This is a genomic window from Pseudomonadota bacterium, from assembly GCA_039193195.1.
Lineage (GTDB): Bacteria > Pseudomonadota > Gammaproteobacteria > Steroidobacterales > JBCBZW01 > JBCBZW01.
This window is the reverse complement of record JBCCWS010000017.1, coordinates 57,672-107,552: the sequence shown is the minus strand read 5'-3', so window position 1 is coordinate 107,552 and position 49,881 is coordinate 57,672. Positions and strand designations below refer to the sequence as shown.

Here is a 49,881-nt window from a genome sequence, read left to right as displayed (position 1 = left end):
GCGCGGCGCCCCCCCATGGCACCCGCATTGGCAACGCGACCCCCCGCCGCGGCCGCGCCCCCGGGGCACCCCCGACGGGCGAGTAGCACGGGCGCCATCGCGGCGTTAGTCAAATGCAGCCAGAGCTCGGCTATGGCTGCATTCGAGCGCCTTGCCCTGGCGCCCGTGCTACTCGCTGAGCGACACCTCATTTACCAAGCGGCCCACTGGCCTTGCGCTTCATACGCTGCGACGCTCGTTCAACGATCTCTTGCCGCAATGCGTGGGTGGCCCGACTCCACACCGTGATCTCCTCGCCGCTGCGTCCGCAACCGAGGCAAATCCCCTCGACATCGAGTTCGCACACGCCGATACACGGGCTCTTGACCTGGGCGGCTGTCCGGGTGGGGTTAGTTGATTGCATGGGAATCGCTATCGATGAAGTCAGCGGCGCGCGAGTATACGCCAAGGGTCCTCTCCCATGCGCGATGCAGGCAACTCAGGTCGCCCTCAATCGCTGCCGCATGACGAACTTTTGAATCTTCCCGGTCACGGTCATCGGGAACTCATCGACGAACTGGAAGTACTTGGGGATCTTGAAATACGCGATCTGCTTCTCGCAGAAATCGCGCAACTCCGCCTCCGTACACTGCTCACCGTCGTGGAGCCGAATCCAAGCAGCCACTTGCTCGCCATACTTGTCGTCCGGCACACCGAACACCGCCACGTCCTGAATCTTCGGGTGCTGGTACAGATACTCCTCGACTTCGCGTGGGTAGATGTTCTCCCCGCCGCGAATGATCATGTCCTTGACCCTGCCGACGATGCGGCAGTAGCCGTCCTCGTCTATCGTCGCCTGGTCACCGGTGTGCATCCAGCCAGCCCGGTCGATCGACTCCTGAGAGCGCACCTCATCATCCCAGTAGCCCAGCATCACGCTGTAGCCACGGGTGCACAACTCTCCGGTCTCCCCGCGCGGCACCGTGCTCCCCTTTGCATCCACGATCTTCACCTGCACGTGCGGGTGGATCCTGCCCACGGTCCCCACACGCTGCTCGATCGGATCGTCGACAGCGGTTTGAAAGCTCACAGGACTGGTCTCCGTCATCCCGTAGGCAATAGTGATCTCACGCAGGTGCATGCGCTCGATCACCCGTCGCATGACCTCGATCGGGCAGGGTGCGCCCGCCATGATTCCAGTGCGTAGGGAGCTTAGGTCGAAGCCTTCGAAGTGCGGATGGTCGAGCTCCGCGATGAACATGGTCGGAACACCGTACAGCCCGGTGCAGCGTTCTGACTCCACGGCTCGAAGTACGGTCTCCGCCTGGAAGCTTGCGCCAGGGAATACCATTGTGGCGCCGTGTGTCAGGCAGCCGAGCACACCCATTACCATGCCGAAACAGTGATACAAAGGTACGGGAATACACAGGCGATCCCGGGCAGTGAAGCGCATGCCTTGGGCGCAGAAGAATCCGTTGTTAAGGATGTTGAAATGGGAGAGTGTCGCGCCCTTGGGCAGGCCGGTCGTGCCGCTAGTGAATTGCACATTGATGGGATCATCAGGTTGCAACGCAACGGTGATCGACTCGAGTTCGGCGAGCACCTGAGGGGTCACCAAGTGCCCGAGGGACGCGAAGGTGCGCGCCGCGGCGACCGGCGACTCGGGCGCGATCGCCACTAGGTGTTCCAACGCCGGGCAGGCTGCCGTACTCACGGTATCGCCGGGTGAGCTCACCTCGAGCTCGGGCATCAGCTCGGAGAGCATCTGCGCGTAACTTGCTTCACGAAACCCTTCACCAAAAACTAAAGCTCGGCTATTGGTCTTGGTGAGCGCATGACGCAACTCGCTGGAGCGATAGGCGGGGTTAACGGTGACCAGCACCAATCCTGCCCGCGCCGCCGCCAGCTGAGTCAACACCCACTCCACGCAGTTGACGGACCATATGCCGATCCGATCACCCGGCGTGAGACCGAGCGCCAGCAGCGCGGCGGCGAGTCGCGTAACTGCCGTATCGAGCTCGCTGTAGGACATTCGCACATTCTGCTCGCAGACCACGAGCGCCTCACCCGTGGGCCAGCGTTCGGCGGATTCACGAAGCGCCATCCCGATGGTCTGATAGCGCAGGGGTTCCGGCCCCGTTCCGCACACGTAGCTGCTGCTCATCGAGTCCCCTGCGAATCGCCCCCTAGCTTACCGCCCGCTCGCGCGCCACGCCCGATCGCGCCACTCGCAGGGCGCCCGCCACGAGCGGACTCTGCACGAGGAGCGAAAAGACGACCACGCCGTAGACGATACACTGCACCGTATACCAGCCTTCGAACTCCAAAGGCAACGAGAGCACCAGGGCCACGGACACGGCACCCGGTGCGCCACACGCCACGATCGCCGGCACCTGGCGAAGCGGCACGCGTTCGGCACCGGGCAGCCAACGAAACAGCGGCAACAGCACACCCATCACCAACACGCGCGCGGCGGGCAGGAGCACGATGCCGACCAGCATAAGACGCCAGTGATCCTGGAACATCTGCACGTGAATCGTGATCCCGAGCAATAGGAAGGTGAAGCTCGAGGCGAGGCGAGACTTGTACTCCCACACGCCGAGCAGCAGCTGCGGATCGCACGCACCATGCCCCCTGCGCAACACCGATCTTGTCCCAAGGCCCAGGACGAGCAGCGACATCACGCCGGACACCATGACCACGGACTCGGCGATCAGATAGGTGATGTAAACCAGCACTAGTGTCGCGACCGTGCGGCCTATCGCCTCGCGCATGCGCGGCAGCACCACCCGCGCCACCGCGAGCCCAAGGGCGCCCACCGCCAAGCCTCCTGCTGCTGTGAACACGAGCGCCCCGGGAGCGTCGCTCAACATGGCCGTTTGCGCGTCGAGACCAACGGCGAGAATCACGGAGAACAAGACCACCGACATCGCGTCACTGAAGTTGCTCTCGCCTTCCACCAGCAAGCGCAAGCGCGGCGCCACATCGCCTTGGCCGAGGCGACCGACCACCGAGGTGGCGTCCGTTCCGGCGAGCAACACGCCGGCCATGGCCGCGGCCAGCCACCCGGCGCCCTCCAAGCCGTCCGTGGTGAGGTACAGGAAGGTGCCCACCACCGTAGCCACCCCAACCATGCCGGGACCTGCCAACAGGATCACGGCGCCGATGTTTCTACGCAGCAGCGCCGTGTCGAGGTGCAAGGCGCCCTCGAAGATCAGCACGGGCAGGAGGACAAAGATCACCACCTCGTGGAATTGGTTCCACCGGATCCCCGTGTCGTGCCCGCTCGCCACGACGATCTCCGATCCCACGAATCCGACCACCATGAGAACGACGTTTCGTCCCACGCCGATTCGCTCTAGCAGGGGGCTCAACAGCAACGCCACAGCCAACAGCGAGAGCAACAGCAAAAGGGTATAGTCGATGCTCAAGTTCTATCCTGCCGCTCAGCGCCACCTAGGCGCAACGATTAAATCCATTGGGTTTTCGCCGTGAATGACTCTGCCCTGCTCGATTCAATACCCGTGGCGATGGTGCAGGCACCACCGGTCTACCTCAATCTTGACGCCAGCACCGAGCGCGCCATCGATTACATCGAGCGTGCCGCCGCACAGGGTGCTTGGCTGACGGCATTTCCCGAAACCTGGCTCCCCGGCTACCCCGTCTGGCTCGACTATGCACCGAATGCGAGCCTCTGGGAGCACGGTCCCGCCAAAGCGCTCTTCGCCCACATGGTACGCGAGTGCCCCACGGTACCCGGACCCCATATCGACCAACTGCATCAGGCTGCCCGCCTCGCCGGCACTCACGTGGTCATAGGCATCCAGGAGCGCGATGGCGCCACCCTCTACAACACCATCGTGTACCTAAATGCCGATGGCGTTACACGAAGGATCCACCGCAAGCTCGTCCCCACCTACACGGAGCGCCTGGTGTGGGGTCGAGGCGATGGCAGCACACTGGGAGTGATGGGCACGGAGCGCGGCAACGTCGGCGCCCTCGTCTGCTGGGAGCACTGGATGCCCTTGGCGCGGGCGGCGATGCACGCGCAGCGCGAACGGGTGCACATCGCCCAGTGGCCTGGGGTGAAGGACCTTCATCAGTTGGCGAGCCGACACTACGCCTTTGAAGGTCAGTGCCACGTACTCGCGGTGGGCACGGTCCTCACGCGGAGGCAGGTGCTAGAGGGCTTCGACAGCTGTCCGCAGCGCGACCCGCAGGCCCGCACCCTGCTGAGCGACATCCCCGGGGATGACGATACGCTACTGCTGCCTGGTGCCAGCGCGGTGATCGCACCGGACAGCAGCTACGTGCTCGAACCGGCCGTTCCAACATCGGAGCTTTTGCTGGCAGATCTCGATCTACGCCAGGGCGTTGAGGGCTGGATGACCTTAGACACGGATGGCCATTACTCGCGACCGGATGTCTTCGAGCTCACGGTCAATCAGAAGGTGCTGCGGAACGTGCGCTTTCAGACGCCGCCGACGGCTCCGGAGCCGCCGCCCTAGGCGCAGGCGTCCGATGCTGGGGGAATGGCGAGGTCTGCACACCGGCCGGTTCGAACCAATTCAAGCGCTGGTGGAGAGTCACCACCGAACCGACGATGAGAAGTGCCGGGGAACGCGCCTCGGCCTGTTCCACCTTAGGCGCAAGATCCTGCAAGGTGCCCAGATGCACGCGCTGCGCTGCGGTTGTGCCCTGCTCCACCAGCGCAGCCGGTGTCTGCGGTGGGCGACCATGCTCAACGAGCCCATCGCATAGGGAAGCGAGACCGCCTAGGCCCATGTAGAAGACGAGGGTCTCATCGTGCGAGGCGGCCAGGCGAGACCAGTCGAGGGCAACACCTCCCTCCGCGCGATGGTGCGCCGTCCAGAAGCTGACCCCTTGCGCATGATCACGGTGCGTGAGGGGAATGCCGGCGTAGGCGCCACAGCCGCTTGCCGCCGTAATACCCGGCACCACGACGAATGGGACACGCTCATCGACCAGCCCTTCAATCTCCTCGCCGCCGCGGCCGAAGATGAACGGGTCCCCCCCCTTCAAGCGCGCCACGCGAAACCCGTCACGCGCATAGCGAACGAGCAGCGATGTTAGCTCGCGCTGACCGATAGTGTGATCGCCCTTGCGCTTGCCCACGTAGATCAAGCGCGCCTCGCGGCGGCACAGGCGCAAGACCGCCTCAGGCACTAGGCGATCGTAGAGCACTATCTCCGCTTGCTGCAGCAAACGCTGTGCCCGGAAGGTCAGCAGATCAGGGTCGCCGGGCCCGGCGCCGATGAGGTACACCTCGCCCATGGCGGCGCTGTCCCGAGCGTCCGGTGCAGCCATGGCTGCCTCCAAGGCTTGCTCGGCGCGCTCGAGCTGCCCTGATAGTGCCAGCTCCTTCACGGGGCCCTGCAAGATGCGCTCGACGAACCGTCGGCGTATGTCCACATCGGGAAAGCGCGCTTTCATCGTGCCACGAAAGCGAGCCATCAACGCCCCGAGGTTCGCCAAACCGGAGGGCAATGCCGACTCGAGCAGCGCACGCACCCAACGCGCGAGCACCGGCGAGGTTCCCCCGGTGGAGATGGCGATGGTGATCGGTGTGCGGTCGACGATCGCCGGCAAAATGAAGCTGCACAGCTTGGGCTGGTCGGCGACGTTCACGGGGATGCCCCGCGCCTCACAGGCCGCATGGACCGATTCATTGACCTGCTTGTCATCGGTAGCGGCGATGACCAGCTTCGCCCCTTCCACGTGAGCATCGGCAAACCGCTCACCAACGTGCTCCCAACGGTGCAGGGAGAGGGCCTCACTCATCGCCTCAGACACCTCCGGCGCCACCACGCGAATGCGTGCCCCTGCCTCGGCCACTAGCCGCGCCTTCGCCACCGCCACCTCGCCGGCGCCCACGATGAGCGCCCGCGCGTCGCGGAGCTTCAAAAATACCGGCAGGTACTCCATCGGTTGCGCGCTCAGTCCATATCGATCCAGACGGGCGCATGATCTGAGGCCGTCAAGCCGTTCTGCTTCTTGCGGTAATCGCGGTCGATCACCACATCGCGCACACGCGCCATCGCCGGTGCGGTCGCCAGCAGGGTGTCGATCCTCAGGCCCTGGCGACGATGGAATGCCCCGCCGCGGTAGTCCCACCAAGAGAACTCCTCGCCGTCGGGCTTGTGGGCTCGATAGGCGTCGACGTGACCGGTGTCCAGCAGGGCCTGAAAGCGAGCGCGCTCAGCCTCCGTGTGGAAGATGCGACCAGCGAACTGCGCTTCATTCCAGCTGTCTTGGGGGCCGGGGCAGATGTTGAAGTCGCCGCCGATCACTGCAGCCCGGGTTGGGGGGTGATACTCGGCGAGGTAATCGCGTAGGGAGTCGAACCACGCAAGCTTGCGCGGGAAGTCCTCGTGTTCCGTCGACTTGCCGTTGGGGCAGTACACGGTGGTGTAGCGCACGCCCTGCACATTCGCGCTCACGAGGCGGGCGCCGAAGTCCTCCTGCCCCACGAGGCCCTCCGCCACCGCTTCGATCGGATGACGAGAGAGGATCGCCACGCCATTCCAGCCTTTCTGCCCATGCACGAGGGCCGAGTAGCCCTCGGCTTCGAAGCTGAGGGCTGGGAACTGGTCTGGCGTGAGCTTAAGCTCCTGCAAGCCCACCACGTCCGGTTGCCGCTCGCGCAGCCACAACAGGACGAACTCTAGGCGCGAACGCAGGCCGTTCACGTTCCAGGTCGCTATACGCATCACATCCCTGATGTCAGTTGAAGTTGTCTCAGGCAGGACTGCGCGGTCGCGCGCGGTCGCTAATGGTCTCGTCAACGCCAGCTCTCACTAGCGCGAGCGCGTGGTCGGCCAACTCCTCGACCATCTCTGGGCGATTGTGGAGCTTCGACAGCATGAGTGTCCCCTGTACGAACGCGACGATGGCGCGCGCACCATCCGGCACGTCGATCTCCCGAATCGCGCCCGCCACCACCGCCTCGTCCAGCACTTGTTCGAGTAGTGCCGTCTGCTCGGCGAAGACCATCTCGAGCTTGCAGCGTACGGGCTCGCTGAGTGTGCTGAGTTCGGCGGCCAAGTTGCCGAAGCAACACCCTGGCGTGCGCCCACAGTCATCGCGCAGGGTAACCTGCGCTTGGGCGTGCATCATGACAAAGCGCCGAACGCGTGCGAGAGGCTCACAGGAGGGGTCCATCACCTCGCGGCGAAGCTGCTCGCGAAAAACGCTCCAGCGGTGCTCTAGGAGGGCCACCGTGAGCGCCTCCTTTGAGGGGAAGAAGTGGTAGAAGCTGCCCTTCTTCACGCCCGCGTGCTCGCACAGCTCCTGCACGCCCACGCTCTCGTAGCTGCGCGAGTGGATCAGCGCGACCGCGCTGTCGAGCAGGCGGTCGCGGGCATTGCTCGGCCGCCCCATAACGCAATCAGGCCAGCAGCGCGTCCAAGCCCTGCTCGTAGTCGGACTGCTTCTTGATGCCGACCATTGTGTCCTGCACCTTGCCGTCCTTGAACAGGATGACCGTGGGAATCGAGCGGACGTTGAACTTCATCGCCACCTGCTGGGCCTCGTCCACGTTGAGCTTGGCCACCTTGGCGCGCCCTTCGTAACTGCTCGAAAGCTGCTCGATGAGCGGCGTAAGCATCCGGCAGGGGCCGCACCATTCGGCCCAGAAGTCGACCAGCACGGGCACGTCGGAGTTGATGACTTCTTGCTCGAAGTTGCCGTCGTTGAGTTCGATCATGTTTTGCATTTCCTCTGGATAATCGTGCGCTTGCGCCATAACCCGGAGGCGGTGGCGCGGCACATTTGACCGGTCGTCTAGTTTGGGGACGCCAGCGTGTGTATTCAAGGGACTGGCGGGTTGTTACCGTCGGCGCGCCGAGCGCGACTCTGCGCCGGGGCTCGAGGCTACGGGCTTGCAGGGCCGTCGAAAGGGTCTTCCAACACGATGTTGTGGTCCCGCTCGGCTCCGGTGGACACCATCGCCACCGGCGTCTCGACCAGAGCCTCGATGCGCGCGAGGTATCGCCGCGCGTTAGCGGGAAGCCTCTCGAGTTCACTCACCCCCGCGGTGCTCGACTGCCAGCCGGGAAGTGTCTCGTAGATAGGCTCGCAGTCGCGCAGGCGCTCCGAGTCGTCGGGCGGTAGGTCGAGCACGTCACCGTCGAGGCGATATGCCGTGCACAGCTTCACTTCAGCGAGCTCGTCGAGCACGTCGAGCTTGGTCACGCACAGGCTATCCAAGCTCGAGGCGATCGCCGCGCGACGGGCGGCAACCACATCGAGCCAACCGCAGCGACGCCGCCGCCCGGTGGTGGCCCCGAACTCCACCCCGATGCGCCCAAGATACTCGCCAATATCATCGTCCAGCTCCGTGGGGAACGGCCCCGCACCGACGCGCGTGGTGTACGCCTTGAGTACGCCCAGCACGTAGTCGATCGAGCGTGGCCCCACGCCAGAGCCGATCGCGGCGTTAGCCGCAGTGGTATTTGAGGAGGTCACGTACGGGTAAGTGCCGTGATCGATGTCTAGCAGCGCGCCTTGTGCCCCCTCGTAGAGCACGTTGCGCGAGGCGCGGTGGAGCTGGTCGAGCTCACGCCCTACATCACAGCGAAGTCGATCCAAGCGCTCGCGGCGCCCAAGCATAGCCTCAGCGGTGGCCTCCACGTCGATCGCCGCCTCAGAGAAATAGTGAGTGAGGACGAAGTTGTGGTAGTCCATCAACTCCTCGAGGCGCTGGCGGAAACGCGATTCATCGCACAGATCGCTGACGCGCACGCCCCGGCGGGCCACCTTGTCCTCGTAGGTCGGCCCGATACCCCGCCCCGTGGTGCCGATCGCCCGCGCACCGCGCTTCGCCTCCCGCGCCAGATCCAGCGCCACGTGCGAGGGCAGGATCAGATGACAGCCGGCGCTAATCCCAAGCCGGGCCTCTACGTCACACCCACGCGCGGCGAGCATTTCCACTTCTTCAAAGAGGGCGTCCAGCGATACCACCACGCCGCTGCCGATGAGGCAGCGCACGCCGTCGCGAAGCACGCCAGAGGGGATCAGGTGCAGGACCGTCGTCTCACCGCCGATCACCAACGTATGACCGGCGTTGTGGCCTCCCTGAAAGCGCACGACTGCGTTGGCCCGCTGGGTCAGCAGGTCCACGATCTTGCCCTTTCCCTCGTCGCCCCATTGGGCGCCGATCACCACGACGCTACGGCTCATCAGCCATTCCCTTCACGGATCGTCAGCTACGAATCAACAGTCAATGACGTGCAAGGTACAGCACCACGAGGCCAGCAGCCATCGACGCCACCCCGAGCAGGCGTACGCGGGAGTTATCGAGCGTGAGCAGCAGTGCCAGGGCGCGCCGGATGCTGTTGGGGTTCGCGAAGGGCACTAGGCCCTCGATGATCAGGCACAGCCCCAAGGCTGCAAGCAGATCGGACCAATCCAGTCCCATGGATGACCTAGCGCATCGCGCGCAGAGGCGGCCGCGGCAAGCAAGCCGCGGCCCAGCGCTCAGCGATCGTCCTGCTCGCCCGCCGCGTCGGCCACGGCTCGCAACTCGGGCTGGACCGGCTCGGCGTCATTGAGGTAGCGGAAGAAGTCGCTCTCAGGCTGCAGCACGAGCACATCGCCCTGCACGCCAATCGACTTGCGATACGCCTCCATGCTGCGGTGAAAGGAGTAAAACTCCCGATCCTGGTTGTAGGCTTGGGCGTAGATCTCCGCCGAGCGAGCGTCGCCTTCACCGCGAATGGTCTGCGACTCGCGACGGGCCTCCGCCAGGATGACCTCCCGATCGCGATCCGCCTCCGAGCGGATCACCTCAGAGGTTTCCGCCCCCTCGGCACGCAGCTGCTTGGCCACACGGTTTCGCTCCTGGCGCATGCGGGCAAACACCGAGTCACTGACTTCGTCCGGCAGATCGAGCTTCTTCACTCGCACGTCCACGATGGACACGCCAAGTTCGCTCGCCGTCGTCGACGCCTTAGCGATCATCGCCTGCTGCAGATCTGAGCGTTCGGCGGTCACCGCCTCCTGTAGGGTCCGCTTGGCGAACTCGGCGCGGATACCGTCCTTGATGATTTCGAGCAAGCGCGCTTCCGCAAGGTCACGGCGCCCCGCCGTGGAGCGGTAGTACTGAGAAGGATCAGTGATGCGCCACTTGACGAACATGTTCACTCGAAGGTTCTTTTTCTCGTTGGTGAGAAACTCTTCGGGCTGCGTGTTAATGGTGAGGATACGTCGGTCGAACTTGAGCACGTTGTTCACTACCGGCCACTTAACGTGCAGACCCGACACGTAGTCGTATTTGACGATCTCACCGAAGCGAAGCTTCACCGCGTACTCGCGCTCGTCCACTGTGAACAGCGCCATGGAGCCTACGAAGAGCAGGCCAATGAGCGCGATGACGCCGAAGTTACGTAAGGGATTCATGCTCAGTTACCTCGCTGGCGGCGCGTATCGCGCGTACGCCGCGACGATGGACTATCGCTACTGGACCGCGGCGTGGAGGCTACCGACGGCAAGCGCAGACTACTGCTGCCCTCGTCGGCCAGCGGTCGCGTGTTGCGTTGGAGCAGGCGATCGAGGGGCAGGTACAACAAGTTCCCAGAGTCGTCCGAGTCGAGGATTACCTTGCTCGAGTTGCCGTAGACGTTTTCGATGGTCTCAAGGTACAAGCGCTCGCGAGTTACCTCTGGTGCCTTCTGGTACTCCTCCAAAAGGGCCAAAAAACGAGCCGTATCACCTTGGGCATCCGCGGTCACACGTTGGCGATACGCCTCGGCCTCGGCCACGACGCGCGCGGCCGCACCGCGAGCACGGGGAACCACATCGTTTCGGTAGGCTTCTGCTTCGAGCGCCAGGCGGTCCTTGTCCTCTCGTGCCTTGATCGCATCCTGGACGGCCGTCTGAACCTCCGTCGGGAAGTTGGCGTCCTGCAGGTTGACGGAGGTCACCTCGATGCCCGTGCCGTAGTTGTCGAGGCTGACCTGAATCAGTTCCTTTGTGAGCGTGGCCACCTCGGCGCGACCTTCGCGCAGGATGTAGTCGAGCTGGTTGGCGCCGACGATCTCTCGGATCGCGCTCTCGGACACTTCCTGAAGGGTCAGCACGGGATCGCGAACATTAAAGAGCACGGCTTTTGGATCTGATAGGCGGTACTGAACCGCAAGATCCAACTGCACGATGTTCTCATCGGCCGTCAGCATGCGCGTGTTGTAGGGGAAGCGCTCGATGTTGGTGACGTTGACTCGCAGCACGTCGTCAACGGGCCAAGGCACGCGCCACTGCAAGCCCGGTGCGGCCGTGCGGTGGTACTTGCCAAAACGTAGGACCACACCGCGCTCGGGCTCGTCCACCTTGTAGAAGCCGGAGAAGCCCCAGACCACGACGGCGATGACCGCCATGACGAGCAACCCGATGCGGCCGATATCGTCGCCGCCACTATTGCCACCGCCGCCGCCACCGCCGAGCGCCCCGCTTAGGCGACGCCCGTACTTGCGGATCAGCGCGTCAAGATCAGGTGGCCCCTGATTGCCTGAGCCGTTGCGGTCCCAGGGGTTCTTGTTGTTACCCCCAGACTCATTCCACGCCATGTTCGCTAACCTCTTGCCTCGTCGCTTCAGCCGGCGGCACCGGTCTCGATGCCCTGACCTCGTTTCTCGCTAGTGCTGTGGAGACGGGTGACTCAGCCGGCTCCTGCAGCAGATCTATTTCGCAGCCCTCATCGTGGCAAAGCTTGTCCAGCGTGCGCTTGGCCACGCTGACTCGCAGCAGCCAGCCGCTTTCGCTCACCTGTTCGCCGATCACGGCGTCGTGCTCGAACAGGCGCGCGCGCAGTCGTGCCTGCGCGAACGGCAGCTTCACCTGTGCTTCCACCCAGGGTGGGCGCAAGGCGACTGCGATCGTCTCGCGCAACAGGTCCAACCCCGCGCCCGTGACCGCACTTACCCAGATGCGCCAAACGCGACCAGCGTCGTCCCGATCCACCCGTACGGCGGCGCCGGCTAGGTCGATCTTGTTCATCACTAGCAGGCGCGGTACCTCGTCGGCGCCGATACTGTTCAACACCGCGTTCACCTGCGCTTCGCGCTCCGCGTGCTGCTCGTCGCTTGCGTCGATCACGTGCAGCAGCAAGGACGCCTCCTGGGTCTCCTGCAGGGTCGCGTGAAAGGCGGCCACAAGTTCGTGCGGTAGATCACGAATAAAGCCCACCGTATCAGCCAAGACCGCATCGTCTGCATGCGGCAACTCAAGCCGACGCAGCGTGGGATCCAACGTCGCGAAAAGCTGGTCGCGTGCGTACGCATCCGACTGCGTCAGCGAATTGAACAAGGTCGACTTGCCGGCATTCGTGTAACCGACCAGCGAAACCGTAGGCACCGCAGCGCGCTGGCGCGCCGAGCGCCCCTGCGCCCGCTGCGACCGGACCTTTTCTAGGCGGCTGCGCAGCTGGCGGATCCGCGCGCCCAGCAGACGCCGGTCGGTCTCCAACTGTGTTTCGCCAGGTCCGCGCAAACCGATGCCACCCTTCTGCCGCTCGAGGTGGGTCCACCCCCGCACGAGGCGCGTCGACAGGTGGCGCAGCTGAGCGAGTTCGACCTGCAACTTGCCCTCGTGGCTTCGCGCTCGCTGGGCAAAGATGTCCAAAATCAACCCGCTACGGTCGAGCACGCGGCAAGCCAGGGAGCGCTCCAGATTGCGCTCCTGACTCGGCGACAGGGCGTGGTCGATCAGCACGAGATCAGCATGCTGCTGGCGCACCAGATCTCCCAGCTGCTCGAGCTTGCCGCTGCCGATCAGGTGACGCGGCTCGGGACCGGCACGGCCAACGGCAAGAGCGCCGACGGCATCCACACCAGCCGAAGCAGCCAGCTCTTCGAACTCTTGGACCTGGTCATCCGCGAGCGGAGCGCCAAAACTCACGTGCACCAAAATCGCCCGTTCGCCACCATCGGGGCGATCGAGGGCCGAGCCTCGGCCATCATCCTCTTCGCGCTTGAGCGCGGCGTCGGAGATCGGCGTAACGTACCTCGCGGCATCGCTACCCGCCGTTTCGCCGGGCGAGCCGGGGTCGGCACTGACGGCAGATGGACGCTTAGGAAGATTGTTGATGGGAGCTTATTCCTCGCCTTCCTTAGCGCTCTCATCAGCGCTAGGCAGACGCACGTTGCGCTGGGGGACGACGGTGGAGATCGCGTGCTTGTACACCATCTGATTCACCGTGTTCCGCAGCAGCACCACGAACTGATCGAAAGAGTCGATATGACCTTGCAGCTTGATGCCGTTTACCAAGTAGATTGAGACGGGCACGTTTTCCCGCCGCAGGGTGTTGAGAAACGGATCTTGTAGGGTTTGGCCTCTGGGCATGATTTAGTTCACATGGAATTTGTTGTTTGAATGCCGCGGGTGTGCCAGACGTGGTGGCGCCCGCGCGGTCGCTTGTGGCCTCACCCCGCGTGAGTCCGGGGTGGGTGAGAAGGCCCTAGCGATCAGACCTGGTGCTCCTCCAGGGCCGATTCCACCTTCTCCATCAACGAAGTGTAGCGGCTCGGGGAGTCGCTATCCAGCCAACAAATGGCAGAATCAGCCCGCAGCCACGTGAGTTGACGTTTCGCCAGTTGGCGCGTGGCCTGTACGGCTGCCTCCCCCGCTTGTGCGGCACTGTGTTCGCCCTTCAGGTGACGCCAGTACTGGCGATAATTCACCGAACGCATCGACGGCATACGCTCATTGAGGTCGCCGCGGGCGAATAGTTCCGCGACTTCCTCCACCAAACCTGCCGCCAGCATCTGAGCCAAGCGCTGCTCGATCCGCTCGTGGAGGGTCGCTCGATCGGCAGGCATAACGGCGTACTTTAGGTACGTGTACGCCCTTGAGGGCGCCTCGGTGGCATCCTGCAGCACGCTGAGAGGCGTCCCAGTAAGGTGCCAGACCTCGAGGGCACGCTGGATCCGTTGCGCATCGTTCGGGTGAATCCTGGCCGCAGCCGCCGGGTCCACGCCGGCCAACTCCCTGTGCAGGGCAGGCCAACCCTCAGTCAGCGCCTGCGCGTCTAGCCTAGCCCGCATCTCGCCATCCGCCGTAGGCAGGGGCGCCAGTCCGCGCTGGAGGGCCTTCAGGTACAGCGCCGTACCGCCGATGAGCAGCGGCACCCGGCCCACCCGACGGCTCCGCTCCATGGCGCCCAGAGCATCCTCCACAAAGCGCCCCGCCGAATAGGCCTGCGCCGGGTCACAGATGTCCACCAAGGCGTGGGGTACCCGCGCCAGCACTTCAGGATCGGGCTTGGCCGTGCCGATGTCCATGCCACGGTAGATCATCGCTGAGTCGACGCTGATCACATCGAATGGGCCGCGCTCAGCGAGGTGGATCGCGAGCGCCGTCTTACCGGCCGCGGTGGGCCCGGTCAGCACGACCGCGGGCCAAGCCCCGGTGGACGTCGCTTGGCCCCTACCCGCGGTCCGCAGATCGTTCACGAGCCCGCTAGCGACCGCGTAGGAACAGTCGATCGAGGTCGCTCATGCCCAGTTGTGCCCAGGTGGGACGACCGTGGTTGCACTGATCCGCTCGCTCCGTCCGCTCCATGTCGCGCAGCAGCTGGTTCATCTCCTCGCGGGTGAGTTTGCGGTTCGCGCGGACGCTGCCGTGGCAGGCCATGGTCGCCAGCAACTCGTCTACTGCCTGTTGGATCCGATTGCTGGCGCCGTGCTCCAGCAAATCGGCGAGGACATCGCGTACGAGCTGCTCAACGTCTGCGTGCGCCAGCAGGGCGGGCACCTCGCGGATCAGCAGGGACTGCGGCCCCTGACGCGTGAGGGCGAGCCCCAGGCGCGACAGCTCATCGGTCGCCGCCTCCGCCGCGTCAGCCTCGCGCGAAGAGACCGCCAGACGCACGGGCATCAGTAGAGGCTGCGCGGTCACCCGGCCACCTTCCCAAGCTACCTTCATGCGCTCGTAGACGATGCGCTCATGCGCCGCGTGCATATCCACGACCACCAGGCCGTGCTTGTTCTCGGCCAACAGGTAGACTCCGTGCACCTGTGCCAGGGCTTGCCCTAAGGGCGCGTCGTCATCCGCCGCTGGCCGCACCGGCGCTTCGGCTACTGCAGAGGTAGTTGCACCGCCCAGGTCAGGCGCGGTCGCGGCCGGCGCGCCGTAGAGCGAACGCCAGGCCTCCAGGCGCGAGCGCGTATCTCCTAGCGACATCCGCTGCTGTGTGCCCGCACCGCGATTGATTGCAGCGTGTGGCGGCGCCTCGTCCGACGCCAGCCCTCGTTGACCTATCGCGTCCGGCGTGACGCCCTGGTCGAGTTCGGTGGGCGCTGCCCCGCTATGCGCGCCCGGGTGCGTTTGCGCCAGCACGTGCTCGATTGTGCGCCCAACGAATCCATGCACAGCCCCGCTGTCGCGAAAGCGCACTTCGAACTTCGCCGGGTGAGCGTTCACGTCAACTCGCGAAGGGGCCATCGTCAGAAACAACACATACGCCGGGTGACGGCCGTGGAACAGCACGTCCCGATAGCCGTGGCGAACGGCGTGGTTGAGCAGCTTGTCCCGCACCATTCGACCGTTGACGTAGCAGTACTGCATGTCCGCCTGGCTTCGACTGAAGGTCGGCTGGGCGATCCACCCCCGTAGGCCGAGCGACTCCCCTTCCCGCTCTACGTAAAGGGCGTGCTCGAGGAAGGCGTTACCACACACAGCCGCAACCCGCGCTTCCTGTTGCTCGCGATCGTGCGCGGGCGCGAGGTCCAGCACGCGCTTGCCGTTGTGCGTGAGGGCGAAGGCCACATCGAAGCGAGAGAGGGCAACCCGTCGAAACAGACCCTCCGCGTGAGCGTACTCCGTGCGCTCCGTGCGCAGGAACCGGCGCCGGGCCGGGGTGTTGTAGAACAGGTCGCGCACATCCACGGTGGTTCCCTTGGGGTGTGCCGCCGGGGCCAACTCGGCGCCCTCTTCGCTGGCGGCCGCTAACGTGTGCGCCGCTCCATCACCCGTGCAGGAGGTCAGGGTCGTACGACTGACCGACGCGATCGAGGGTAGGGCCTCGCCACGAAAGCCCATGGTGGCTACCTGCTCCAGGTCGTCGAGGTTGAAGATCTTACTGGTGGCGTGTCGGGAGAGCGCCAAGGCCATCTCCTCGGCGGCGATGCCAGCGCCATCATCGCGCACGGTACATCGGCCGATGCCGCCCCTCTCGAGGGTGACGTCGACGCGCCTGGCCCCCGCATCCAAGGCGTTCTCGAGTAACTCCTTGAGCACAGAGGCTGGTCGCTCGATCACCACGCCAGCGGCGATCTGATCGATAAGTTGGTCGGGTAGTAGGCGAATGGGCATAGGGGCCTAGGGTAGCGCAATCGCCCCCGCTCGCTGCGCCCTACTGGCCGCCGCTACCGCCTGGGATAGTCAAGACCTGGCCGATACGCAGGCGATCGGTGGCGAGATCATTCACGGCACGCAGGCGCGGCACGGTCACGTCAAAGCGCGAGGCGATGGCCGAGAGCGTGTCGCCGCGGCTGATGGTGTAGGTGCGCGGGCTCACCGGTGCTTGCGCAGCTAGGCGCGCCACGAGCGTGCCGGGGATGGACTGCTCGTAGAAGTAGGATCGCACGCCCCGCAGAACCGCCGCCGCGAGCCGACGCTGAGCCGCCGGATCGCGTAGCGTACGCTCCTCGCTGGGGTTCGAGATGTAGGCTGTCTCCACCAGCAAGGAGGGAATGTCTGGAGACTTCAGGACGATGAACCCACCTTGCTGCACCGTGCGCTTGCGGACGTGAACCACGCCGTCGAGTTCGCCGAGCAGGTGCTTGCCCGCCTGCAGGCTGGCGCTGATGGTAGCCGATTGGGACAGGTCGAGGAGCACCGACGCTAGCACGTCGTCCTTATCGTTGAGCTCCACCCCGCCTATCAAATCCGCTGCATTCTCTCGCTCGGCCAGCCAACGCGCCGCCTCGCTACTCGCCCCGCTAGCAGAAAGAGCGTAGACCGTTGCGCCACGGGCCCGCGCATCGCGGAAAGCATCGGCATGGATGGACACGAAAATGTCCGCTCGCGCCTTACGCGCCCGGTCCATCCGGCCGCGCAGGCTCACGAAGTAGTCACCGTCGCGGATCAGCACCGGGCGCATGCCTGGTTCACGCTCGACCAGGGCTGCGAGGGCGCGAGCGATGCCGAGCACCACGTCCTTCTCCCGCGTGCCGCCGGGACCGGACGCGCCGGGATCCTCCCCGCCGTGTCCCGCATCGATGGCGATCACTAGATCGCGCTCGCCCTGGCTGGACGCCGTCTTGACCACGGTCTCGCCGCGAGACTGAAGTCCCAAGTCGACCACCAGGCGATGGCCGTACACGTCATTAGGCGCCACACTGAAGGAGTTCGGATGTACCGACTGATTCACGTCCAGCACGATCCTAAGATCTCCATTAGGTCGCTGGCCGTGGCGGATCCCGCTCACCACGCCGCCGGTCGGCGGCGACTGCTGATGCCCGGACCAACGCCCTGCATGCACGTCGATCACCACGCGTTCTGGGCCATGCAGTACGAACAGTCGATGGGTAGACGCGCGATCCAGATCGAGGACGACGCGCGTGTTGTCCGGCCCTGCCCAAAGGCGCACGCCCTCCACGTCCACATCGGCGGCTTGCGCACACGTCGCAACCAGCGTGAGGCACAGCGCAAAGAGCTGGTATCCAGGGCCGACGATGGAATGGGTGGAGCGGTGCATGGGGTCGGGCGCACTAGCAACTGTTGATGGTTACCCCTAAAGGCTATCGCAGTGGGCGCGCGCCTGACAAGCATTTTGTCATGAAAATTAGCAAGATGAGGGCTCAACCTCAGAGACTTGTTGAGCCGCCAGCGCCCCGCTCTACCCACGCCAGCCAGGCCTCGCCAAGGCGGGAAGGCGCCGCTGCCTGGACCCAGCGCTCAGCGGCGTTTGCCCCGTGGGACAGGCCCAGCTGAAGGTCCGCCCCCTCAAACACCGCCGGCACCCGCTCAGCCCACTCCACCAGCGTGAGCTGGCTCTGCCCAGCATCATCAAAATACCCAATGAATTCAAGCTCCTCTGGATCTGCCAGGCGGTATAGATCCAGGTGGCGTAGGGCCGTTCCGTCCTCTAGCCGATAGGGCTCAACCAGCGTGTAGGTAGGACTTCGAATCGTTCCCTGAACGCCGAGTGCCCGGAGCAAGGCACGTGCGAGGGCGCTCTTGCCTGCCCCGAGTGGCCCGCTCAGGGTCAGCAGCAGGCGCTGGTCCGCTGCCCTTTCACGGACGAAAGCAGCGAGCCTCTGGCCGAGCGCCTGCGTGGCGGCCTCGCTACCTAAGCGCCACGCTACCTCACGCACCGTCGACCCCACGACCGTTCAGGCAGTCCCGTACCAACGGAGGGAGCTCACCCGCCAGCAAGCCGCGCTGCCCACCCTGTCGATCCACCGCAAGATCGCCGGCTGTAGCGTGGGCGAGCACTCCCAGACAAGCGCTGACCATAGGCTCCCTCGCGTACGCCTGCGCCATGAGCGCCCCGATCACACCGCTCAGCACATCGCCCATCCCGGCGACGGCCATCCCTGGATTCCCGCGATCGCACACGTGCGGTAGCCAACCGGGCGCTCCGACCAAAGAACCAGCACCCTTCAGTACAACCACAGCCCCGAAGCGCTCCACCAGGCCGGCGTGGGCACCGAGACGATCCAATTGCACGGCGCGGGCATCGCGATCGCCGAGCAGACGCCCGGCCTCCCCTGGGTGGGGCGTAAGTACCACGGGCTGCGCCGAGGGGCGATCGCGCAGGCGCCTACGCCATTTCATCGGATCTCTCGCGAGCAGGTTAAGCCCATCCGCATCTAGCAGCAGCGGCAGATCGCTGTGGAGGACGGACTCCAACAGCTCAATCGCCCACGACCCCTGGCCGAGACCAGGCCCGGCCACCACAACACTGGCCCGCTCGAGTAGTGGCGCGAGCATCGAGGCGGCACGCACGCCGTGGACCATCAGCTCTGGACGCCCGAGATTGAGCACGCTGGCGTGAGCCTCGTCAGTGGCAACGGTGACTAGACCGGCCCCGGCATACAACGCCGCCTCCCCAGCCAGGCGAGCAGCCCCTGCCATGCCAGCAGCACCGCCGAGCACGAGTACGTGGCCGTGATTTCCCTTGTGCGCGACGACCCGGCGTGGCGCGGCAAACGCCGCCTCCAGCAAGCTACACGGCAGCAGGTGGGCGACGGGGCATGGCGCCGGATCGGGCAGCATCGCGTCGATCCCCAGCCGCTCCAGGCGTAGCGCGCCCACGTAGTCTGGCGCCAGACTGAGGTAGTGGCCGACCTTGCGCTCGACAAAGGTCACCGTAAGAGCTGCTCGGACAGCGATCCCCAGAACGGCGCCGGTGTCGCTGCAGACACCGCTAGGGCAGTCCAGCGCCAGGACCGGTCGTCCGCTCGCATTGACGGCACTTATCACGCCGGCCAAATGCCCTTCAATCGGTCGCGACAGGCCCGTCCCGAACATGCCGTCGACGACCACATCGACCGCCGTGAACTGCGACTCGCCGAAAGCCTGTTCATGCCATCGCTCGACGCTTACCGACACGGCCCTAAGGTCCGCATGAGCGCGCGCAGCGTCGCCACGCAGCTGCGCCGGATCAGCGAACAAAACGACACGCGGCTGCAACCCGACGGCGGCCGCCAGGCGGGCCAGCACCAGCCCGTCCCCGCCGTTGTTGCCACGCCCGCAGAGCACTAGCAGGCGCCGGGCGTCGGGCCAGCGCTCGCGAAGACGTTCGAGCGCACCCGCAGCTGCCCGCACCATCAGCGCGTAACCCGTGCCCCCCGCATCGATCGCAGCGCGATCACGAGCACGCACCTGCGCGGCACGGTACAGGCCGTCTGCGCCGGAGAGAGATCTGCCTTGCGTGTTCACCACTTCAGTATACTTGGCCGCACTGCGGCGACTGAGCCAGCCGTCCGGCGCCCCTAGGAACCCAGGTGCATGAATCTTCGCGCACTCGAACAGAACCTGCACGACTGGGCCCAAGAGTTAGGATTCCAACAGCTCGGTATCAGCGACATCGACCTCCAGCAGCACGAGAAACTCCTCGAGCGCTGGCTTGCCCTCGAGCGCCACGGCGAGATGGGCTGGATGGCACGCCACGGCAGGCGACGCTCGCGTCCCGCCGCCCTGATTCCCGGCACCTGCTCAGTGGTCTCCGTACGGATGGACTACTTTCCGCCCCGCGCTGCCAACGCCGAACAGGTGCTCCAGTCCCCTAGCCTGGCCTACATCTCGCGCTACGCCCTCGGTCGCGACTACCACAAGCTCCTGCGCAAGCGCCTGCAAGCACTGGCCAATCGCATGCGGGATGAGGTCGGCGATTTTGGCTACCGGGTGTTCGTCGATAGCGCGCCCGTGCTCGAGAAAGCCCTAGCCCACAAAGCGGGACTCGGTTGGATCGGTAAGCACACGAACGTATTGAACAAAAGAGCGGGCAGCTGGTTTTTCCTTGGCGAGATATACACCGACCTCCCGCTCTCGCCGACGGCCATCGTGGCGCCGACCAACCACTGCGGCACCTGCACCGCCTGTATGGATGTCTGTCCGACGCGGGCGATCGTCGCACCCTACGAGCTCGATGCACGCCTTTGCATCTCTTACCTCACGATCGAATTGGCTGGACCGATCCCCGTCCACCTAAGACCGCTGATCGGTAACCGAGTATACGGCTGCGATGACTGCCAGCTGTTCTGCCCCTGGAACAAGTTCGCCCAAGCGACCGCTGAGGACGATTTCAGCCCTCGCCACCGCCTTGACGAGGCGACTCTAATCGAGTTGTTCAGCTGGACTGACGAACAGTTCCTCGAGCGCACGGCCGGCAGCCCGATCCGACGCATCGGCTATGAACGCTGGCTCCGCAACCTAGCGGTGGCCCTTGGCAACGCACCGACCACTTCAGCCATTGTGCAGTGCCTCGAAGCGCGACTCCCCGATCTGCCTGAGTTGCCCGCCGAACATGCGCGCTGGGCTCTGGCACAGCATAATCGCGGTAAAGCCCCTACCCCAGCACACGCCCCCTAGGTGCGTTCGCACGGGTCCCGACGCCGCGGAGCCCAACGCCCCCTATGAGCCAGCACGCAAGTCTGTTTAACTTCTTGAGTTAGAGTCTCGTTGGAAACCGGATGCCAACCGCCGATCTACCCGCCACGCCGACGCGAGAGAGCCTGCAAGGATTGCAGCTGTTTCGCGGGGTCGATGTCAGCGCTGTCGAGGGCTACCTCGACGCGTGTGCCGTTCGTCGCCTGGGCGCAGGGGAGGTGCTGCTCAGTCCGGACGAGGAGAACTATCATCTGTTCGCCCTGGTCGAAGGCGGCCTGCATGTGCGACTCAAGCGCGATGCCAAGGAGCCACTCGAAAACGTCGTCTCGGGCGCCTGCGTCGGGGAGATGTCCTTCGTCGACGGCGAGCGCCCATCGGCGTACGTGGTGGCCACGGGCCCATCACTAGTCCTCGAGATCCCCCACGAGACCCTCTGGGCGATGTGCAATTCGGCTCCCGTGATCGCGCGTAACCTCTTGGCGTTACTCGCCAAGCGCGTGCGCAACAGCAATCGCATCATCCTCGATGGGGAAGGCATGCTGCGCGAGGTCGAACGCAACGCGATGACCGATGCGCTCACGGAACTGAACAACCGCCACTGGCTGGAGGAGATGTTCCCGCGCAAGCTCGCACGCTGCGCGCGCGACGGGTCGCCTACCTGCCTGATCATGCTCGACATCGATCAGTTCAAGCCCTACAACGATCGCCTCGGGCACCTCGCCGGAGATCGCGCATTATGCCAAGTGGCGTCGGTCTTGCGCACGCAGATTCGGCCCAACGATATGGTGGCACGCTACGGTGGAGACGAGTTCGTGATCATGCTGCCCGACACCAACCTGGAGTCGGCCCTGACCACCGCCGAGCGAATTCGCCGCGGCATTTCCCGCGCTTCGATGATGCACCCGGACCGCACGCGCATCACCGTATCCTTGGGGGTCGCCGAATACGGCCCCGACGACACACTGAAGTCACTCATTAACAAGGCCGACTTCGCCCTGTATCGGGCGAAGCTTGCAGGGCGCGATTGCGTCGCGCAGTAGCGCAGCCCTAGCCGGCAGGGCTCAGCCGCAGCTGGAGGTTGTCGATCAGGCGTGCGCGCCCAAGCCACGCGGCCCCGAGCACGGCCAGCTCGACCTCCCCCCGAGCGGCGGGCGGTTGCAGATCAATACCGCGCCGTATGGATACGTAGTCCGGACGCAGGCCCGCGTCGCGCAGGGCTTGCGTGGCTCGCGCCTCTATGGCCGCGTAGGCACGGTCTCCTGCCTCCAAGGCCTGGCGTGCCCCGACCAGCGTTTGGTAGAGCACTGGGGCCAGCGCGCGCTCCTGCGTGGTCAGGTAGCGATTGCGCGAACTCATCGCCAGGCCGTCGCTCTCCCGGGCCGTCGGCGCCGGCAGCACCCGGGTGGGGATGTAGAGGTCAGCCACCAGGCGCTGGATAATACGCAGCTGCTGCAGATCCTTCTCGCCAAACACGGCCACATCCGGCTGCACCATATTCAGCAGCTTGCAAACCACCGTGGCCACGCCGACGAAATGCCCCGGACGATGTTCCCCGCAGAGCATCTCCGTGAGGCCCGGCAGATCGATGCGGGTGGCCAGAGACTGGCCGAGGGGATAGATCTCCTCGTCACGGGGAAAGAACAGTAGATCGCACGAGGCGCCGGCGAGCATGGCGCGGTCCGCCTCCAGGGTGCGCGGGTAGCCGTCGAAGTCTTCACCGCCGCCAAACTGCAGGGGATTGACGTAGACACTGGCGACGAGGCTATCAGCGTTAGCGCGGGCCCGCTCGATCAGCGTCATGTGCCCGTCGTGAAGGTTGCCCATGGTCGGCACGAAGGCGATGCGCTCACCACGCGCGCGCCAGCGGTGGAGGCGCTCACGCAGGGCCGCCACCGTGTTCACCTCATGCATCAACTCACCTTCGTGCCCGCCGCCAAGCGCTCATTCAAAGCAATGCTCTTGCGCTGGGTAACGACCGGACCGCACGGCATCGACGTAGGCCGCCAATGCGTCTGGGATGCTCGCGGCGCCTGCCATAAAGTTCTGCGTAAAGCGCGGCTTGCGACCTGGCGTGATATCGAGGATGTCGTAGAGCACTAGGATCTGCCCGTCCACGTCTGGGCCAGCGCCAATGCCGATCACCGGCACTCCCAGCGCCTTGGTGATCCTGTCCCCTAGCGCGCTTGGCACACACTCAAGCAACACCATATCCGCGCCCGCATTCTGCAGGGCCAGCGCATCATCGACCATGGCCTGTCCCGTATCCTGCTCTCGGCCCTGGACACGAAAGCCCCCGATCTTATGCACGGACTGGGGACGGAGGCCGAGGTGGGCGCAGACCGGGATGTCGCGCGATGCCAGGTGCTCTACCACCTCGAGCTGCCTAGCGTTACCCTCGAGCTTCACCATCTGTGCGCCGCCCAACTGCATTAGGCGAATCGCGTTCTCCAACGCCACATCGGGCGAGGTGTAGCTCATAAACGGCATGTCAACCATGAGGAAAGCGCGATGCAAACCGCGCGCGACAGCCTTCGAGTGATAGATGATATCGTCAACGGTAACAGGCACCGTGCTGTCATGGCCCTGTACGACCATACCGAGGCTATCGCCTACCAACACGACGTCGACGCCCGCACCATCGACTCGCGCCGCGAAGCTGGCGTCGTAGGCCGTTAGAGAACTGAACTTCTCGCCCTTGCGCTTGAAGTCGCGCAGGGTGGAGAGGGTGACCGGCGGCCGTTCCTTGGCTTCGGGTTGCAGGTGCGTGTACACGGGTTTGCGTTCCCCAAGTGGTGGAGCACCGGGAGGGCGCTCAGCGTTGAGTTGAGTATCCGAATTCGATCGCGGGAATACCAGCCGGCCCGGCTCAGCGCGAACGGAACAGAGAGGGTTGACCGGAATTGAGGTAGTGGCGCCCGTGACGGATGCGCCCTATCGCCTCCAACACGGCTTGCAGATCCTCCTCGCGCGCCTGCACGTCTAGGCGCTCGTTGTTGATGATCAGCAATGCGCCTGCATCGTAGAAGTGGAAATAGCGTGAGTAGGCATCGCCTAAACGTTCGAGATAGCGACGCTCGATACGCTGCTCACAGGCGATGCCGCGACGAGCGATCCGCTCGAGCAGCACGTCAGGGCCGGCCTGCAGGTAGATGACCAGGTCGGGCACCGGTGCGTCCATCGCCAGCCGCTCGTAAAGCTGCTCGTACAGGGAGTACTCGTCGTCATCGAGGGTAAGGCGGGCAAACAGGCGGTCCTTATCCAGCATGAAGTCAGCCACCCTCACGGGCGCGAACATATCCGCTTGACGCAGCTGCTGAGCCTGGCGCGAGCGTTGCAGTAGAAAAGTGAGCTGTGTGGGCAGCGCCGCCGTACGTGGTTCGCGGTAGAAGCGTTCAAGGAAGGGGTTGGCGTGCGGCTCCTCGAGGACCAGCTCCCCGCCCAGGCGCTCCGCCAGCGCACGGGCCAAGGTGCTCTTGCCGACACCGATCGGGCCCTCCACAGCCAGGTAGCGCAGCTCAGTCGCCATCGCACTCGAGCGGCGCGATATCGCGGCAATCGACGGCTTGCAGCAAGCCGCTGATTGGCCCAAGGCCGGGCACGGAGAGGGCCGGTGCCACCTGCGCAAGCGGGGCGAGCACGAAGGCACGCTCGGCGATCCCCGGATGGGGAACGATCAGGTTGCCGCCTTCGTGACGCTCCTGGGCGTACACGAGCAGATCCAAATCCAACGTCCGTGGCCCCCAGCGCTCACCTTCGCGGCGACGCCCTTGCGAGTGCTCTATGGCTTGCAGCTCGCTCAACAGTGTGTGGGCGTCGAGCTGGGTGAGCAGCCCGGCAGCAGCGTTCACGTAGTCCGGCTGGTCTTGCGGCCCCATCGGCGCACTACGCCAAAGTCCCGAGCGGCGCACCAGCTGCGTATCGCGCAGGGTGGCGAGGGCGTCGAAGGCAAGCCGCAGCTGGGCCACAGGCCGCTCCATATTGCTGCCCAATCCGACGTACGCCGGCTGCCAGCATCGCGCCGCCGGGCTCACTCAGCACCGCCCTCCGGCGACGGCGCGCCTCCACTGTCGCCCGCCTCACCCGGGGCCTCCGCGCCTCTTCCCCGTCCACCGCGGCGACGTCGACGCTTGCGGCGCCGGTTCGGCGCCCCGTTCGCTCGCCCACCTTCGCCTGCGCCGCTGCCACCGCGTGCATCGAGTCGGCCGCGCGCTTGCTCGGGCTCGAGGTGAATGACCTCGCCCCAGACCTGGGCGGACTCCTCGGTGATCCAGGGCTCGCCAGCCGCGTGGCGGAGGAGAAAGAAATCGCATGCGGCGCGGAATCGGGGATGGTCGAGCAGGCGCAGGGCATGGCGACCCTGAACGTGTTCGAAGCGCGGCTGCAGGGAGAGGATGTCGCTCATGCCCTGCGTGAAACGGCGTGGAATCGCCACCTGCGACTGCTGGCGCATACCCATCTCAAAGGTGGCGTCCTTTAGCACGTGGCTGGTCAGGACCGGTGTCTCCTGCGGCGCGGCTTGCGCGGCCATCTCCAGAGCGAGATCGCGGATCGCTCCCCATAGCAAGACACAGAACAGAAACACGGGCGTGACGGACTTGCCCTGCTCTAGGCGCTGGTCGCTGTTGCGCAAGCCCATCTCCACTAGGCGCCGGTCGAAGTCCGCGGCGTGCGTCGCGAACATCTGCTCGGTGCTGGGAAACAGATACCTCAGCAAATCGAACTCACGCAGCAATTCAAGCGTGGTGAGCCCCGATCCTCCCATTAGCAACTTGATCGACTCATCGAGTAGGCGTGCCGGAGGAACATCGGCGAGCAGGTGGCCGTAATCGCGGATCGGTGCCTGGGTATGGTCGTGAATCGTGAAGCCGAGCTTCGCGGCGAAGCGAACAGCGCGCAGCATGCGCACCGGGTCCTCCTGGTAGCGCTGCACGGGATCACCCACCATGCGCAGGGTGCGCTCGGTAACATCCTCGACACCACCGGTGTAGTCCCAGATTGAGAAGTCGTCGATGTTGTAGTAAAGCGCGTTGGCGGTGAAGTCGCGGCGCCAGACGTCTTCTTCGATATTGCCGTAGACGTTGTCGCGCAGGATCCGCCCTGAGTCGTCGATCAGCCGGTCGGGGGCACTCCGGCTCTCTTGCTCTTCCGGCACGGACGGGGCTCGGAAGGTCGCCACCTCGATCACTTCTGGCCCGAAGTGCACGTGCGCCAGGCGGAAGCGACGCCCAATCAGCCTGCAGTTGCGAAACAACCGTCGCACATCCTCCGGGTGGGCGTCGGTGGCGATATCAAAGTCCTTCGGCTCGCGCCCTAGCAGCAGATCACGCACACCCCCGCCCACCAGGAAAGCCTGGTATCCCGCCTGATTGAGGCGGTATAGCACCTTTAGCGCGTTGCGCGAGATGTTCGACCGGGAGACCGTATGGTCAGGCCGAGGGATGATTCGCGGTGTCGTGTGACCGGGGTTGCTGGCTGTCAACGTCGGGTTAGGGGGTTGAAGGGATGGGGTATATTACACGCTCACTCCCCGACGACGACCGTGCGTTCGCCGATGCCCCTCTCGCCCGTCGCGTTCTCCGAGCGCCTACGTAGCCTGTTTCGGCGCCTTGGCGCCATGGCCTACGACACCTTGCTGCTCGCCGGACTGATGATCGTACCCACCGTGCTCATCGTGATCGCACGGGGCGGGGAAGCAGTCCCCGCGGGAGACCTCACCTACCAGGGTCTGCTAGTACTCCTCGTGAGCGCCTTTTACGTGACCTCCTGGACCCGTCGTCGCCAGACCTTGGGGATGCGTGCGTGGCAACTGGAAGTGTGCGATCACGACGGCCGCTCCCTGACCCTGGTCAGGGGCTTCCTGCGCCTGGCGGCCAGCGCCCTATCCCTCGCTCCCTTTGCCCTCGGCTATCTGTGGATCCTCGTTGACCCCAAGGGCATGGCCTGGCACGACCGCTTAACTGCCACCCAAGTTCGCTTTTCGGCAAATACCTAACACAAGAAATCGCGAATTCACCTCGCGAGTCTCACAGTGAGCAAGGAGAACTTCAACGGGTGTAGTGGAGTGCTAGGAGGATCACGGCGCCTAGCAGCAGCGTAGGAAGCCACGCGAGCAGCAGCGGCGCTACGCCCAAGACGGCGCCGCTGCCCAGCACCGTGCGCGAGCCAACGAAGTAGATCACGCCGATCACAATGCCCACCAGCATGCGCTGACCGGAGGCAGCAGAGCGCAGGGGGCCAAACACGAAAGGCAGCGCCAGTGCGGCGATTATCGCAAGAGCACCTAGGTTCGATAGGCGCGACCAAAACGCCACTTCGTAGGCGTAGGTGTCGAGCTCGTTACGCCTTAGGTAGTCGATGTAGCGGTAGAGTGGAAGCAGGGGTAGCTTATCGGCGTCGTTCACCGATAGGTCGATTAGCTCAGGCCGCAGCTGGGTGCTCTGCGATACTTCTAGAGACTGCCGCAGGGTCACGCCGCCTGGTTCGATCAGGCTCTCTCGATAGTCGCGCAGGCGCAGCCTACCGGCCTGATCGAAGTCGGCCGCTCGCGCCCGCGCCACGGACACTAGACGGTGGCGTTCATCGAGGGAAAACACGTACACCCCACCGAAGGCCTCACTCACCTCGCGCGCCTCGAGGTGGATAATGCGTTCGCCGTCCTTAATCCAACTGCTGCGCCCCTCGCCGAGCGTGACCCCTTCGTTCAGGCTCAAGGTGCGCAAGCGCTGCCCGTAGTCCGAGGCGACCGGTCCTATGAGATCGCCCAATACCAACCCCGCCAATGCGAGGATTGCGCCGCTGATCATGGTCCCTCGAGCCAATCGCCACAGGGAGACGCCAGCGGCACGCATGACCACCAGTTCGCTGTGCGCGGCCATCCCGCCCAGTCCGAGCAGAGCGCCCAGCAGCGTGGCGATTGGCAGAAACTCGTACGCGTGGCGGGGCAAGGAGGTCACCACGAACGTCATCGCCTCCAGCATGCCGTAGCTGGCGGTACCGACGCTCTCCAACTGCCGCAAAACGCCCACGAAAGCACGCAGCGCTACCAAGGCTGCTAGCACCAAGGCGGTCCCGATAAGCACGCCGCGGGCGATGTAGCGATCGATGAGGCTCACGCAGCGCCCAACGCCACTCGAGGCGCGCGCCGGAACACACCAGCCTGCCAGGCGAACCACAGGGCGCCAGCAGCGATGAACAGGCCGTGTACCCACCACAAGCCCACCCAGCCCGGCACATCTCCCTGGGCCACGGCGCTGCGGCCGGTGGCGAGGAGGTTCGAGTACACCACGTAGATGAGCAATGCCGCAACGAAGGTGCCATAGCGTCCCTGGCGTGGTCGCGTTTTCGCTAAGGGAACCGCTAGCAAGGTCAGGGCGAAGGCGGCCATCGGCAGGGAGAGGCGCCATTGGAGTTCGGCCAAGTCGCGGCTGTCCCCGGTGCCGATCAGCTCACGCGTGGGGTAGGTCTGACGATTGTCGCTGCGAGCGCTCGTAGCGGGCAGCTCGATAGGCACGCCATGCTCGCGAAAACTCACTTCACGAAAGCTCGTGGTGCCCGGTTCTCCCTCCACTCGTTGGCCCTCGTAAAGCACCAGCAGGCGCTGCTCGGGACTACCACCCCGTCGCAACTCGCCGCGCGCCGCCACGGCCACCTCCACGTAACTGCCCCGCCGGCGCTGGATGAAGACGTTGCCCAACAAGCCGTCCTCGTCGATGGACTCCGCGTAGAACACGGTGGAGCCACCGCTTACCGCTTTGAACCGACCGGGCTCCAGCAGCCCCACCTCAGCAGCCTGGCGCGCGCGTTGGCTGGTGAGGTACGCCTCCTGCGCCGCCCAGGGAGCCACCTGAAGTGATAGCACCGCGAGCAGCGCGGCGGTGGGCAAGGCCAGGGTAAGCAGGGGGCGGAACAGGCGCGAGAGGGGCATACCCGATGCCAGTAAAGCCGCCATCTCGCTGTCACGATACATGCGCCCTAGCGTCATCAAAATGGCGACGAACAATCCGACCGGGATCAGGATGGTCAGAAAGTAGACGGAAGAGAGCCCAAGCATGAGCAGGAGAGCCTCCCGAGGCAGGTCTCCTTGGGCCGCGTTGGCCAGGTCGCGAGCAAAGCGGTCTGCCAGCAGGATCACGAACAGTACGCCCGTCGCCGTGAGCCACGAGATGGCCACTTCACGAAGTACGTACCGGTCGACGATTCCGAGCATGCATTCTCCGCGGAGCATTTCGCTCCGCCTCCCTAAGCGGTTACTCTTGCGGGCTGTATCCACGCTGTGCCAGCTGTTTTGGTGCAGCGCGCGCAACGGGGTAACCACGAAATTTCGGGGGAAGCATGAAGTATTCGGTGAGTGGCGCCAACGTCTCGGGACTTGAGAGTAGCTGTGTGATCGCCGCCATATCGCGCGATGGCACACTCGGTCCCGCCACCGCGCAGCTCGACGCTAACCTTGGCGGTGCCGTTCGTCGGATCATCGAGACGGGCGACTTCAAGGGTAAGCTCGGCGATACCTTCATCCTCACGGGGCTCGATGGCGGCGTGTCGCGCGTGGTCCTCACCGGCACCGGAGATGCGGCTGAGCTCGACGCGAAGCGATACCGCCGTGCGCTCATCGCCGGGGCCGACGCCGCCGCCTCCACCGCCGCTGGCGCGGTCACCCTGCTGACCTCCTTGGAGCCGCCGGCGGGTATGGGCACGGCCGAGGCCGTGCGCCTGGGCGTGGAGTGCTTTGCCTACGCCACCTACCGGTTCACCTCCTTCAAGTCGAAGGGCGCTGAGGCGGCGGGAGCGCTTCCCGAGAGCTGCACCATGCTCGTGGCGGAAGACACCCTGTCCGAAGGCGAGCGGGGTCTTGCCGTCGGCCAGGCGGTTGCTGCTGGCGTGGCCCTCGCCAGGGACCTCGGCAACATGCCCGCCAACGCCTGCACGCCGACCTACCTAGCGCAAACCGCTGAACGCATCGCTGCCGATAACCGACACATGACGGCCCGCGCGCTAGATAAGGACGAGATCGAGGCGCTCGGCATGGGGTCCTTCCTGTCGGTCAGCCAAGGCAGCCGGCAGCCGCCGAAGCTCATCATTATGGAGTACAAGGGTGGTCCGGAAGGCGAAGCGCCGGTGGCCCTCGTCGGCAAGGGGATCACCTTCGATACGGGCGGGATTTGCATCAAGCCAGCACCGGCCATGGACGAGATGAAGTACGACATGTGCGGAGCGGCCGGTGTGCTCGGCACTATGCAGTCGGTCGCGCGCCTGGGCCCAGCCTGCAACGTCATGGCCATCGTGCCCACCTGCGAGAACATGCCGGATGGTCTCGCCACGCGTCCCGGTGACATCGTGACGGCGATGGACGGCCAAACCATCGAGATCTTAAACACGGACGCCGAGGGGCGCCTGATCCTCTGTGACGCGATCTGTTACGCAAAGCGCTACCAACCGGACGTCATCGTTGACGTGGCGACGCTCACCGGCGCCTGTGTGATCGCTCTCGGTGAGCACTACAGCGGATTGATGAGCAACGACGACGCGTTGGCGGAAGCTCTCATGGCCGCGGGCCGCTCGGCCTGCGATGTGGCGTGGCGCCTGCCTGTGGACGACGATTACGCGGAGGCACTGAAGAGCAACTTCGCGGATTTCGCTAACGTCGGTGGGCGACCTGGTGGTGCTATTACCGCCGCTTGCTTCCTCCACAAGTTCGCCCGCGACCAGCGCTGGGCGCACCTGGATATCGCGGGCTCCGCCTGGAAGGGCGGCAAGGCAAAGGGCGGCACGGGGCGCCCCGTCGGGCTGCTCATGCAGTTCATCCTCGACCGCTTGGCCTGACGAGGCGTCGAGCCCGGGCGCAACCTCGCCGGAGTCACTCGATGAGCACGCGAGCCGAGCAGGTCGAGTTCTTCGTTGAAGAGCAGGCGGGCTTACCCGCCTTGCTCCGCGCCACTTGCCGCGTGATAGACGCGCTTTGGCGCCCGCTCCCCGCCCGCGCCCTAGTGCGCGTGATCGACGAAACCGCCCTGTCCCGCCTAGACGACGAGCTTTGGACCTTTCGCGACGACGCCTTCATCCCCCACAGCCCCTACGCTGGCGAGCCCAACCCGGCCAGCCCAGTGTTGCTCACGGCGAGAGCCCCACAGGATATCGACTTAACGCCAGATCTGTTCATCGATACCACGGCCCAAACGCCGGCCGCCGACTGCTTCGCACGTTTCTCGCGGGTGGCAGTCGTGCTCGATGCAGATGGCAGTCGCCGCGAGGCCGGCCGAGACCGCTTCCGCGAGTGGCGTAGTCTGGGATTGACGCCACAGACCCACCCCGTCGGGCGCTGACCGTCCGGATCAACGTCGCGCCCGCCCCTTCGCATCTTCGCCACCTGGCGCCTTTCCGCTATTCTGGGCGGTCGAATCTGTTGCTCCTGCCTGGCTAACGCCAGGCCCACGCGAGTAGCCTCACCGAACACCCAAGAGTTGACGCCTCCATCCATGGAAAAGACCTTCGATCCGCAGGCCATCGAGAAGGATTGCTACGCCCGCTGGGAAGCAGATGGCTGCTTCGTGCCGAGCGCCAGCGGCGAGCCCTACTGCATCATGATTCCCCCGCCGAACGTGACCGGCACGCTGCACATGGGGCACGCGTTCCAGGACACGATCATGGACGCGCTCACCCGCTACCACCGTATGACAGGCCGCGACACCTTGTGGCAGATGGGCATGGACCACGCCGGCATCGCCACCCAGATGGTGGTGGAGCGCCAACTCAACGCGGAGGGTAAGAGCAAACACGACCTAGGCCGCGACGCCTTCGTCGAGCGCGTCTGGAAGTGGAAGGGCGAGTCAGGCGGCGCCATCGGTGAGCAGCTGCGGCGCCTCGGCGCTTCCGTCGATTGGTCGCGCGAGCGCTTCACGATGGAACCCGCCCTGTCGACAGCGGTGACGGAGGTCTTCGTCAAGCTGCACGAGGACGGCTTAATTTACCGCGGCAAGCGCCTCGTGAATTGGGATCCCGTGCTGCACACGGCCCTCTCCGACCTCGAGGTGGTGTCGACGGAGGAGTCGGGCCATCTCTGGCACCTGCGCTATCCGTTGAGCGATGGCAGCGGTCAGGTGATCGTCGCCACGACCCGCCCCGAGACCATGCTCGGCGACGTGGCCGTGGCCGTACATCCAGAAGACGAGCGCTACACGCATCTCATCGGCAAGACCATCGACCTGCCGCTCACCGAGCGCAAAATCCCGGTCATCGCCGACGACTACGTAGACCCGGAGTTCGGCAGCGGCTGCGTGAAGATCACCCCCGCCCACGACTTCAACGACTACGAGATCGGCCAGCGCCACGATCTTGAGATGATCACCGTCCTCGACTTCGATGCGAGGCTCAACGATACCGTGCCCGAGGCCTATCGTGGGCGGCCGCGCTTCGACGCGCGCAAACGCATCGTCGCCGATCTGGATGCAGCGGGTCTGCTGGAGCGCATCGATGATCACAAGTCTGCCGTGCCCCGCGGGGATCGCAGCGGGGAAGTCCTCGAGCCGCTCCTAACCGATCAGTGGTACGTAAGCGCCAAACCGCTGGCGGACCCCGCTATCGAAGCCGTTAAGTCCGGCCGCATTCGCTTCGTGCCCCAGAACTGGGACCGCACCTACTACGAGTGGATGAACAACATTCAGGACTGGTGTATCTCGCGTCAGCTTTGGTGGGGCCATCGCATCCCCGCGTGGTACACCGAGGACGGCGAGGTCATCGTCGCGCGCAGCGAAGAGGAAGCGCGCCGCAAGGCGGCGCTCAGCGCCGACGCGCACCTGCGCCAGGACGACGACGTGCTCGACACCTGGTTCTCCTCCGCCCTGTGGCCCTTCGCCACCTTGGGCTGGCCGGAGAAGACGCCGGAGCTGCAGCGCTATTACCCGACGAGCGTGCTGGTCACGGGCTTCGACATCATCTTCTTCTGGGTGGCGCGCATGGTCATGATGGGCCTGCGCTTCATGGACGACGTGCCTTTCCACGAGATCTACATCCACGGCCTGGTGCGCGACTCGGAAGGCCAAAAGATGTCCAAATCCAAGGGCAACGTCCTCGACCCCCTCGACCTCATCGACGGCACCACCCTCGAGGCCCTGCTCGAGAAGCGCACTTCCAAGCTTATGCAGCCGGCGATGGCCAAGGCCATCGAGAAAACCACACGCAAGCAGTTCCCCGACGGCATCCCCGCCTTCGGCACCGACGCCCTGCGCTTCACCTTCATGGCGATGGCCACCACCGGGCGCGACATCCGCTTCGACATGGGTCGCATCGAAGGCTATCGAAACTTCTGCAATAAGCTCTGGAACGCGACTCGCTACGTACTGATCAACTGCGAGGACAAGGCTCGCGGTGAGGAAGACAAGGTCTTCTCCGATGCCGATCTGTGGATCCGCTCACGCCTGCATCGCACGATTCGCGAAGTCCAGGAGAACTTCGCCGCCTATCGCTTCGATTTAGCCTCCCAGGCCCTCTACGAGTTCACCTGGAACGAGTTCTGCGACTGGTACCTCGAGCTCACCAAACCTATTCTGCGCGACGCGGACGATGACTCCCCTGAGGCCCGTGGCACGCGCTGGGCGATGCTCGACGTGCTCGAGGCCCTCCTGCGCGCGCTTCACCCGCTGATGCCGTTCATCACCGAGTCCCTCTGGCTGCGCGTGGCGCCGCTGGTCGAGCGCGGAGCGGACACGGTGATGCGTCAGCCGTATCCTGAGGCGGGGAACTATGTCCGGGATCTCGACGCCGAACGGAATATGGACTGGGTCACGGACTTCGTCCTCGGCATCCGGCAGATTCGTGGCGAGATGGACATCTCTCCGTCTCGCGCCTTGCCGGTGGTACTACAGGACGCTGGCGACACGGATCGGAAACGCCTCGGGCGGTATGCGGCCCTGCTGTCGCGGCTTGCAAACCTGGAGCAGATCGACGTGCTCGAACCGGAGGCGGTGCCGCCCCTGTCCGCTACGGCCTTGCTCGGGGACATGCGCTTGTGTGTCCCCCTCGAGGGACTTGTGGACATCGGCGCCGAGATCGCGAGACTGGAGAAGCAGCTCGTCAAGCAGCGCGCGGAGCACCAGAAGGTGAGCGCGAAGCTCGGCAACGCGAAGTTCGTCGATCGTGCCCCAGCGGACGTCGTTGAGGAACAGCGCCGTCGCGGTACGGAGCTCGAGCGACTCGTTGCCAAGCTGGAGGATCAGCTTGGCGCCCTGCGCAGCGCCAGCGGGTAGGTCCCGCCGCCTCGCGGGACTGGGATGCAAGCGGCCACGAATTCCGTGAGGAAGCCAGGCCGCGGGAGCCTAACAAACGGATGGACCAAACGAGCATGCCAGCACGACCCGCCGCGCAGCCGGTACCCAACCCGGCCGCTACCACCCTTGCCCGCAGCGTCATTGATCAGCTATCGAAGGTAATCCTGGGCAAGGAGCTGCAGCTTCAGCTCGCCCTTACTTGCCTGATCTCTCGTGGCCATCTGCTAATCGAGGACCTACCGGGCGTCGGCAAGACCACCCTCGCCCAGGCCCTGGCGCGCGTGCTTGGCTTGAGCTTCCAGCGGGTGCAATTCACCAGCGATATGCTGCCCGCCGATATCATCGGCGTCTCCGTCTACGAGCGGAACAGCGGTGACTTCCGCTTCCACAAGGGCCCCGTGTTCGCCCAGCTCGTGCTAGCGGACGAAGTAAACCGCGCCACTGCCAAGACACAAAGTGCCCTGCTCGAGGCAATGGAGGAGTACCAGGTCACCGTCGACGGGCAGACCTACGCCCTTCCACAACCCTTCTTCGTGGTGGCGACGCAAAACCCGGCGCACCAGATCGGCACCTTTCCGCTGCCCGAATCCCAGCTTGACCGCTTCCTGATGAGCATGTCCCTCGGCTATCCGCCCGCATCGCTCGAACGCACGCTGATCTCCGGGGCCGATCGCCGGGAGGTTCTCGACGGCCTGGAGCCGAGCCTGGCACTGGAGGATTTCCTCGCCTTGCAGCGCCTTGCGCCGAAAGTGCATCTCTCCGATCCGATCCTCGACTACATCCAGGCGATCGTCGCCTACACGCGCCAGTCGCCGGAGTTCGACGCGGGCCTGTCCCCCCGCGCCGCGATCGCCCTTGGCCGCGCCGCACAGGCGTGGGCCCTGATTCAGGGCCATCGTGGCGTACTGCCTGAGGACGTGCAGGCCGTAGCACCCGCTGTGGTGGGCCACCGCTTGCGCCATCGCGACCAGACCGCTGGCTTGACCACAACCGAGCTCGGCGAGACGGTAGTCGGCGCTGTCGCCATCCCTTAAGACAACGCCTGAGGAGTCGCGCCGTCCGCTTGCCATGAAGGCTCTTACCCGCTTCATCAACGAGAAGGCGCAGGCGTGGGCCTTAGAGCGCCAGGGCGAGGACGAGCGCAGCGTCACCCTCAATACGCGACGGGTTTACATCCTCCCGACGGGCCAGGGCCTTGCCTTCGGCATCCTGCTACTAGCGATGCTGCTAGCTTCCTTGAACTACAACAACAGTCTCGGGCTAGCCCTTACCTTCACCCTCGGCGGGCTGGCGGTGGTGGCCATGCACCACTGCCACCACAACATGGTGGGCCTGACCATCCGACTGGTGGATGTGGAACCCGTGTTCGCAGGCCAGCGCGCGGAGTTTCGCTTCGCCCTAGAGGGTCGTGGGCGACACGAGCGCTATCAGTTTCAGCTGTATACGGATGCCAAAGCGCCCGACACGCTGGAACCAAACACGGTTCACAGCGCCACCGCGGACGTGCCGGAAGAGGAGGATCGAACGGTGATCCTATCCGTGCCGACCCACCGCCGCGGACGCCAGGTACTCGCTAGCGTAGGCGTTGCCACGCGCTTTCCGTTCGGCCTGTTCCGCGCGTGGAGCTGGCTGCACATGGATGGCGCGGTGCTGGTCTATCCAAGCCCCGCGAACGACGCTCCGCCCTACGCTGCGGGCGATGGCGATACGCAAGGTAGCGTCAACGAGCAGCGCGGCGAAGAGGACTTTGCCGGACTTCGCAGCTTTCAGGGAGGGGATTCGCCTCGACACATCGCTTGGAAAGCCTACGCGCGGGACGACGAACCGCGCGTGAAGCGCTACGCTGGGGTCGCGGTAGCCACCACGTGGCTCGATTTCGATGCGCTGACCGACCCGGACCCGGAACGGCGCCTCGAGCAAATGACACGCCAGGTGCTCGATGCCCAGGCCGCCGGTCACCCCTACGGTCTGCGATTACCGGGCGATGTGCTGATCAGTCCGGACCTGAGCGCGACTCATCAGGAGCGCTGCCTGGGCGCCCTAGCCGTGTGTACCCTCGGCGCCACAACGCGCATCCGGAAAGTTACCGACGCCTACGTAGGCAGCAGCGCTGCGCAGGTCACCACCGGATGAGTAGCCAGCGCCTCTCGGCGAACACGCTCACTGCCCAACACCTCGGCTGGGTGCTCATGGCGAGCGCCCTCGCCTTTGTGCCTCATATCACCCATCTTCCACCGTGGGTTTCCGCCCTGGCGGCGCTCGTGTCCGTGTGGCGCTACATCGCCCACCTTCGCGGATGGGGACTTCCCCCCGTGCTCCTGCGCTCGGTGTTGGTGGCGGTCAGCTTCACCGGCGTGCTGGTGCAGTACCAGACCGTCAACGGCATCGAGGCTGGCAGCGCTCTGCTCTGCGTCATGGCTGTCATGAAGCTCACGGAGACGCGTACCGCCCGTGACCTGGTGGTACTGATCTATATCGCCTACTTCCTGATTGCGGCCCAGTTTCTCTACGAGCAGACCGTGTGGATGCTCATCTGGGCCGTGCCGAGCATCTGGTTGCTGAGCGCGACCCTACTGCAGGTCAATCACCATGGTCGCTTGCTTGCGATCAAACCCGCCCTGGCCCTGAGCGGGCGCATGCTCTTGCACGCGCTACCCTTGATGCTCGCCCTCTTCCTCCTGTTCCCGCGCATGCAGGGCTCCTTCTGGGCCATCGAAGCGCCGAGCAAGCGCGGTCTCACGGGGTTGAGTGACAAGTTGGAGCTGGGGTCGATCAGTGAGTTGATTCAATCGAACGAGGTGGCGTTTCGCGTGCGCTTCGAAGGCGAAGTGCCCGACCGACCACAACGCTACTGGCGAGGACCCGTGCTCGATCACTTCGACGGGCGCACCTGGACGCCAGGCGCCACAGCTCAATCGCCCGGCGAGACGCCAGATGTGGTGCTAGACGGCCCACGGGTAACCTACGAGCTCACGCTCGAACCGCAGATCGGCCGCTACCTATTCGCCCTGGAAGCACCAGATCCGCTAGCCGTGATGTCCGTGGATGCCATGCTCACCCAGGACTACCAGATCCTGGCCCGCCGCGATCTCACCGACCGCACCCGCGTACGTCTCATCAGCTACCCCGAGGCCAAGGTGCGCCACATCACACGCGCCCTGCGACAGCGTACGCTCGACCTACCGCAGGGCAACCCCCGCGCCCGAGAGCTGGCAGCCCAACTGGTGACCGACGCCGGCGGTAGGGCAAGCCAGGTGGTAGCATCAGCCCTTGAGCTTTTTCGCGAGCAGCCCTTCTACTACACGCTGCGGCCAGGGGAACTGCGCGGCAATCGCATCGATCAGTTCCTCTTCGACACGCGACGAGGATTCTGCGAGCACTACGCCTCGTCGTTCACCTTCCTGATGCGTGCCGCCGGCATCCCGGCGCGTGTCGTCACCGGCTACCAAGGCGGCGAACTGAACACGTCCGTACTCGTTGGGGGGCATCTGACCGTGCGCCAATCCGACGCCCACGCCTGGGCTGAGGTGTGGTTGCGAGGTAGAGGATGGGTTCGCGTGGACCCGACCGGCTACGTGGCGCCCGAGCGCATCGATTCGGGCATCGGCGAGGCGCTGCCCGAGTTGCAAAGCGGCTTCGGAAACCTGCCACTGCTGGCAGGCCTGCGGCAAACCTGGGATGGTGTCAATCACGCGTGGAACGACTGGGTGCTGGGCTACGGCCCCAGCCGCCAAAACAGCCTGATGGAGCACCTAGGCGTGAAGGAACCGGACGCCTACAAGCTGGTGGGCCTGCTCGCCATCGCCCTGGGCGTGATCGGTGCAGCCCTCTACCTCGTGCTGGAGTGGCGCGGACGTCCCCCGCGCCCCGCACCCGAAAGCAGGCTGTACGAGCGATTTTGCCGGCGCCTGGCGCGACGCGACCTCGCGCGCGCTCCTGAGGAGGCGCCAAGGGATTTCGTTAGGCGAGTTGCCGAGCAGCGCCCCGACCTGGCTCAGCGAGCGCAGGTGATCACGGAGCTCTATCTCGCCCTACGCTACCTGCCAGACGGCGGACAAACCAAGCACGCGCTGGCGGACTTGCGGCGTCACGTACGGGAGTTTCGCGTGCGGCAATCGTCGCAAGCGACGGGATCGGCGTAGATCGTTCGCGCTAGCGACTATCGAGCCACTCGCGTGTCCACGTAGCTACACGGTCGCGCCAAGCGGCACTGGAGAAGGTATGCGTTGCCTCGGGCAGATCACGATGGCTCCACGCCGGTCGCTCGAGCAACGCCCGCCAGTCTTCATGATCGCGCGCGAGGTCAGCGAACTCCGCTGCCGTGAGGTCGTTTCCACTCAACACGAGCAACACCTCTCCCTCGAAGCGTTCCATGCCCAAGCGCATCCGCTCGGGGAACGGCAGGCTCATGTCATCGGGACTGCCCGCGTCATCGGGCGAGCGCCTACTGCCGCGACTGATGAGGAGGTTTCGCCCGAACTCGGACAGGGACTTGAACACGTTGACACGCCCCCTAAACAAACCGGTCCAGAAGTCGCCATTCATCAACCGCTGCAGATAGTAGTGCCGCACGAATGTCTTCGCTTGCGTAGCTTGCGTGCGCACCCAGGGGTTGAGGAGCACCACCCCCTTCACCCGGGGCATCCGCCATGCGTTGAGCATGATCGCTGCCGCCGCGTCACAAAGGCCCCAGAGGACGATCCCGTCTAGCTCCGGATGGGTCCGATCCAGCGCGCCAACCGCCGCTTGGATATCGGCAGTGAGGTGTTCGAAACCCGGGAACTCCCCGTCACTGTCACCCATCCCGCGTAGGTCGAAACGCAAGGAGGGGAAGCCCGCGCCGGAAAGCGCTCGCGCCAGCAAGGTGAATTGGCGATGGCTGCCGACGCGCGTCTGCGGCCCCCCAACGACCACGACGACGCCAAGTCTGCGAACCTCGGCCATCGGGGGTGGGTCGTGGAGAACGCCGGCGAGGGCGGTGCCCTCGCAATCGAACCTCAGGGCGCGCAGGGTGCCTTCCCCCTCATGAGGCTGAGCCGTGACCATACTCAAGGCGAGCCCATGTCGATTGGGGGGCGGCCGAAAGAGCCGCGCGCCTCTCGCCAGCCCTTGCCAAGCTCACCGCAGTGATCGATCAACCCATGGGAGATCGCTATCTCCGGAGTGCTCCAGAAGCTAGGCCCAACTACCTTCTCGTCTTCTACCCACACCCCAGCGGCATCCCAAACGCCGATGAGCTTGCGTGAAGCGGGACTGAAGGGACGCTCCCCTGCCGCTACCACCTCAGCCCAGTGCACGGGCACGGTGGGGGCGACCTTTACCAAGTCAAGGGCGTCTAGCGATTCGCACATGGCGCCGGAGAACGCGTAGCCGCCGATCTCAACCCGCTGCCCCGCCGCCAGCAACTCTCGAAGCTCTCCCGTGTTCTGCCCACCATCGACCTCGTCTCCGGCGAGCCGATCTGCCACCAGACGCATGCGAAGAAACGAGGTGACGAAGGTCTTCCCCTTGACCACCGGTTGCCAAAGCAACAAACGCTCCGCCTTCGCGGCTTCAGCCGCGGCTACCGCGAGCACAGCACCGGTCCGCAGGCCCCAAAGGACCAGGTGCTCAAGGCCACGAACCTCGCGCATCCAGGTCGCGGCTACCTGCAAGTCCTCGACCCAACCGGGCCACGAGGCCGCTGCGAACTCACCCTCGCTGTCGCCTGTACCGTAGAGGTCGACGATGAGCACCTCATGCCCCGCCGCAGCTAAGGCCGTCGCAGCTAGACGTACGGTTCGGCGGGTCTTATTCAGCTCTTCCGCGAAGGGCGCGCAGAAGATGACACCGCGCGTGTTGACGTGTCGCTCGGAGGGGTACACGTGCAGGGCAAACAGGGCTCCCTGCGGGCCGGCGAGGAAGTGGGGTTGCCAGTCGACCGACTCGGCGCTCACGCGAGCTTCGCGTCTACCAAGTCGACCAGCGTGCCGAGAGACTCAAGGGCGCCACCTAGCTCATCGTCGTCGAACTCCACGTCAAAGTGCTCACCAAGCACAGTGAGGACATGAATGACGGCGTAGGAGTCAAGCTCCGGAATCTCACCGACCAGCGGCGTCTCGCGCGTCCATTCGGCGGTGAGTTCGCCGAGCTGGAGAGCGTCGCCCACCAGGTCTCTTACCTCTTCTAAGGTAGACAACTTTGGGTACCTCTTGGGATCGTCGCGCCAAGCGCCACGGCGTGCGATAACAGCCGAGATTGTACGGATTGCCCTCGCGCTAATCTACGGCGCACGCCACCTTCGATCTGTGCGTCCGGCGGCCTTGGAGCAGCTATCTGGGCCTTTGTACCGTAGGCCAGCTACTTGTCCAGTACATCGGTCACAGAAGCGCGGGGGGTGTCGCACTGCGCAGAGGGTGCCCTGGGTCTGGCGAGCGATCTACGACACGGCGAATTCCCGCACGGGTGAGGTATCATCCGAGTGAATAAAGCGGATTCCGTATCTTCATGCGAAATCGACTACTCGTTCTCACCTTTCATCGTGTGCTCCCCGAGGCAGACGCCTTCCGCCGCGGGGACATCACCGCGCAGACCTTCGACCGCATCTGCGCGTGCCTCACACGCTTCTTCCGCGTAATGACCCTGGGAGATGCCGCGCATCGAATGCGCGAGCGCGGCACCCTGCCTGATCGTGCCCTCACGCTCACCTTCGACGATGGCTTCGCCGACAACGCCGAATTGGCCGCCCCCATCCTAGAACGCCATGGCTTGAGGGCAACTTTCTTTGTCTCCACCGGCTTCCTAGACGGCGAGATCATGTTCAACGACGCCATCATCGAGGCGTTGAGGACTGCCCGCCGAGACAAGCTTGACCTCAGTCAACTAGATAGCGATCTATCGGGTGTCCGCCAGCTCGATTCCCTCCAGGCGCGTGTCGCCGCCAGTAACGAACTCGCAGGTGCACTGAAGTATCGCCAGCCCGCCGAGCGATTAGCGCTGACGAGGAGGCTTGCCTCGCTGGTAGACGCGGACGACGCACCAAGCCTCATGATGGTGCCCGATCAGGTTGCCAAGATGGCTGAGCGGGGCCTGGAGATCGGTGGACACACGGTGAACCACCCTATTTTGAGCGAGCTCTCCAGTGAGGCCGCCCTGGAGGAAATCCGAGCGGGGCGCGAGCGCTTGCAGGCTATCACCCAGCAACGAATCGACTCCTTCGCCTACCCGAACGGGAGGCCGGGCCAAGACTACGACGAGAGCACCGTCGATGCCGTCGAAGCCGCCGGCTTCACCCAGGCGGTCACAACCGCATGGGGGATCGCGCGCTGCGACGATGATCCGTTGCAGCTGCCGAGGGTCACCTGTTGGGATCGGCGAGCGGTGACGTTCGTACCGCGAATGCTGAGCTACTACCTACGGGGCGTGCGTGCGACGCAGCTGCCTCGGGAGAGCATCGCCGTCGCCTAGGCGCAGCGGGGCTCCCGCTTTGCTGCGGCCTAGGTCGCGTGCCGCTGCATCCACAGTTCCAGCATCACGATAATCCACAGCATCCCGCCGAAATAGTAGGCGTGGCCGTCGCGATGGGCGCGCACCATCTCATCGATGAACGAAGGGCGAATGATGCCACGTCCGCGCGCCTGCTCCAGCGCCGGGTAAACCACGTCCCGCAGGCGCGCGGACTCCTTCAACCAGATACCGAACGGCAGTCCAAAGCCGTGTTTGGGCTTGTTGATGATGTCCCGAGGCAGAAAGCCGTTCATCGCTTCTTTGTAGAAGTGGCGCAAGCGATGGCGGTGAATCAGTTGGTCTGGCGGCACCTGCAGGGACAGCTCTAGCACGTCGTCGTCCAGCATCGGATAGCGCACCTGCACTCCGGCGGCCGCGCACATCCCGCCGACCTTACGAAGATCGTTGTCCGCCAGCGTGAATTGCCAGTCCAGATAGAGCATGCGCTGAAGCAGGTCTTCCGTAGGCGCCGCGTTCCAGGTATCCGCCTGCAGGTGCAGTGGATGCTCAGTATCGATCTGAGTCAGCCAATCCTCACTCAACATGTTCTGCGGCCCATAGCGCAGCACAAAGTTGTAGGAGTCGTAGCGCGCAGGCATGCCAGGCCGCGCCTGCGCCACGTAGCTAACGAGCTTCGAGAGCCCAGGCACCTTTGACAGAGCTGAGTGGTCGCCTGTCTTGCCGAGCAAGAGCAAGCGTTGTAGCGCACCTTGGGCGACTCGCGGCAGGCGATCGTAGTAGCCGAACAGTTGCTGGCGGACATAGCGAGAGTTGCCGGCGAACAGCTCATCACCACCGTCTCCAGCAATCATCCGCGTAACGCCTTCGCTGGCGGCCGTCTTGGCACACACGTACGCGGGGACAGCGGATGAGTTGCCGAAGGGTTCGTCGTACCAGGCCGCGACGAAAGGCATGGCCTCGGCCACTTCATCGGGGCTTATATAGCGCTCGCGAAGTTCCGCGCCGAAATGGGAAGCTGCAAGGCGCGCGTACTCCATCTCGTCGAATCCCGCTGCGGAGAAACCCATCGTGTATGCTTGGGTCGCAGCGTCGGTGCCTTCGCGCTGTCTTGCCGCCAGTCCGACCACGCTGGAGCTGTCGAGGCCACCGCTCAGGAAGCAGGCCAGTTGCTCAGCCCCCTTGCTCGCGACGGCAACCGCTGCCCCCAGACTCTCCCTCAACTGCGCTGCTAGCGCTCGGTCATCAGCCCTTGACCCAGGCCTGGCAAAGGTGGGCTCCCAATAGCGCCCAATCGAGGACTTACCCTCTCGCCACAGCAATCGCTCGCCCGCACGCAGGCGGTAAACGTTCTTGTATACCGTGAGCGGGGCTGGGATGGCATCAAAGTAGAGATAGTCGAAGATCGCCTGCGGATCGAGATCGCTCTGCACCGATGGATGTGAGCGTACCAGGCCAGCACTTGCCCCAAACACGATCCCTTCAGCCACCTCGCACCACGCCATTGGGTAGACACCGAAGCGATCGGTCGCCAGCAACACCGCACCCTGGCGCCAGTCGATAACCGCGAGACCGAAAGAGCCTCCGAGCTGGTCGACAACGCGTTCGCCATAGTCGCGCCAACCGTCGAGAAGTGCTGCTGCCTGCCCCTGCTCCCGCGCCGTTTGACCAAGCATCTCATCACGCCATCGAGGCTCACCCAGCATGCAAGCCTGTACGGCCTCAACTTCGATCGCTGCCGCAAGCTCCTTGCCTTGACCGATACCGAGACTCGAACGCGCCGAGCTCAACAGCGCAGAGCAGCCAGAGTGGCTCAGCCACTGCTGAACAGATTCCGAAGCGCCACCCATCAGGAGGTAGCCCGCGCAACCGTTGTCGCCCTCTCGCGAGGCGCCTCGATCCGCTCTCAGATCACTCTCGCTAAGCACCTTGATGCCCCCCTCGAGGTTGAGGATAGCGCGCTCATCTCAGGCGGCTCGAGATGTTGCCGCGGGTTGCACGAGCTGATCGACAGCACCCCGAAACATGAGCAAAGCCCACAGCACAGCCGTGTGCTCGCGCCGCCCACTCTGGTGCTCGTCAACTAGGCGACGTAGCGAGGCGGGGTCGAAGAGGCCCGTATCCTTGAGCTCCGTGCCGGTAATCGCGTCGCGAAGGTATCCAGCCAAAGGCCCGCGGAACCACTGACCCAGTGGCACACCAAAGCCCATCTTCGGGCGGTAAAGCACGTCTTCGGGCAAATGCGGCTCGAGAGCCTTCTTTAGCACGTACTTGCCCTCTCGTCCCCGCAGCTTGAGCGACGCAGGTAGCTGCGCCGACCACTGCACGAACTCATGGTCGAGGAGCGGCACGCGCACCTCCAGCCCGTGCGCCATCGAAGCGCGATCCACCTTGGTCAGGATGTCCCCGGGCAAATACGTCTTGAAATCCAGATATTGCACCAACGAGAGAGGGTCGCAACGTCCCGCCTTTGCCGCATGCGCTCGAAACACCTCTACCGCCTCATAGCCGCCAAGTTCACGCTGTAGATCAGGACTTAGCAAGCGACGGCGCAGCTCGCTGGGCAGAATTGACACGCTGTGCAGATAGGCGGATAGAGAGTCGCGGCCGAGCGCTTGAAGCGTCGTCTTTGCGCGCAGGAAGCGCGGCGCCCAATCCATCTTCGGGTAGAGCGCTCCCGCTGTGCCGAAAAGAGGCCTACGAAGCGCTTGGGGAAGCCGTCCGCGGATACTCTCCTCCCAGGCGTGCCAGCGGTGTCGACGGTAGCCCGCAAATCCCTCATCGCCACCGTCGCCGGACAGCGCGACGGTCACCTCTTGGCGCGCGAGCTCGCACACGCGATAGGTGGGAATCGCAGAACTGTCAGCGTAGGGCTCGTCGTACACCTGCGCCAGCTGCTCCACTAGACCGAAGTCGTCCGGGTCTACCTGCTTCACTCGGTGGTCGGTTTCGTAGCGCTCGGCGACCATACGCGCAAACTTCGACTCGTCGTAGTCCGCCTCGCCAAAGGCGATCGAACACGTCTTGACGGCTCGCTCGCTAAGTCCTGCCATCATTGCCACGACCGCGCTCGAGTCGACGCCGCCGGAGAGAAATGCACCCAGGGGCACCTCCGCCACCAGTCGCCGATCGACGGCAGTGCGAAGGCGCTCAATCAGTTCCTCCTCAAGCGCGGACTCCGCCGCGGTATTGTCGGTGGACTCGAAGCACGGTGCGACTGCGAAGGACAGCTGCCAGTACTCACGTGGTTGCGGCAGCGGCTGCCCGCGGCGCAAAAGCAGCGTGTGCGCGGGTGGCAGCTTGAACGTACTGGCTAGGAAAGTGCGCGGCTCGGGCACATAGCCAAACGCAAAGTACTCCTCGATCGACTCGTTGCTGAGGTCTCGTTCGAGGCCCGGATGAACTAACAGTGACTTGAGCTCAGAGCCGAACAACAACCAACCGTCGGGCAGCACGGAGTAGTAGAGGGGCTTGATGCCCAACCTGTCCCGAGCAAGGAAGAGAGACTGTTGTCGTCGATCGTACAGCGCGAAGGCGAACATGCCGTTGAAGTGTTCGACGCATGACTCGCCCCAGTGGGACCAACCGTGCACGATCACCTCCGTATCGGAGCGAGTTCGAAACTGATACCCCGCGGCAATGAGCTCCTCGCGCACTTGTGCGAAGTTGTAGATCTCCCCGTTGTAGGTGACACCTACATCCTGCGCATCGTTCCACATTGGCTGTGCGCCGCCCGCGAGATCGATGATGGAAAGGCGTCGATGGCCGAGACCGACGCCAGGTTCTTGGTGCAGCCCTTCACCGTCCGGACCGCGGTGGGCAACCGCCCGCGTCATCTGCGCCAGCAAATCCGGCTCTACTTGACGCTGTTGCTGCGTGTCGAACAGGCCCGCAATTCCGCACATGGTTCAGACTCCGAAGTAGACTGTGCAATCGCGCAACACGCGACCGTTGGTATCAGGCTGCCACGGCCGCGTTACCGTGGTGGCAAAGCGCATTCATCGTCTCCGACGTCATCGCTGGAACGGGTAGCGCAGCGGGCGATCCGGGAGCCGAGCGTCGCGACGAAGGCGGTAACTGTGCTCTCCGGCACATCGCGTTGCGCGGCTACCACCAGATTCGCGCTAATCGGGTAGCGTCGTCGAAGCGAGTTATGCAGTTGCGACAACACCGCAACGGTACCGGAATTGGTCTGCTCCTCTCCAATGGCGAACCACTGCAGAAACGCATACTCGCCGATCGGTCCGCGCAAGATGGATCTGTTCACTGCGGTCAACTCCCCTTCGACCGAAGCAGGGATCTCTAAGCGATCAATCGTGGTGACCGAGGACCATTCACGGCGATCCGCCACAAGGTTCACTGCGCTCGAAACATCGCCCGCTCCACCCCTAGGGTCGAAGACCGCGACCGCCAGTTCGAGCACCGTACCGTCCTTCTCGTTGCGGTAGGCGCCGCGTAGCAATTGATCCGCTCCAGGTTGCACGGGCGACCATCGAGCACCAGGCGCCAGCGGCCCGATCCATCCGCTGGCGCCAGCCGGCAGGCTAGGCGAAGCGATTGGTCCAGTTGCAGGGGGCGACAAAGCACTACTCGCCGCGAGGGCCAGGCTGACCAGAAGACCCCCAACACCCAGCACGACAAATGCCTTTGGCAGCGGATAGGTTCTGTCCGCATCCACCGAAATGGACGGAAGCTTATCCCCTACGCCCGCCTCTTCCGCCGCCTCTGCGTCACCCCAGAACGAGCCCACCCAAAAGAGCAGAAACACCACGACGCCAAAGAAGATCCATCCATAGAGCAAATGGTCGAGACCCACGGCGTAGCGCATCTGCGTGAAGTGGGCAATCAGCACGATCCCCAGAGCGCGGAAACCGTTGGCCACGATCGGCACCACGATTGCAACGGCGACAAAGGCCACCCGACGCCAAGGGCTCGTGTACGTTAGGTACGCGTACAACGAGCCCAGAGCCGTTGACGCGATCAGGTAGCGAATCCCACTGCAGGCCTTCGCTACCTGGAAATCCCCGCTAGGCAGGGAAAACATCATTCCATCGCGATAGATCGGTATGCCAAGGGACTTTACGGCGCCCACGGTAAACGCGGCCGTGTACTCCATCAGCAGTGGAATTAGCCCTTCGCCGAAGGGGACTGCGAACAAGGAAAACACTAAGGCGAACCAGAAACGCCTTACGAAATCGTTACCTAAGAATGCCCACAACGTCACCGCGACCATGCTTACGAACGCCCCCTCCTGGACGACCTGAGCATCCGCAAGACGACCGATCCACCATGAAACCAGCATGGCAGCGAACGCCAACAAGGCGAGTGGGGAAGGGGCAGGAGTCAGTCCTGAGAGTCGCGACCGATCCCGCCAGACGAGCCATAGACAGATTGGGTAGATCACCACACCGTGGGCAAAGGTCTCCGAGCGCCACCAGGTGTGCACCATGCCCGCGGCCGTATCGGTGAATGCCACCGTTAAAGCAGCGACTGCCGTGGCGAGAAATGCGAGTGCCTGCGGCCAGTCCCTGGCACCGCGCGCCGCCACGTTCACGGGAACGCTGATCATTGCCCTACCCCAACGAGCGTGCCAGCAAGGGCCCGATGCGCCTTGCCAAGGCGTTTGGGAGGCGCTTCCAAGCGGAGATGAAGAGACGGTATTTAGGGTTGGTCGGGCTCAGGTTGGGCATGCTCTTGGCCCGGACCAGGTGGTACTCGTAGTACAGCGGTGTGGGCTCGAAGCCCCAATGTCTCTTGAAGTCATAAGAGCCGGTACCAACCTTGCTGCGGCCGTAATCGAACACACGCACGGCTGCGCTTCTGGCAGCGTCCCGCATGACTGACCAATACATGAAGTCGTTCGCGTACAGATGACGCGCACTCTCCTTTCCCCCGCCGTAGTATGGCAATACCTGGTCGCGAAAGTAGAAGCTCATAACCGCGGCAACGGCAGTGTCGCCACTACGCACGGTCAGACTCCGGCAGCGCTCCGGACCAAATACTTCCTGAAGCTTATGGAGGTATCGCACTGAAAAAACCGGAGTCCCTAGGTTGCGCACGCTCTGCGAGTAACAGTCGTAGAGTACCGTCAGGTCGTTGTCTGCTGTCGCCTGAAGCTCCTTTTTGATTCCCTTGCGCACCATCGCACGCTGCTTTCGCGGAATGGCTTTTAGATTCTCCTCATCGTCTGCGGCGATCTCGCGGCGGAACGTAACGTAGAGGTCCTTGCAGGGCCAATCGGGGTTTCGACGGTGCTGATTTCTGAGCTCCAGGTACTCCACGCGCAACTCCCCAGCGAGCTCGCACGCCCGATGCGTCAGCGCTTCTCGTACTTCGCCATCCAGTGCGGCCACTCCGCCGTACACGCAGAAAGGCGTGGAGATTAAGGAGTGTCCAAACAGAAGACTCTTTACCTCGGCCAGCGGAAGCACCCCCACCACAACATCGCCACGCTCGGCAAGCAGGAAGTGAGTACGATGGCCAAAAACCCCGCGCAACACCCTCTCCCAACCGCTTAGGTGGAAGAACGTCGCTTCTGGGCACTCATGCTCCACGAAACGATCCCAGGCTGCGGCATCGTCGGGGGAGAAGGCGCGTACTCGCACTGCTTGCTGCACTCGTGACTCCGCCCCCGACTCAGGTCGCTCGACTGCTGCCGATTTCAGATCGATGAGGCTCATCTCCCGTGCCCTAACGCCCCACCCGGAAGACGTCGCGGAGCGGTGCCCATGTGAAATCGTCCGCAAGCCTCTCTAGGCGTGGAGCCATGCGCTCTAGGTTGAGGTAGTGGCGAAACCTGCTCTTCGCGCTAGCACCGCCGATGCGCGGCTGGTCGACATCGACCTCCCACGGGTGAAAGTAGAAAATCGACGGCTGGCGGAAAGTGCGGTTGAAGCGCGCAATCAAGTACCTTGAGAAGCGGTAGGGGAACAGTCGGAAGAAGCCCCCGCCTCCGCATGGGACTCGACGACCCGCAAGATCCACAGCGCTGACCGGGAACTCCAACAGACCACCCTGGGTCCTCGTGCGAAAGGCCGTACGCGGCGCCTCAGGCATACCGTAGAGGTCGTGCTTTATCGGATAGATACTAGAGCTGTAGCGGTGACCGGTTTCCTCAAGCACATCCAGAGCCCATAGATTGGCGGCGCCGATGGAGTAGCTCGGCGCTCGGTAGCCACAAACGGAGGTACCACTCAGATCTTCCAGGATTCCCTTCGTACGCATCACGTCTTGGCGGAAATCCATCGGATCTTGCTCGGTAACCCGCACATGCTCGTAGCCGTGGCTTGCCAGCTCATGCCCCTGCTCGACGATCCGTCGGACCATCTGTGGGCACCGCTGCGCGATCCACCCCAAGGTAAAGAAGGTCGATCGCACGTCATGGCGCGCGAACAGCTCGAGGATCCGATCTACGTTCGCCTCCACACGTAACTCCAGGCCGTCCCATTGATCGCGCGCGACCTGCTTCTCAAAGGCGGAGACCTGAAAGTAATCCTCTACGTCCACCGACATCGCGTTGATCGGCGTGTCACTGTCAAAGCTGTCCGCAACACTCACCCACTCGTTCGGTGACGTCGCGCACGACGGCCCCACCAAATCCCGACTTGCAACGCTGCTCGGTGTACCCATGGCTATTTCTCGGCGCCGTGCGCGTTGAGTTTGTCGAGCTTTTGTTCCAAGGCCCGAAGACGCGATTCAAGCCGAGACGACTGACGCTCATCTTCACGGCTCGCGGAACCACTATCGACCTCCTCCGGCTCGTCATCGATCTCCGCCAAGTCACCAGCCAGCTCGCTCTGCAGTTCCTCCATGACCATGGAAACGTGCGAGCTGTCGAAGGAATCGATGTCCTCCAGCGACCCGAAAAGAAGGATACGATCCATCAGGATGTTGATCTTCCGTGGAACACCTTCGGTGACTTCGTGGACGCGCTCGTAGGCATCTTCCGTAATCGCCGGGAGCCCGTCCCACTCACAAGCGTTTAAGCGGTACTCGATGTACTCGCGAGTGTCGGACGCACTGAGTGGCTGCAGATGGTAGGAGGCAACAATGCGCTGGCGCAGCTGCCTCATGTTTCGCTTGCGCAAGCCAAGCTGTAACTCGGTTTGACCAATCAAAAAGACCTGCA

45 protein-coding genes (1 of these 45 cut by a window edge) are annotated in these 49,881 nt (G+C 64.2%); 11 read left to right on the top strand and 34 right to left on the bottom strand.

The window, feature by feature from the left end; genetic code table 11:
* Window positions 1-187: 187 nt before the first annotated feature.
* From AAGA68_14900 to AAGA68_14890, 3 genes are all read right to left on the bottom strand, one after another.
* Window positions 188-403: a DUF1289 domain-containing protein gene (locus AAGA68_14900; GenBank protein MEM9386344.1), complete on the bottom strand. Its 216-nt coding sequence runs from the start codon at window positions 401-403 to the stop codon at window positions 188-190.
* Window positions 404-478: 75 nt separating this feature from the next.
* Complete coding sequence (locus AAGA68_14895) at window positions 479-2,143, bottom strand: AMP-binding protein (protein MEM9386343.1); 1,665 nt, start codon at window positions 2,141-2,143, stop codon at window positions 479-481.
* A 22-nt stretch (window positions 2,144-2,165) separates the two neighbouring features.
* The gene (locus AAGA68_14890; GenBank protein ID MEM9386342.1) at window positions 2,166-3,410 is read right to left on the bottom strand and encodes a cation:proton antiporter; all 1,245 of its coding nucleotides are present in this window, start codon (window positions 3,408-3,410) and stop codon (window positions 2,166-2,168) included.
* A gap of 60 nt (window positions 3,411-3,470) precedes the next feature.
* Here AAGA68_14890 and AAGA68_14885 point away from each other — a divergent pair, with 60 nt between their 5' ends.
* Complete coding sequence (locus tag AAGA68_14885) at window positions 3,471-4,487, top strand: carbon-nitrogen hydrolase family protein (GenBank protein ID MEM9386341.1); 1,017 nt, start codon at window positions 3,471-3,473, stop codon at window positions 4,485-4,487.
* On the opposite strand, the gene cysG is transcribed toward AAGA68_14885, so the two are convergent.
* The 15 genes from cysG to AAGA68_14810 form a co-directional block, all read right to left on the bottom strand.
* Window positions 4,420-5,925 (bottom strand): siroheme synthase CysG, encoded by a 1,506-nt coding sequence (gene cysG / locus AAGA68_14880; protein ID MEM9386340.1) that lies wholly within the window; start codon window positions 5,923-5,925, stop codon window positions 4,420-4,422. The genes AAGA68_14885 and cysG overlap by 68 nt on opposite strands.
* Window positions 5,926-5,936: 11 nt before the next feature.
* Window positions 5,937-6,710 (bottom strand): exodeoxyribonuclease III, encoded by a 774-nt coding sequence (locus AAGA68_14875; protein ID MEM9386339.1) that lies wholly within the window; start codon window positions 6,708-6,710, stop codon window positions 5,937-5,939.
* 28 nt (window positions 6,711-6,738) lie between these two features.
* The gene (locus AAGA68_14870; GenBank protein MEM9386338.1) at window positions 6,739-7,380 is read right to left on the bottom strand and encodes a TetR/AcrR family transcriptional regulator; all 642 of its coding nucleotides are present in this window, start codon (window positions 7,378-7,380) and stop codon (window positions 6,739-6,741) included.
* A 7-nt stretch (window positions 7,381-7,387) separates the two neighbouring features.
* Entirely contained in the window at window positions 7,388-7,705 is a 318-nt protein-coding gene (trxA, locus tag AAGA68_14865; GenBank protein MEM9386337.1) for a thioredoxin, read from the bottom strand.
* Between the two features lie 167 nt (window positions 7,706-7,872).
* Window positions 7,873-9,180 (bottom strand): adenylosuccinate synthase, encoded by a 1,308-nt coding sequence (locus AAGA68_14860; protein MEM9386336.1) that lies wholly within the window; start codon window positions 9,178-9,180, stop codon window positions 7,873-7,875.
* A gap of 40 nt (window positions 9,181-9,220) precedes the next feature.
* Window positions 9,221-9,418, bottom strand: coding sequence for a DUF2065 domain-containing protein (locus AAGA68_14855; protein MEM9386335.1), 198 nt, complete (start codon window positions 9,416-9,418; stop codon window positions 9,221-9,223).
* Window positions 9,419-9,477: 59 nt separating this feature from the next.
* A complete protein-coding gene (hflC, locus tag AAGA68_14850) occupies window positions 9,478-10,398 on the bottom strand; it encodes a protease modulator HflC (protein ID MEM9386334.1) in 921 nt (306 codons plus the stop codon).
* 2 nt (window positions 10,399-10,400) lie between these two features.
* Window positions 10,401-11,561 (bottom strand): FtsH protease activity modulator HflK, encoded by a 1,161-nt coding sequence (gene hflK / locus AAGA68_14845; GenBank protein ID MEM9386333.1) that lies wholly within the window; start codon window positions 11,559-11,561, stop codon window positions 10,401-10,403.
* Complete coding sequence (gene hflX, locus AAGA68_14840; GenBank protein MEM9386332.1) at window positions 11,548-12,984, bottom strand: ribosome rescue GTPase HflX; 1,437 nt, start codon at window positions 12,982-12,984, stop codon at window positions 11,548-11,550. Before hflX ends, hflK begins: the two co-directional genes overlap by 14 nt.
* Window positions 12,985-13,086: 102 nt before the next feature.
* The gene (gene hfq / locus AAGA68_14835) at window positions 13,087-13,335 is read right to left on the bottom strand and encodes an RNA chaperone Hfq (protein MEM9386331.1); all 249 of its coding nucleotides are present in this window, start codon (window positions 13,333-13,335) and stop codon (window positions 13,087-13,089) included.
* A 122-nt stretch (window positions 13,336-13,457) separates the two neighbouring features.
* On the bottom strand, window positions 13,458-14,444 hold the full coding sequence (gene miaA, locus AAGA68_14830) for a tRNA (adenosine(37)-N6)-dimethylallyltransferase MiaA (GenBank protein MEM9386330.1): 987 nt from the start codon (window positions 14,442-14,444) through the stop codon (window positions 13,458-13,460).
* Window positions 14,445-14,451: 7 nt separating this feature from the next.
* The gene (gene mutL / locus AAGA68_14825; GenBank protein ID MEM9386329.1) at window positions 14,452-16,305 is read right to left on the bottom strand and encodes a DNA mismatch repair endonuclease MutL; all 1,854 of its coding nucleotides are present in this window, start codon (window positions 16,303-16,305) and stop codon (window positions 14,452-14,454) included.
* 40 nt (window positions 16,306-16,345) lie between these two features.
* A complete protein-coding gene (locus AAGA68_14820) occupies window positions 16,346-17,692 on the bottom strand; it encodes an N-acetylmuramoyl-L-alanine amidase (protein ID MEM9386328.1) in 1,347 nt (448 codons plus the stop codon).
* A 109-nt stretch (window positions 17,693-17,801) separates the two neighbouring features.
* Window positions 17,802-18,311, bottom strand: coding sequence for a tRNA (adenosine(37)-N6)-threonylcarbamoyltransferase complex ATPase subunit type 1 TsaE (gene tsaE / locus AAGA68_14815; protein ID MEM9386327.1), 510 nt, complete (start codon window positions 18,309-18,311; stop codon window positions 17,802-17,804).
* On the bottom strand, window positions 18,304-19,881 hold the full coding sequence (locus AAGA68_14810) for an NAD(P)H-hydrate dehydratase (GenBank protein ID MEM9386326.1): 1,578 nt from the start codon (window positions 19,879-19,881) through the stop codon (window positions 18,304-18,306). Before AAGA68_14810 ends, tsaE begins: the two co-directional genes overlap by 8 nt.
* Window positions 19,882-19,950: 69 nt before the next feature.
* Here AAGA68_14810 and queG point away from each other — a divergent pair, with 69 nt between their 5' ends.
* Together queG and AAGA68_14800 are read left to right on the top strand one after the other, a co-directional pair.
* On the top strand, window positions 19,951-21,033 hold the full coding sequence (gene queG / locus AAGA68_14805) for a tRNA epoxyqueuosine(34) reductase QueG (GenBank protein MEM9386325.1): 1,083 nt from the start codon (window positions 19,951-19,953) through the stop codon (window positions 21,031-21,033).
* Between the two features lie 101 nt (window positions 21,034-21,134).
* Window positions 21,135-22,091 carry a GGDEF domain-containing protein gene (locus AAGA68_14800; GenBank protein MEM9386324.1) on the top strand — a complete coding sequence of 319 codons (957 nt, stop codon included), beginning with the start codon at window positions 21,135-21,137 and terminating at the stop codon, window positions 22,089-22,091.
* 7 nt (window positions 22,092-22,098) lie between these two features.
* Here AAGA68_14800 and panC read toward each other — a convergent pair whose 3' ends face one another.
* The 5 genes from panC to pcnB form a co-directional block, all read right to left on the bottom strand.
* A complete protein-coding gene (panC, locus tag AAGA68_14795; protein ID MEM9386323.1) occupies window positions 22,099-22,962 on the bottom strand; it encodes a pantoate--beta-alanine ligase in 864 nt (287 codons plus the stop codon).
* Between the two features lie 30 nt (window positions 22,963-22,992).
* On the bottom strand, window positions 22,993-23,823 hold the full coding sequence (panB, locus tag AAGA68_14790) for a 3-methyl-2-oxobutanoate hydroxymethyltransferase (GenBank protein MEM9386322.1): 831 nt from the start codon (window positions 23,821-23,823) through the stop codon (window positions 22,993-22,995).
* 94 nt (window positions 23,824-23,917) lie between these two features.
* A complete protein-coding gene (locus tag AAGA68_14785; GenBank protein ID MEM9386321.1) occupies window positions 23,918-24,577 on the bottom strand; it encodes a deoxynucleoside kinase in 660 nt (219 codons plus the stop codon).
* Window positions 24,567-25,082: a 2-amino-4-hydroxy-6-hydroxymethyldihydropteridine diphosphokinase gene (folK, locus tag AAGA68_14780; protein MEM9386320.1), complete on the bottom strand. Its 516-nt coding sequence runs from the start codon at window positions 25,080-25,082 to the stop codon at window positions 24,567-24,569. Before folK ends, AAGA68_14785 begins: the two co-directional genes overlap by 11 nt.
* Window positions 25,079-26,530 carry a polynucleotide adenylyltransferase PcnB gene (pcnB, locus tag AAGA68_14775; protein ID MEM9386319.1) on the bottom strand — a complete coding sequence of 484 codons (1,452 nt, stop codon included), beginning with the start codon at window positions 26,528-26,530 and terminating at the stop codon, window positions 25,079-25,081. Before pcnB ends, folK begins: the two co-directional genes overlap by 4 nt.
* A 72-nt stretch (window positions 26,531-26,602) precedes the next feature.
* On the opposite strand from pcnB, the gene AAGA68_14770 reads away from it, so the two are divergent.
* Window positions 26,603-27,043 (top strand): RDD family protein, encoded by a 441-nt coding sequence (locus AAGA68_14770; GenBank protein MEM9386318.1) that lies wholly within the window; start codon window positions 26,603-26,605, stop codon window positions 27,041-27,043.
* A 52-nt stretch (window positions 27,044-27,095) separates the two neighbouring features.
* Here the strand turns inward: AAGA68_14770 and lptG are convergent, their stop codons facing one another.
* Together lptG and lptF are read right to left on the bottom strand one after the other, a co-directional pair.
* Complete coding sequence (gene lptG / locus AAGA68_14765) at window positions 27,096-28,163, bottom strand: LPS export ABC transporter permease LptG (protein MEM9386317.1); 1,068 nt, start codon at window positions 28,161-28,163, stop codon at window positions 27,096-27,098.
* Complete coding sequence (gene lptF, locus AAGA68_14760) at window positions 28,160-29,257, bottom strand: LPS export ABC transporter permease LptF (GenBank protein MEM9386316.1); 1,098 nt, start codon at window positions 29,255-29,257, stop codon at window positions 28,160-28,162. The genes lptG and lptF overlap by 4 nt, the downstream gene beginning before the upstream one ends.
* 125 nt (window positions 29,258-29,382) lie before the next feature.
* Between lptF and AAGA68_14755 the strand changes: the two genes are divergently transcribed.
* From AAGA68_14755 to AAGA68_14730, 6 genes are all read left to right on the top strand, one after another.
* Window positions 29,383-30,870, top strand: coding sequence for a leucyl aminopeptidase (locus tag AAGA68_14755; protein MEM9386315.1), 1,488 nt, complete (start codon window positions 29,383-29,385; stop codon window positions 30,868-30,870).
* 41 nt (window positions 30,871-30,911) lie between these two features.
* A complete protein-coding gene (locus AAGA68_14750) occupies window positions 30,912-31,370 on the top strand; it encodes a DNA polymerase III subunit chi (protein ID MEM9386314.1) in 459 nt (152 codons plus the stop codon).
* A gap of 153 nt (window positions 31,371-31,523) precedes the next feature.
* Entirely contained in the window at window positions 31,524-34,289 is a 2,766-nt protein-coding gene (locus AAGA68_14745; GenBank protein ID MEM9386313.1) for a valine--tRNA ligase, read from the top strand.
* A 95-nt stretch (window positions 34,290-34,384) separates the two neighbouring features.
* Window positions 34,385-35,344, top strand: a complete 960-nt coding sequence (locus tag AAGA68_14740) for an AAA family ATPase (GenBank protein MEM9386312.1) — start codon at window positions 34,385-34,387, stop codon at window positions 35,342-35,344.
* A gap of 34 nt (window positions 35,345-35,378) precedes the next feature.
* On the top strand, window positions 35,379-36,443 hold the full coding sequence (locus tag AAGA68_14735) for a DUF58 domain-containing protein (GenBank protein MEM9386311.1): 1,065 nt from the start codon (window positions 35,379-35,381) through the stop codon (window positions 36,441-36,443).
* Complete coding sequence (locus tag AAGA68_14730) at window positions 36,440-38,452, top strand: DUF3488 and transglutaminase-like domain-containing protein (protein MEM9386310.1); 2,013 nt, start codon at window positions 36,440-36,442, stop codon at window positions 38,450-38,452. The genes AAGA68_14735 and AAGA68_14730 overlap by 4 nt, the downstream gene beginning before the upstream one ends.
* A gap of 10 nt (window positions 38,453-38,462) precedes the next feature.
* Here AAGA68_14730 and AAGA68_14725 read toward each other — a convergent pair whose 3' ends face one another.
* The 3 genes from AAGA68_14725 to AAGA68_14715 are packed head-to-tail and all read right to left on the bottom strand — an operon-like array spanning window position 38,463 to window position 40,488.
* The gene (locus AAGA68_14725; GenBank protein ID MEM9386309.1) at window positions 38,463-39,356 is read right to left on the bottom strand and encodes a hydrolase 1, exosortase A system-associated; all 894 of its coding nucleotides are present in this window, start codon (window positions 39,354-39,356) and stop codon (window positions 38,463-38,465) included.
* Window positions 39,357-39,358: 2 nt separating this feature from the next.
* Window positions 39,359-40,246, bottom strand: a complete 888-nt coding sequence (locus AAGA68_14720; GenBank protein ID MEM9386308.1) for a hydrolase 2, exosortase A system-associated — start codon at window positions 40,244-40,246, stop codon at window positions 39,359-39,361.
* Window positions 40,243-40,488, bottom strand: coding sequence for an acyl carrier protein (locus AAGA68_14715; GenBank protein ID MEM9386307.1), 246 nt, complete (start codon window positions 40,486-40,488; stop codon window positions 40,243-40,245). The genes AAGA68_14720 and AAGA68_14715 overlap by 4 nt, the downstream gene beginning before the upstream one ends.
* Before the next feature lie 308 nt (window positions 40,489-40,796).
* On the opposite strand from AAGA68_14715, the gene AAGA68_14710 reads away from it, so the two are divergent.
* On the top strand, window positions 40,797-41,756 hold the full coding sequence (locus AAGA68_14710; protein MEM9386306.1) for a polysaccharide deacetylase family protein: 960 nt from the start codon (window positions 40,797-40,799) through the stop codon (window positions 41,754-41,756).
* Window positions 41,757-41,785: 29 nt separating this feature from the next.
* Here the strand turns inward: AAGA68_14710 and AAGA68_14705 are convergent, their stop codons facing one another.
* From AAGA68_14705 to AAGA68_14680, 6 genes are all read right to left on the bottom strand, one after another.
* Window positions 41,786-43,429: an asparagine synthase-related protein gene (locus tag AAGA68_14705; protein MEM9386305.1), complete on the bottom strand. Its 1,644-nt coding sequence runs from the start codon at window positions 43,427-43,429 to the stop codon at window positions 41,786-41,788.
* Between the two features lie 291 nt (window positions 43,430-43,720).
* Window positions 43,721-45,658 carry an XrtA/PEP-CTERM system amidotransferase gene (locus AAGA68_14700; protein ID MEM9386304.1) on the bottom strand — a complete coding sequence of 646 codons (1,938 nt, stop codon included), beginning with the start codon at window positions 45,656-45,658 and terminating at the stop codon, window positions 43,721-43,723.
* A gap of 71 nt (window positions 45,659-45,729) precedes the next feature.
* On the bottom strand, window positions 45,730-47,322 hold the full coding sequence (xrtA, locus tag AAGA68_14695; protein ID MEM9386303.1) for an exosortase A: 1,593 nt from the start codon (window positions 47,320-47,322) through the stop codon (window positions 45,730-45,732).
* A gap of 4 nt (window positions 47,323-47,326) precedes the next feature.
* Window positions 47,327-48,433: a FemAB family XrtA/PEP-CTERM system-associated protein gene (locus AAGA68_14690; protein MEM9386302.1), complete on the bottom strand. Its 1,107-nt coding sequence runs from the start codon at window positions 48,431-48,433 to the stop codon at window positions 47,327-47,329.
* A gap of 10 nt (window positions 48,434-48,443) precedes the next feature.
* On the bottom strand, window positions 48,444-49,265 hold the full coding sequence (locus AAGA68_14685) for an XrtA system polysaccharide deacetylase (GenBank protein ID MEM9386301.1): 822 nt from the start codon (window positions 49,263-49,265) through the stop codon (window positions 48,444-48,446).
* Between the two features lie 119 nt (window positions 49,266-49,384).
* Window positions 49,385-49,881 carry the 3' end of an AAA family ATPase gene (locus AAGA68_14680; protein ID MEM9386300.1) on the bottom strand. The gene runs 535 nt beyond the window's last position, so only the last 497 of its 1,032 coding nucleotides appear in the window; its start codon lies off the right edge, out of view — the gene reads right to left on this strand; it ends in the stop codon at window positions 49,385-49,387.

Bases quoted from the DNA above. Each gene is read 5' to 3' on its own strand.
- AAGA68_14900 (MEM9386344.1), bottom strand. From the start codon at position 403: ATGCAATCAACTAACCCCACCCGGACAGCCGCCCAGGTCAAGAGCCCG.
- AAGA68_14895 (MEM9386343.1), bottom strand. From the start codon at position 2,143: ATGAGCAGCAGCTACGTGTGCGGAACGGGGCCGGAACCCCTGCGCTAT.
- cysG (MEM9386340.1), bottom strand. From the start codon at position 5,925: ATGGAGTACCTGCCGGTATTTTTGAAGCTCCGCGACGCGCGGGCGCTC.
- AAGA68_14875 (MEM9386339.1), bottom strand. From the start codon at position 6,710: ATGCGTATAGCGACCTGGAACGTGAACGGCCTGCGTTCGCGCCTAGAG.
- AAGA68_14870 (MEM9386338.1), bottom strand. From the start codon at position 7,380: ATGGGGCGGCCGAGCAATGCCCGCGACCGCCTGCTCGACAGCGCGGTC.
- trxA (MEM9386337.1), bottom strand. From the start codon at position 7,705: ATGATCGAACTCAACGACGGCAACTTCGAGCAAGAAGTCATCAACTCC.
- AAGA68_14860 (MEM9386336.1), bottom strand. From the start codon at position 9,180: ATGAGCCGTAGCGTCGTGGTGATCGGCGCCCAATGGGGCGACGAGGGA.
- AAGA68_14855 (MEM9386335.1), bottom strand. From the start codon at position 9,418: ATGGGACTGGATTGGTCCGATCTGCTTGCAGCCTTGGGGCTGTGCCTG.
- hflC (MEM9386334.1), bottom strand. From the start codon at position 10,398: ATGAATCCCTTACGTAACTTCGGCGTCATCGCGCTCATTGGCCTGCTC.
- hflK (MEM9386333.1), bottom strand. From the start codon at position 11,561: ATGGCGTGGAATGAGTCTGGGGGTAACAACAAGAACCCCTGGGACCGC.
- hfq (MEM9386331.1), bottom strand. From the start codon at position 13,335: ATGCCCAGAGGCCAAACCCTACAAGATCCGTTTCTCAACACCCTGCGG.
- mutL (MEM9386329.1), bottom strand. From the start codon at position 16,305: ATGCCCATTCGCCTACTACCCGACCAACTTATCGATCAGATCGCCGCT.
- AAGA68_14820 (MEM9386328.1), bottom strand. From the start codon at position 17,692: ATGCACCGCTCCACCCATTCCATCGTCGGCCCTGGATACCAGCTCTTT.
- queG (MEM9386325.1), top strand. From the start codon at position 19,951: ATGAATCTTCGCGCACTCGAACAGAACCTGCACGACTGGGCCCAAGAG.
- AAGA68_14800 (MEM9386324.1), top strand. From the start codon at position 21,135: ATGCCAACCGCCGATCTACCCGCCACGCCGACGCGAGAGAGCCTGCAA.
- panC (MEM9386323.1), bottom strand. From the start codon at position 22,962: ATGCATGAGGTGAACACGGTGGCGGCCCTGCGTGAGCGCCTCCACCGC.
- AAGA68_14785 (MEM9386321.1), bottom strand. From the start codon at position 24,577: ATGGCGACTGAGCTGCGCTACCTGGCTGTGGAGGGCCCGATCGGTGTC.
- AAGA68_14770 (MEM9386318.1), top strand. From the start codon at position 26,603: ATGCCCCTCTCGCCCGTCGCGTTCTCCGAGCGCCTACGTAGCCTGTTT.
- lptF (MEM9386316.1), bottom strand. From the start codon at position 29,257: ATGCTCGGAATCGTCGACCGGTACGTACTTCGTGAAGTGGCCATCTCG.
- AAGA68_14755 (MEM9386315.1), top strand. From the start codon at position 29,383: ATGAAGTATTCGGTGAGTGGCGCCAACGTCTCGGGACTTGAGAGTAGC.
- AAGA68_14750 (MEM9386314.1), top strand. From the start codon at position 30,912: ATGAGCACGCGAGCCGAGCAGGTCGAGTTCTTCGTTGAAGAGCAGGCG.
- AAGA68_14745 (MEM9386313.1), top strand. From the start codon at position 31,524: ATGGAAAAGACCTTCGATCCGCAGGCCATCGAGAAGGATTGCTACGCC.
- AAGA68_14740 (MEM9386312.1), top strand. From the start codon at position 34,385: ATGCCAGCACGACCCGCCGCGCAGCCGGTACCCAACCCGGCCGCTACC.
- AAGA68_14735 (MEM9386311.1), top strand. From the start codon at position 35,379: ATGAAGGCTCTTACCCGCTTCATCAACGAGAAGGCGCAGGCGTGGGCC.
- AAGA68_14730 (MEM9386310.1), top strand. From the start codon at position 36,440: ATGAGTAGCCAGCGCCTCTCGGCGAACACGCTCACTGCCCAACACCTC.
- AAGA68_14725 (MEM9386309.1), bottom strand. From the start codon at position 39,356: ATGGTCACGGCTCAGCCTCATGAGGGGGAAGGCACCCTGCGCGCCCTG.
- AAGA68_14710 (MEM9386306.1), top strand. From the start codon at position 40,797: ATGCGAAATCGACTACTCGTTCTCACCTTTCATCGTGTGCTCCCCGAG.
- AAGA68_14705 (MEM9386305.1), bottom strand. From the start codon at position 43,429: ATGCTTGGTCAAACGGCGCGGGAGCAGGGGCAGGCAGCAGCACTTCTC.
- AAGA68_14700 (MEM9386304.1), bottom strand. From the start codon at position 45,658: ATGTGCGGAATTGCGGGCCTGTTCGACACGCAGCAACAGCGTCAAGTA.
- xrtA (MEM9386303.1), bottom strand. From the start codon at position 47,322: ATGATCAGCGTTCCCGTGAACGTGGCGGCGCGCGGTGCCAGGGACTGG.
- AAGA68_14690 (MEM9386302.1), bottom strand. From the start codon at position 48,433: ATGAGCCTCATCGATCTGAAATCGGCAGCAGTCGAGCGACCTGAGTCG.
- AAGA68_14685 (MEM9386301.1), bottom strand. From the start codon at position 49,265: ATGTCGGTGGACGTAGAGGATTACTTTCAGGTCTCCGCCTTTGAGAAG.